Below are 47,469 nucleotides of genomic sequence, written 5' to 3'. Positions count from 1 at the left end.
TACTTTGTCAACCTTCGTTTTTCAGCGCATTGCGCTTAAAAACTTACTGCATCGCCGTTTCCGGTGATCCTCAACTGCCGCATTTGACTGCGTCTCATCGGGGAGGCGAACTATAGCAAAGCCCTGCCCGCCCCGCAAGGGCTATTTTGCGTACAAGTAAATATTGCTGTGTGATATCGTAGCGCCAGCAACATTCTGCCTCTCATCTACCTTGATCCCCATGCCTATCCCACACATTTCCCCCACCGCCAATCCCGTACTGGCCAGCGAACTCGACCATGCCATCAATAGCAAGACCAAGCCGCTGGGCAGTTTGGGCATGCTGGAAACCCTGGCCCGCCAGATCGGCCTGATACAGCAAAGCACACAATTGGCACTGCACAATCCAGCCATCATCGTTTTCGCGGCCGACCATGGCGTGGTGGCGGAAGGCATTTCTGCCTATCCGCAAAGCGTGACCTGGCAGATGGTGGAGAACTTCCTGGGCAATGGCGCCGCCATCAATGTCTTCGCCCGCCAGAGCGATTGCGCCTTATATATAGTAGATGCTGGCGTAAACCACGATTTCGGCCCGCGCGATGGCTTGCTTGACCGCAAGCAAGGCCCAGGCACACGCAATTTCGCCCAGGAACCCGCCATGAGCCAGGAGCAATGCCTTGCCGCCATGCAGGCAGGGATGGACCTTGCCGCCACGCTCGACGGCAATGTGCTGGGATTTGGCGAAATGGGCATCGGCAACACCACGGCCGCAGCCGCACTGATGCACAAACTGACCAACACGCCCGTCGCACAATGTGTGGGCGCCGGCACGGGCTTGTCAAAAGAGGGGGTGCTGCACAAACAGCAGGTGATCGAGGCGGCCGTCGCGCATCACGCGACAGTCAACGAGCCGCTAGCCGTGCTGGCCACCTTTGGCGGTTTCGAGATCGCCATGATGGCCGGCGCCATGCTCAAGGCAGCCGAGCGGCGCATGATTTTGCTGATCGATGGCTTTATCGTCAGCAGCGCCCTGCTGGTGGCGGCGCGCTTGCAGCCGGCCATTCTCGATTACTGCGTGTTTTCGCACTGTTCCGATGAAAACGGCCACCGCCAGCTGCTGGCCAGCCTGAAAGCGCGCCCGCTGCTGCAGCTCGATCTGCGCCTGGGCGAAGGTACGGGTTCCGCGCTGGCGTTACCTTTGCTGCACGCGGCAGTCAATTTCATGCGCGAAATGGCAACTTTCGCCTCGGCCCAGGTCAGCGAAAAGTCCCCGTCAGACTAAGACCATGCTCAATCCCCTTACGGCCGCTATCCACCAATGCCGCTTGTTCTTCATCGCGCTGCAGTTCTTCACGCGCTTGCCGATACCCCGCTGGGTGGGTTTCGAGCCGGCCTGGCTGCAGCATGCCTCGCGCTATTTCCCCTTGGTGGGGGTAGTGGTGGCGGCGATTTCCGGCGCCGTGTATCTGCTGGCCAGCTGGCTCTTGCCCTCGGCAGTGGCCGTGCTACTGGCCGTCGCCGCTGGCATTTACCTGACGGGCGCCTTCCATGAAGACGGTTTCGCCGACATGTGCGACGGCTTCGGTGGCGGCTTGACGCGCGAACGGGTGCTGGAAATCATGAAAGATTCGCGCATCGGCGCGTATGGCGCCATCGGCATTGTCTGTTTGCTCGCCATCAAATGCATGGCGCTGGCTACGCTGCCACCAGCGGCCGTTGTGGCAGCACTGTGCATCGCCCATCCGCTGTCGCGCCTGGCCGCCGTCTCGCTGATCTGGGCCATGGACTATGCGCGCGACGAAGGCAAGGCCAAGCCGATGGCACAGGAAATGACCACCGGGGAATTCATCATCGCCGCCGTCTGTGGCCTGCTGCCCGCCATCGTCAGCGGCGTGCTGGGGATAGTTGACTGGAGCGCGCTGGCATTTGCCATCGTGGCGGCCGTCGGCGCCGCCTGCTGGCTGGGCCGCAAGTGCCAGCGCCGCCTGCAAGGCTATACGGGCGACTGCCTGGGTGCCGTCCAGCAGTTGGCGGAAGTGGCGATTTACCTGGCCATCCTGTCCAGCTTTCAGCCACCTGTACGCTTCTACTAAATAGGCACCCATGCGCCTGATCCTGGTTCGCCACCCGTCACCGCAAGTCACCAGCGGCACCTGCTACGGCCGCAGCGACGTGGTGGTGGCGCCACATGAAATGGCCGCCGTGCGTGCCAGCCTGCAAGCGTCCCTGCCAGCGCATGTGCCAGTTTATGCCAGCCCGCTGCGCCGCTGCGCTGACCTGGCACGCGTACTGGCACAAGACCTGCCGGCCAGCACCTTGATCTATGACAAAAGACTGGCCGAAATGGATTTTGGCAGCTGGGAAATGCGCCCCTGGCACGCGATAGCCCGCCAGAATATCGATGCCTGGGCTGCCAATATGGCCCATTACCGGCCAGGTGGCGGCGAAAATGTGCTGGCGATGGCCGCCCGCGTCGAGGCATTTTTACACGATCTATTGCGCGAACAACACGAAACTGTGGTCATCATCTGCCATGCTGGCACTATCCGCCTGCTATCTGCCTTGCAAGCCGGGCTGCCATTGGAGGAAACTGCCCTGCTGGCAGCCACTTCGGCGCATAAAATCGCTTACGGTGCGACCGTCGTCGTCGATTTCTGATATCGAATCGTCCAGCCAGCCATGTCAGTCCACGCCCACTGCACGTATAATGGCGGGGTTTTGGTGCCCGCGTTCATGTCCATGAGCGCAGTTAAACGGGAAACACGATGCCGCGCTCGCGGCGAACGTGTGCTGCCCCCGCAACGGTAAGCAAGTGTCGCCCCTCCTACAGGAAGCGGGTGACAAGCTATCTCTGACAACCACTGTGCTTGCAATCATCGAGTATGGGAAGGTGGGATAGCCGTACTTGCCAGCCCGGATACCGGCCAGGACAGGTGGAAGTGTGCGAACGGGGATGTTCGCGATCCGAATGGCTCATGGGCCGTCTTCGATCGTCATCTTCAGTTCCCACTTCTGTTCAATCTGGCCAACGGGGACGTCGGCTGGTTGCATATTACTTACTGAAAATTATCATGACTCATGCTGTTTCCCGCCACGCGGCACTCACGTCGCTCGCGCTAGCCATTGCCGCGCCTGCCGCTTTCGCCCAAACCACGCCCGACACTTTCGACCCAATCGTCGTCACCGCCAGCCGCTACTCACAGCACCTGAGCGAAGTGTTGAGCGATACGCAGACCATCAGCGCGGAAGAAATCGCGCACTCGGGCGCCAGCTCGCTGGTCGACTTGCTGCAAAAGCAGCGCGGCATCGAGGTGACGCGCAACGGCGGCGCAGGCTCCGCGGCCAGCGTTTTCATCCGCGGCGCGAACAGCACCCAGAATATCGTCCTGGTCGATGGCGTGCGCATCGGCTCGTCCACCGTCGGCACGGCCAACTGGAGCGCCCTGCCCCTGTCGAGCATCGACCACGTTGAAATCGTCTACGGCCCGTTGAGCACCATGTACGGTGCCGACGCCATCGGTGGCGTGATCCAGATCTTTACCAAGAAAGGCGACGGCGCGGCGCGCTTTTCCGCTTTCGCGGGCTATGGCAGCAACAATACGCGCCAGGTCGAAGCACAGGTGGCAGGTTCCACGGGCGGCGTGAACAGCTTCAGCTACGCGCTGGCGGCCGGCAAGGAAAAATCGGACGGTTTCTCCGCTTCCAAGCTGGGCGCATCCTCGTTCACCTACAACCCGGACAAGGACGGCTACGACAAGGAGAGCATCAGCGGCCAGTTCGGCTACCAGATGGCGAAAGGCCATGCAGTTGGCCTGGTGTTCCTGAACAGCACACTGAAAGCCCAGTACGACGCGGGTCCTGGCTACGATGCACGCAGCAACCAGAAGCTGGAAAACATTTCCGTCTTCACGAAGAACGCATTCCTGCCCAACTGGACCAGCGAACTGCGCTACGCGGAAGCACGCGACAAGTCGGGCGACGACAGCAGTGCCGCGTCGTGGGGCAAGAGCCAGATCGACACCAAGCAAACCGATCTCACCTGGCAAAACGACATTCGTATCGGCCGCGACAACTTGCAACTGCTGGCCAGCTACCGCGATGAAGACGTGATGTCGAGCAGCACGCCGGAAGTGACGGGCGCACGCAATACCAAGTCCTACGCAGCGGCGTACAACATGGTGCGCGGCGCGCATCTGTTCAATATCAGCGGCCGCCGCGACGACAATTCGGCATTCGGTTCGCACAACACGGGCAGCGTTGCCTACGGCTACCGCATCAGCAATGCGCTGCGCGCGAACGCCAGCTACGGCACCAGCTTCCGTGCTCCGACCTTCAATGAACTGTACTACCCCGGCTACGGCCTGGCATCGAACAAGCCGGAAACGGGCCGCAACGCTGAAATCGGCCTGCATTACAACGATGGAGTATCGCAACTGAGCGCGACCTACTACCATAACAAGGTCACCGACCTGCTGGTCAACACCACGCCTTGCCCGGATCCGCTGTTCAACGGCAGCTACGGTTGCGCCTACAACGTCAACAAGGCACTGCTGGAAGGCGTGACCCTGGCCGCCAGCCGCAAGTTTGGCGCCTTCCATGTCAGCGGCAACATCGACCTGCAAGACCCACGCGATGAAACCAAGGACAAACAACTGCAGCGCCGCGCCAAGCAGCACGCCAACCTCAACGTCGACTACACGGCTGGCGCGCTGACGTCGGGCGCCGAATGGCAGTTGTCGGGCAAACGCTACGACGATGCTGCCAACAAGAACGTGCTGGGCGGTTATGGCCTGGTCAACCTGTACGCAAGCTACCAGTTCGCTCCTGAATGGTCGGTGCTGGCGCGCTGGAACAACATCGCCAACAAGGACTACGAACTGGCCCGCTTCTACGCGACTCCAGGCTCGAAAGTCTTCGTCGGTGTGCGCTACGGCATGAAATAAGCAAGTAGCCTTGATGTAAGCTGCGGGCGATGGCGGCATTGTCATCACCCGCAATGTAGCTCTCAAATTTTAACGACGTCTGACAAAACCGTAGCGAGCGGAAGTGAGTTGTGGCTGAGAAGCGCAACTGTGCGTAGGCACAGTGAGCATCGCAGGCCGCAAATCGCGACGCGCAGTAGGTTTGGTCAGATGTCCGAAGGCAGTACATGCACCCTTTCTTCCGCAATATGCGCCACCGCGCCACCGTGATCATCACGGTGCTGGTCGCGTGCGCAGTTGCCAGCCTGATTTTCTCCGGCATGATCGGTTCGATCGCGATTCCGCTCGCCGACCTGCCTTCCGGCCTGCTCCATGTCGTGCAGGGCAAGACCGATACCCTCGCCGCCACCCTGCTTGACCTGCGCCTGGGCCGCGCGCTGACCGCCTTTGTCACTGGCGCGGCGCTGTCGCTGGCCGGCGTGATGATGCAAGCGCTGCTGCGTAATCCCCTGGCCGACCCGTATGTGCTGGGCATTTCCGCCGGCGCTTCCGTGGGTGCACTGGCCGCGCTGCTGTTCATGTGCGCGCTGTGGGTGGTCGACGCGGCCGCCTTTGCCGGTGCCGTTGGCGTTTCCATGCTGCTGTACCTGTTTGCCCGGCGCGACCTGCGCGGCGGTGCTGCGGCCGAAGGCGGCGCTTCGCTGTTGCTGCTGACGGGCGTGATCCTCGCTTCGGCCTGCATGGCCATCGTCACCCTGATGTTGTCGATTGCCCCTGAAAGCCGCTTGCGCAGCATGATCTTCTGGATGATCGGTGACCTGTCCGGTGCGCCGGCGCGGCTGATGCCCTGGCTGGTCCTGGCTGGCGCGCTGGTATTCGCGCTGCGCTGCGCGCGCTCGCTGAACATCATGGCCCTGCACGCGGAAGCGGCCAGCACCCTGGGCGTTCGCGTGGGCGCCCTGCGCAAGGGACTGTTCTTCTGTTCCGGCCTGCTCACGGCCAGCGCCGTCACCAGCGCCGGCAGCGTGGGCTTCGTCGGCTTGATCGTACCGCACGCGCTGCGCTTTGCCTGCGGCCCCGACCATCGCCTATTGATACCCGCCGCCGCGCTGGCCGGCGGCACCTTCCTGGTACTGGCAGACACGCTGGCACGCACCGTGTTGGCGCCCCTGCAGCTGCCTGTCGGCGTGGTCACGGCCATGATAGGCGCGCCCGTCTTCCTGTACCAGCTCCATCGATTGCGCCGCAAATGATCAGAACCTACCAACTTGGCCTGAAGGCGGGCACGCGCACGCTGGTGGACAACCTCACCTGGAGCATCCAGGACGGCGAATGCTGGAGCGTGATCGGCCGCAATGGCGCCGGCAAGAGCACCCTGCTGCGCGCCCTGGCCGGCCTGCGCGAACCGGATGCGGGCCATGTGACGATACAGGGCCGCGCGCTGATCGACTGGCCTTTGGGCGCACTGGCGCGCGAACGCGCCTTCCTGGCGCAGGCGCGGCATGACGCGTTCTCGTACCGCGTGATCGAAACGGTGCTGTCGGCGCGCCACCCCTATCACGACAGCCATTACTGGGAAGGCAGCGACGACCAGCGCATCGCCCTGGCGGCGCTGGCGTCGATGGAAGTGGAGCATTTGGCCGAGCGCGACGTGCGCAGCCTGTCGGGCGGCGAGCGCCAGCGCGTGGCGATTGCCGCCATGCTGGCGCAGGACACGCCCTTGCTGCTGCTCGATGAACCGGCCAACGCACTGGACCTGGCGCACCAGGTCAGCGTCATGGGCCTGCTATCGAGGCTGTGCCGCGAACAGAAAAAAACCGTGGTCATGGTAGGCCACGACCTGAACCTGGCGCACAGCGTCTCGACCCACGCGCTACTGCTGATGGGTGATGGCGGCTGGCTGGCCGGCCCCGTGGCCGAGGTGATGCAAGCGTCCATCCTGAGCGGCTACCTGGGTCACCCGATCGAGATCATCGAGCACGGCAAACGCAAGATATTCATACCGAAAGAGGATTAAACATGAGCGACAACAAAGCTATCGATGCGGACACCGCCGCCAATACCGCAGCTATAAACCAGCGCCACCGCGTGCGCATGGAGCGCAAGAAAGCCATCATCGATGCGGCCATCGCCAAGGCTGACAAGGAAATCGGCATCATCATCGTCAACACGGGTAATGGCAAGGGCAAGAGTTCGAGCGGCTTCGGCATGGCCATCCGCGCCATGGGCCACGGCATGAAGGTGGGCGTGGTGCAGTTCATCAAGGGCGCCATGTCGACCGGCGAAGAAAAATTCCTGCGCCGCTTCCCCGACGAAATCAGCTTCCACGCCATGGGCGAAGGCTATACCTGGGAAACGCAAAACCGCGAGCGCGACATCGAAAAAGCCGAATTGGCATGGGAACAGGCAAAGACCTTCCTGGCCGACCCAAGCTACGGCCTGGTGCTGTTCGACGAGCTCAATATCGCCCTCAAATACAACTATCTCGACGTGCACACCGTCATCGCCGACTTGCTGGAGCGCCCGCAGATGCAGCACGTGGTCATCACGGGGCGCGGCGCGCCAGATGAGTTGATCGCAATCGCCGACACCGTCACCGAAATGGCCGTCGTCAAGCATGCGTATGCGGCCGGCATAGTCGCGCAAGCCGGCACCGAGTGGTAACAGCGCCATGACGCGCACCCTGGTCTTCGGCGGCGCCCGCTCCGGCAAGAGCGCCTACGCCGAGCAACTGGCCCGCGCATCGGGCAAGGAAGTCATCTACATCGCCACTGCGCAGGCGGGCGACGGCGAGATGGCCACGCGCATCGACCATCATCGGGCGCTGCGCCCGGCCGAATGGGCGACGCTGGAAGAACCGCTGCGCCTGGGCGACGCCATCTTGCAGCAGGCGCGCCCTGGCCGGCTGCTGCTGGTCGACTGCCTGACCCTGTGGCTGACAAATTTGATGTTTTCCAGCGGCGAAAACTACCCGGACGTGGGCGACATCGTCTTGCCCGAACTGTTCCACAACGAGCGCGCGCACCTGTTGCGCGCGCTGGCGGAAATGGAGGAGACCGGCTGCAAGGGCTGCGACCTCATACTCGTATCGAATGAAGTAGGCATGGGCATTGTGCCGTATGGCGCCATCTCGCGCTGCTTCACCGATGAAGCGGGACGTTTGAACCAGGCCGTGGCGGCCATCTGCGACAAGGCCGTGTTTATCGCCGCCGGCCTGCCGCTGCACCTGAAGGGCGCGCCATGCTAAGCGGCTTGTCGCTGCCCATGCTCGCCATCCTCATGGCGGCCGGCGTGCTACTCGACATGCTGCTGGGCGAAACACGGCGCTGGCACCCGCTGGTAGGCTTTGGCCGCATCGCCTGCGCGCTGGAGCGTCTGCTGAACCGGGGCAGTCGGCGCTTTCTGCGCGGCGCGCTGGCGTGGTCGCTGGCCGTGCTGCCCATCACCTGCATCGCTGCGTGGCTGTGCGGCCTGGCCGGTGCCGCTCTGCATGTCTTCTTGCTGTACCTGTGCCTGGGCCTGCGCAGCCTGCGCGACCACAATCAACCGATCGCCGATGCGCTGGCCTTTGGTGACCTGGACAACGCGCGCCTGTTGACGGCGCGCATCGTCAGCCGCGACACGGCCAACGCCGATGCGGCCAGCCTGGCCAAGGCCAGCACGGAGTCCCTGCTGGAAAACGGCAACGATGCCGTCTTCGGCACCCTGTTCTGGTTTGCCGTGGCTGGCGGTCCCGGTGCCGTGCTATTCAGACTGGCGAACACACTCGACGCCATGTGGGGCTACCGCAATGCACGCTACGACTGGTTCGGCTGCTGCGCCGCGCGTATCGACGACATCCTCAATTACCTGCCGGCGCGCCTGACGGCCCTGTCGTATGTCATGCTGGGCAAGAGCATGGCAGACAAGCGGCGCGCCTGGCATTGCTGGCGCAGCCAGGCGCCGAACTGGGGCAGCCCGAATGCTGGCCCCGTCATGGCCAGTGGCGCGGGCGCCCTGGGCCTGGCCTTGGGCGGCGACGCCATCTACGACGGCGAACTGGAACGCCGCCCACCACTGGGCTGCGGCCGTCCCGCCGAAGCACGCGATATCGACCGCGCCTGGCGCCTGGTGGCCGAGACGGCCGTGCTGTGGCTGATCTGGATGGCGCTGGCCACGGGTCTGTTTTACCTGCGGGAGAACTACCTTGCTTGAACACGGCGGCAACCTGCGCGACGCCGCGCGCGAATACGGCCGACCTATCGCCGACTGGATCGACCTGTCGACGGGCATCAACCCGCACTGGTATGCAGCGCCAGCACCTAGCGCCAACGCCTGGCACCGGCTGCCGGAAACCGATCCTGCGCTGGCTGCCGCCGCCTGCACCTATTACGGCGCGCTGGCCATGCTGCCCGTGGCCGGCACGCAGGCGGCCATCCAGGCCTTGCCCCGGCTACGCGCACCGTCGCGCGTGGTGGTGGCCGCGCCATCGTACGCGGAACATGCACACCACTGGGGCCTGCACGGCCACGATTTGCGGCAGGTGTCGTATGCGCAACTGGCCGATGCCGTCGACAGCTGCGACGTGCTGGTCGTCTGCAATCCGAACAATCCCACGGGCGAGCGCATTGCGCCCGACTCGCTGCTGGAGTGGGCTGGCAAGCTGGCCGCGCGCGGCGGCTGGCTGGTGGTCGATGAAGCATTTGGCGACACGGAAGCACAAGCCAGCCTGGGGCCGCAGTCAAGCCAGCCCGGTTTGATTGTGCTGCGTTCAATCGGCAAGTTCTTTGGCCTGGCGGGGCTGCGCCTGGGCTTTGTCGCCGCCCATCCCGCACTGCTGACCGAACTGGCCGATTTGCTGGGCCCCTGGAGCGTCAGCGGCCCGGCGCAGCAAGTGGCGCTGGCTGCACTCGCCGACACGCACTGGCACGCTGCGATGCGCGACCGCCTGCGCGGCGACGGCGCACGCCTGCAGCAACTGCTGGCTAGCCACGGCATCGCCAGCAGCGGTACTGCGCTGTTTCAATGGTGGCCGGAAGCACGCGCAGTCGCCTTCTGGCGCCACATGGCCGAACATGGCATCTGGGTACGCCTGTTCCGCCACGCCGCCCACGGCATCCGCCTGGGCTTGCCCCCCGACGAACACGCCTGGCTGCGCCTGCAGCAGGCCCTCACCGCATGGAAGCACACATGAACCACCTGAAAACAGCACTGCTGCTGGCCGGACTGATCTCGCTGCAGGCGCATGCCGCCATCACCGTGCGCGACGACGACGGCATTGCCATTACCCTGGAAAAACCCCCGCAGCGCATCCTGGCACTGGCGCCGCACGTCACGGAACTGCTGTTCGCGGCCGGCGGCGGCGAGAAGATTGTCGGCGTTATCAGCTATAGCGACTACCCGGAAGCGGCAAAAAAAATCACGCAGGTGGGCGACAACCGCCAGTACGACATGGAACGCATCATCGCCATGAAGCCGGACCTGATCGTCGTCTGGCGGCATGGCAGCGCGGAGCGCCAGATCGCCATGCTGCGCCAGCTGAAAGTACCCATCTATCACAGCGAACCGGCCAAGCTGGCCGACATCCCCGACAGCATGGAGCGCCTGGGCCAGTTGATGGGTACGGAAAAAGTCGCCAGGCCTGCCGCCGCGCAGCTGCGCGCCAGACTGGCCAGTTTGAGCGCGCAATACGCGCAACGCCCGCCTGTGCGCGTGTTTTACCAGGTGTGGGACAAGCCTCTATATACCCTGAGCGGTTCCAGTATCATCAGCGACGCGATGCGCGTGTGCGGCGCGCAGAACATCTTTGCAGCGATGAAGGTGGTGGCGCCCATCGTCACGCCGGAAGGCGTGCTGCAGGAAGACCCGGAAGTCATTTTCGGCACCAGCGAAAAGAACGATCCGCGCAGCGAGGGTGGACTGGCCATGTGGCGCGCCTTCCCGTCGATGACGGCCGTGCGCCGCAATAACCTGTTCCGCCTGAATGGCGACCTGCTGAACCGCGCCGGGCCGCGCATGATCGAGGGCACGGCTGCCATGTGCGAACAGCTGGAACTGGCCCGCCAGCGCCGCACGAAAGCGGCCCAATGACGCTGAAAGCGCCATTCTCCGCCCTGATGGTGCAGGGCACGACCTCGGACGCGGGCAAGAGCACCGTGGTGGCGGCCCTGTGCCGCCTCTTGACGCGGCGCGGCGTGACGGTGGCGCCGTTCAAGCCGCAAAACATGGCATTGAATAGCGCGGTAACAAGCGATGGCGGCGAGATCGGCCGCGCGCAAGCCCTGCAGGCGCTCGCCTGCCGCATCGCGCCGCATACGGACATGAACCCGGTGCTGCTGAAACCCTCGTCGAACACGGGCGCACAGGTAATCATTCATGGCAAGGTGCGCGCCGAGATGGATGCGCACGACTACCAGCAATACAAGAGCATCGCCATGGGCGCCGTGCTGGAATCGTATGCGCGCCTGCGCCAGCAGTACGACGCCGTCGTCGTCGAAGGCGCGGGCAGTCCCGCCGAAATCAATCTGCGCGCACGCGACATCGCCAACATGGGCTTTGCCGAAGCTGTCGACTGTCCCGTGATCCTGGTGGCCGACATCGACCGCGGCGGCGTCTTCGCGCACATCATCGGCACCCTGGCGTGCCTGTCCGACAGCGAGCGGGCGCGCATCATCGGCTTCGTCATCAACCGCTTCCGCGGCGACATCTCGCTGCTTCAACCCGGCATCGAATGGCTGGAACAGCAGACGGGCAAGCCCGTGCTGGCCGTGCTGCCGTATCTGCAAGGCCTGTTCCTCGACGCGGAAGACGCCGTCGAAGCGATGCAGGCCGAACGGGGCGCCTTTAAAGTCGTGGTGCCGCAACTGCCGCGCATCAGCAACCACACGGATTTCGACGCGCTGCGCGCGCACCCGGATATCGACCTGCAATTCATCCAGCAGGGACAAGCGATTCCGCCAGCCGACCTGGTGATCCTGCCTGGCAGTAAAAACACGCGCGGCGACCTGGCCTGGCTGCAGCAGCAGGGCTGGCCCGCCTACCTGGCGAAACATTTGCGCTATGGCGGCAAGGTGATCGGCATCTGCGGCGGCTTCCAGATGCTGGGGCAGTGCGTGCACGATCCGCTGGGCGTGGAAGGGCCTATCGGCGAGTCAAAGGCACTCGGTTTGCTCGACATGAGCACGCAGCTGACGCTTGAGAAACGCCTGGAGCAAGTCGCGGGGCACTGCGCGTTTGCGGGCGCGGGCGGCATTTCCGTGGCTGGCTATGAAATCCACATGGGCGTGTCGCATGGCGCAGCCATGCAGCAGCCGGCCTTCGTCGTCGCCGGCCGCCCCGAAGGGGCAGTATCGGACGACGGGCAAATCCTGGGCAGCTATTTACACGGCATGTTCGACACGCCCGCCGCCTGCGCGGCACTGCTGCGCTGGGCAGGACTCGCATCGGACCATACGGTCGACACAAGCGCCCTGCGCGAGGCCAGCCTGGAGCGCATCGCCGATGCAGCGCTACCGTTGATGGAAGCGCTGGACCGGCTGGGGAACTAGCTACTCTTTCTTCGGTGTAATATAAAAGCAGGCGCGGCGGCGACGCATCCGGGTTAAATATGTGACAATTGCGGGCATACCACAGGCGCAGTATCCATTACCAGGCTCCGCATCCATGACCAGTTCCCCGATTAAAAGCTACCTTCCCTGGGTAGTTGCCACCGCCCTGTTCATGGAGCAGCTCGACTCCACCATCGTCAACACCGCCATTCCCGCCATGGCCGCCAGCCTGAATGTGACACCGCTGAGCCTGAAGGCGGTCGTCACCAGCTATATTCTGAGCCTGGCCGTGTGCATCCCCATCAGTGGCTGGATGGCCGACCGTTTCGGCACGCGGCGCGTGTTTTCCGCCGCCGTCGCCATCTTCACCATCGCCTCGATTTTGTGCGGCCTGTCCGTCAATTCACCGATGCTGGTGGCCTCACGCCTGCTGCAAGGGGTGGGCGCGGCCATGATGATGCCGGTGGGCAGGCTGACCATCATCCGCACCTTTCCCAAGTCGCAATTGCTGGCGGCCATGAATTTTGTCATCATCCCTGCCCTGATCGGCCCCTTGCTGGGGCCCACTGTGGGTGGGCTGATCGTGCACTGGCTGTCGTGGCGCGAGATTTTCTTCGTCAATGTGCCGGTGGGACTGGTGGCGCTGTATCTGGCGCACCGCTACATGCCCGACTATTACGGCGACAAGCCGCGTCCACTGGACTTGATCGGCCTGGTGCTGTTCGGCACGGGCATCGCGCTGCTGTCGTGGCTGCTGGAAATCTTCGGCGAGCACAGGATCGATCCCACCTCGTTTGCCGTGCTGCTGTTCATTTCCATCAGCCTGCTGGCTGCGTATGCCTGGCATTCGAGCGAAGTGCTGCACCCGCTGCTGCGCCTGACCCTGTTCAAGATCCGCACCTTCCGCGTTTCGGTGGTGGGCGGCTTCGTCACGCGCCTGGGCGTCGGTGGCCTGCCTTTCCTGCTGCCGCTACTGTACCAGCTGGGCCTGGGCTTGCCCGCCTGGCAGTCGGGCTTGCTGATGATGCCGTCGGCCGCCGCCGCCATGGGCATGAAGTTCATTTCCGCGCGCGTGCTGGCCCGCTTCGGCTACCGCCAGGTACTGATCGTCAACACCGTGCTGATCGGCATCACCATCGCCATGTTTTCGCAGGTGGGTGCGGGCACGCCACTGTATGTGATCGTCTTCATCAGCCTGTTCCTGGGCTTTTTCAACTCGCTGCAGTTTTCCAGCATGAACACCATCGCCTATGCCGATGTGAACAATAGCGATTCCAGCATGGCCAGCACCATCGCCAGTTCGATGCAGCAACTGTCGATGAGCTTTGGCCTGGCCTTCGGCTCGCTGATCACGGGCTGGTACCTGGGCGACATGCCGCAATCGGACCGCGCCATGCTCAGCACGGCGCTGCACCACACATTCCTGACGCTCGCTGCCTTGACGGTGCTGTCCTCGCTGACCTTCTGGACCTTGCGCCGCGACGATGGCGAAAGCATCAGCAAGGGCACGGCTAGCGACGCGGAAGACGCGGCCGACGTCAAGGCCCAGGCCGTGGTACAGACGGAAGTGCAAACCACAAAAAACTGAGCCAGATCAAGCTTGCCGCCGTCCGCGCTGGCGCTTTGGCCCTTCCCTGCTACCGTGACGGCAGGAGGCGCACATGGCGGCCGAGCAGCGGTTTGCATGGAAAGGAACGGATCGCCATGGCCAGGCGGTCGATGGGGTCTTGCGCGCGGCCGATGCGGCGGCAGCTGGCGTCGCGCTAAGGCGCCAGGGCATCCTGGCCACGCGGGTACGCGCCTCACCCACCAGACTCGGCAAGGCCATCACGCACAAGGATATCGCCCTGTTTACACGCCAGCTGTCGACCATGATGGCGGCCGGCGTGCCGCTGCTGCATGCCTTCGACATCGCCGGCAAGGGCCATGCCAAGCCGGCCATCACGCAGCTGATGCAGGACTTGCGCCGCGACATCGAAGCGGGCAGCAGCCTGCAGCAAGCATTTCGCCAGTTCCCCCTGCTGTTTGACGAGCTGTATTGCAATTTGCTGGCAGCCGGCGAGCAAGCGGGCATCGTGCAGGAATTGCTGGCGCGCCTGGCCACGCACCAGGAAAAGGCCATCGCCCTGCGGCGGCAAGTGCGCGGCGCGCTGATGTATCCGCTAGCCATCGTGCTCGTCGCCATCATCGTCACGGCCATCATCATGAGCGTGGTCGTGCCCGCCTTCCGCCAGGTATTCGACAGCTTCGGCGCGCCCTTGCCGCTGCCGACCTTGGTCGTCATGGGCTTGTCCGCCTTTCTTGTGCGCTACTGGCTGGTCTTGCTGGCGGCGCTGGTACTGGCCTGCCTGCTGCTGCGCCTGGCCTGGCGCCGCTGGCCCGCCCTGCGCCGTTCCACACAATTGCAGGCACTGCGATTGCCCCTGTTCGGCCCGCTCTTGCGCAAGGCGGCGCTTGCCCGCTGGACGCGCACCCTGGCCGCCATGTTCGCCGCCGGCGTGCCACTGCTCGATTCGCTCGACCTGGTGGGCGCGGCGTCCGGCCACGCGCTGTACCAGGAAGCAACGACACGCATCGAGCGCGAAATCCGCGCCGGCGGTAGCCTGGCCCTGGCCATGGAACACAGCGGCGTGTTTCCCCCGCTGCTGACGCAACTGGCGCTGATCGGCGAAGAGTCGGGCGCACTCGACGCCATGCTGTCGCGCGCGGCCGATATCATCGAAGCAGACATCGAAACGACCGTCGCCATCCTCACCTCGTTACTGGAGCCGGCGCTGATGGTGGTGCTGGGCGTGCTGGTCGGTGCCCTCGTGATCGCCCTGTATTTGCCGATTTTTAAGCTCGGCACCGTGATTTGACGGTGACGCCACGCAAAACACCCCCATGCGCGGGCGGATGTTTTACACTGCGGCAGTGCCTAGCAATGTTTGCGCGGCAACATTCATCACCTCAGACAAATCCACCATGCTGCAAGATACCCTGTTGTTCGCCGCGCCCGGCAACCTGCCCGTCGCCCTCGTTGCCGCCCTGTTCGGCCTGATCGTCGGCAGCTTCCTGAACGTGGTGATCCACCGCGTGCCGAAAATGATGCAGCGCGAGTCCGACAATTACGTGGCGCAAGAAAACGGCCTGCCGCTGCCGCACACGGACCGCTACAACCTGATGCTGCCGCATTCGAACTGCACCGCCTGCGGCCATCGCATCACGGCCATGGAAAATATTCCCGTCATCAGCTATCTATTGCTGCGCGGCAAGTGCAGCGCTTGCAAGGCGCCCATTTCGCCCCGTTATCCGCTGGTGGAATTGCTGACCGGCGTGCTGTCGGCCATGCTGATCTGGCATTTCGGCAGCGGCTGGACGGGGCTGGCCACGCTCGTGTTTGCCTATTTGCTGATCGCCATGACTTTCATCGATGCCGATACGCAAATGCTGCCCGACGACCTCACCTTCCCCCTGCTGTGGGCCGGACTGCTGGTCAATATCAATGGCACTTTCGTGCCGCTGCAAGACGCCGTGATTGGCGCCGCTGCCGGCTATCTGGCCCTGTGGGGTGTGTACTGGGCCTTCAAGCTGGCGACAGGCAAGGAGGGAATGGGCTATGGTGACTTCAAATTGCTGGCGGCGCTGGGTGCGTGGCTGGGCTGGACCATGTTGCCGACGATCATATTATTGTCGTCGCTGGTCGGCGCGGTGGTCGGCATCGGCCTGATCGTCTTCGCCAAGCGGGGACGTGACAAGCCCATCCCGTTTGGCCCTTATCTTGCCGCTGCGGGCTTCATCGCCCTGCTGTACGGCACCCCCCTGTCGCGGCTCACGCTTGGCCTGATCGGCTGACTGGCGCAGTAATGCGCCCCCACATGGATAAATACATGCAAATACAAAACGCCCCCTATTTCAGCGTGGGACTCACCGGTGGCATCGGTTGCGGCAAGAGCACGGTGGCCGACATGTTTGCCGCGCGCGGCGCTTCCATCGTCGACACCGACCAGATCGCGCATAGCCTGACGGCAGCGAATGGCGCGGCCATGCCGGCCCTGGTGGCGCAATTTGGCGCCGATTACGCCGATGCCCGTGGCGCCCTCGACCGTACCAAGATGCGCAATCTGGTGTTTTCCGATGCCGCTGCCAAGGCGAAGCTGGAAGGTATCTTGCACCCGCGCATCCGCCAGGCCACCCTGGCAGCGGCCGCCGAAGCGACGGGCAGCTATGTGATCTTTGCCGTACCCTTGCTGGTCGAATCCGGCGGCTGGGTGGAGCGGGTCAACCGCGTGCTGGTCATCGATTGCCTGGAAAGCTTGCAAGTATCGCGCGTGATGGCGCGCAACGGCTTATCGGAAGAGCAAGTGAAAGCCATCATGGCCACGCAGGCAACGCGCGCCATGCGCCTGGCGGCGGCAGACGATGTCATCGACAACAATGGCGATTTGGCCGCGCTGGCGCCGCAGATTGCCCAGTTGCACGATTTATATCTGGCATTTTCAAAAAGAATGGCCGGAATCGGGTCGCAACGTTTGTAATTTGTCGACGCTTGGTTCAAAATCACAGGATTGTTTGCAGGTCCTTACTTAAGGGAATTATTTTGATTGTCTACGAATACCCTTTCAACGAACGCATACGTACCTTGTTGCGGCTGGAAGACCTGTACGACAAATTCAAGTTCTTTATCCAGCAAGAACATGCAATGCAGCACCATGTTGCCTTAGCAACCATTTTCGACATGCTGGAAGTGGCTGGCCGCGCCGACCTGAAGTCGGATCTGCTACAGGAACTCGAACGCCAGCGCCAGAGTTTGCTGGGCTACCGCAGCAATCCAAATGTGGAACCGGAAACCCTGGACTCCATCCTGGGCGAGCTCGACAGTGTCAGCGGCGCCCTGGTGGCGGCGCAAGGCAAGACTGGGCAGAATATCCGCGATAATGAATGGCTGATGAGCATCCGCGGCCGCACCATCATTCCCGGTGGCGCCTGCGAATTCGACTTACCGTCGTATTTTGCCTGGCAAAAACGTAGCTCGGAACAGCGCCTGGCCGATATCCACGCCTGGTTTGCCCCGCTGGCGCCACTGTTCGATGCGCTGGCCCTGGTGCTGCGCCTGCTGCGCGATTCCGGCGGACCCGTTAAACTGATCGCCAATGGCGGCAGCTACCAGCAAATGCTGCAAGGCAAGGTGTACCAGATGCTGCGCCTGAGCCTGGATGAAAGCAGCGGCGCCATCCCGGAAATTTCCGCCAACAAATACATGCTGTGGGTACGCTTCACCACCCAGGGCGGCGACTTGAAGCCCAAGCCGCTGGAAGAAGATGTCTCATTCGAGCTCACGCTCTGTAATTTTTAACTGTTATTGCCATGACCGTAGTCAACTGCCCTACCTGTGCCGCCAAAGTCGAGTGGACTGAAGCCAACAAATTCCGCCCCTTCTGCTCGGAACGCTGCAAGCAGATCGACCTGGGCGCCTGGGCCGAGGAAAAGTACACGATTCCCGCCGCCGATCCGTTCGAAGATCCGTTGGCTGACGAAGACAACAAGCCCCAATAATCCTCAGATAAACGGGTTTTCCAGGCGTAATCCCTGCGCCACGAAGCCGTCCAGCCTGCCACTGACCACCGTCAAGCCATAGGCGATGCCCATCGCCGCGATCTGCCCGTCCACGCCATGCGCATGGCCATGCAGGCGAGCGCACACGTGGGCGCAATCGAGGTCGAATTCCAGCACGCGCGGCGCATACTCAGCCTGCAGCGCTTCCAGCCAGGCCTCCAGGGCCAGCGCCTCCAGCGCGGCTTCACGCTGCCAGCTGCGCTGTATGCCTGCGCGCAATTGCGCGATCACCTGCACCGGCACATAGCGCGCCTCGGGCGCCACCCGCTCGAAAAAGGCCGCGACGCCTGGCGGCGCACTGCTGCCCTTGCGCGCAGCAACGATCACATCCGTATCGACCAGGTAGGCGCACATGGCGGATCAGGAGCGGTGCTCGAAATCCATATCGGAGCCCACGTCGGGCATGCTCCGCAAGATATCGTCAAGCGGACGCTTCGGCAGCGGCCGCAAAACGCTGCGCAGGATGTCGCGGTGCTCTTCCTCGATGCTGCGCCCATGCGCGCGGGCACGCTTGTGCAGCGCGGCGAGCAGCAATTCATCGGTATCGGTAAAGGTCAGGGTCAGCGGCATGCGAGTTCCCCCAGTGCGTAATGAGAGCACTGTAGCGCAACGCGCGGCCATTACAAGGAAAGCAAGAAGAAAGCTTGCGCCAGCACACAGCATTGCGCTGCCTGCTGGCTGCAGATCAGGCAGGTAGCAAGAACTCGCGACGCACCTCGTCGAGCCATTCCAGCAGGGGAATGGTGGCCGGCAGCAAGGGCTCCACGCCGACCGTGCCTTGCCAGGCGAAAGCCTGCCCTTCCAGGCTTTGCGGCTCACCGCGCCAGTCGCGGCTGATATAGAAATGCAGGCGTACATGGGCGTGCGGATACACATATTCCACGCCGCACCAGGCTTCGGCGCTGTCGATATACAAACCCAGCTCCTCGATAAACTCGCGCTTGAGCGCGTCGAGGATGGCTTCGCCCGCTTCGACTTTACCGCCAGGAAACTCCCAATAGCCATCATATGGCTTGCCGGCCGGGCGCTGGCCCAGCAAGACATCGCCATTCGGCTTCATCAGGATGCCAACGGCCACATCGACAGGCTGAACTTTGTCCTGCGACGTCACTTCGTTCATTGCGGCAACTTTCCCGCATAATCGCGCGCGAATTGCCAGGCGACCCGGCCCGAGCGCGAACCGCGCTGCAAGGCCCAGCGCAAGGCGTCGCCGCGCGCTGCGGCGATTTGCTCCGGCGTGCAGCCGAACGAAGCGAGCCAGTGCGCAGCGATATCGAGATAATCGTCCTGTTTGAACGGGTAAAACGACAACCACAGGCCAAAGCGCTCGGACAGCGAGATTTTCTCTTCCACCGTCTCGCCCGGATGCAGGTCGCCATCGTCGTCGGTCTTGTAGCTGGTGTTGTCCGACATGCGTTCCGGCATCAGATGGCGCCGGTTCGAGGTGGCATAGATCAGCACATTGTCCGATTGCGCGGCGATGCTGCCATCGAGCGCCACTTTCAGCGCCTTGTAGCCGCTCTCGCCCTCTTCGAAGGACAAGTCATCGCAAAAGATGATGAAGCGCTCGGGGCGCGCCGCCACCAGGTCGACGATGTCGGGCAAGTCGGCCAGATCCGCCTTGTCGACCTCGATCAGGCGCAAGCCCTGGCCGGCAAACTGATTCAGGCAAGCCTTGATCAGCGACGATTTTCCCGTGCCGCGCGCGCCCGTCAACAACACGTTGTTGGCGGGACGTCCACTGACGAATTGACGCGTATTCTGCTCGATCTGTCCCTTTTGCGTGCCGATATTGTGCAGATCATCCAAGGCGATCGACGATACGTGGGCCACTGCCTGCAAATAAGGCGCGGCGCTCGGGCGGCGGCGCCAGCGGAAGGCAAAGCTGCTCCAATCCGGCGCTGGCACAGGCGGCGGCAGGATCGCTTCCACGCGCGCCAGCAGGCTTTCCGCGCGCAGCAGGAATTGATCGAGGCTGGTCATGAGCGGTAGTCGGCGTTGATCGACACGTAATCATGCGACAGGTCGCACGTCCACACGGTGGCCGTGGCATCGCCGCGCGCCAGTTTCACGCGGATGGTGATTTCGCTTTGCTGCATCACGCGCTGGCCGTCCTGCTCCTGGTAGTCGGGATTGCGCCCGCCATTCTTGGCCACCCAGACGTCGTCCAGGTACAGATTCAATTGACCTACGTCAAGGTCATCCACGCCCGCATAGCCGATGGCGGCCAGGATGCGCCCCAGGTTCGGGTCGGAAGCAAAGAAAGCCGTTTTCACCAGCGGCGAATGGGCGATGGAATAGGCGATCTTGCGGCACTCTTCCACGTTACGGCCGTCTTCCACGGTGACGGTCATGAACTTGGTCGCGCCTTCGCCGTCGCGCACGATGGCTTGCGCCAGGAACGTCGACAACTCGGTGACGGCGGCCGCCAGTTCCGCATAGTGCGGCGAGTCGACCGAATCGATGACCAGGCTGCCGGCACCCGTCGCTACCAGCATGAACGAGTCATTGGTGGAGGTGTCGCCGTCGATGGTAATGCAGTTGAACGACTTGTCGGCTGCCTGTTTTACCAGTTGCTCCAGCACGGGCTGGGCGACGCTGGCGTCGAAGGCGAGAAAACCCAGCATGGTGGCCATGTTCGGCTTGATCATGCCGGCGCCCTTGCTGATGCCCGTCAAAGTGACAGTGTGGCCACCGATGGCGACCGTGCGCGAAGCAGCTTTCGGCTGCGTATCGGTGGTCATGATGGCTTCGGCCGCCGAAAACCAGTTATCCGGCATCAAAGCTGCCACGGCTTGCGGCAAGCCGGCAACCAGGCGCTGCACTGGCAGCGGTTCGAGGATCACGCCGGTGGAAAACGGCAGGATTTGCTGCGGCGTGCAGCCTAGCAGCTCGGCCAGCGCGGCGCAGCTGGCCTGTGCGGCGGCCAGACCCGATTCGCCCGTGCCTGCATTGGCGTTACCCGTATTGACCAGCAGCGCGCGGATCGGCGCGGCACCGGCCGTCACGGCGGCCAGGTTGGCCTTTGACACTTGCACCGGCGCGGCGCAGAAGCGGTTCAAGGTGAACACGCCAGCCACGGTGGCCGTCGGCGCCAGTTTCAATACCAGCAAATCCTTGCGGTTGGGTTTCTTGATGCCGGCTTCGGCAACACCGATTTCAATGCCAGCGACGGCTTTCAAGTCGGCGGCGACGGGCTTGGGAGAATTGACGGCCATATGAGTTCTTCTGCGAGGGAAAATGGAAGCGCTATTGTAGCGCCTTCGCGGCGCCCTTGAACATGCGCGCCCGCAAATTGAAAAGGCATAAAAAAACGGAGACCGCAGTCTCCGTTTTTGTTCAGGCTGTGAAGCCGTCTTACGCCAGTTTGCCGTGGCATGCCTTGTACTTCTTGCCGCTGCCGCAAGGGCATGGGTCGTTGCGGCCCACTTTGACGCCCATGCTCACGCTCAGGTCGTCAACGTTGTCCATGTTGCCGCCGGCGGTAGGCGCCAGCAGCTCTTCCGGCGCCGCGTTCGGATCGAATTCGGCGTGCTGGTAGTGCACGTTTTCCACGTGCGACTGCTGCATCGCCTGTTCGGCCGCATCAACTTCTTCGCGCGACTGGATGCGCACCGTCATCACGTGCTTGGTGACGTCGTTCTTGATCATGTCGAGCATCTGGCCGAACAGTTCAAACGCTTCGCGCTTGTATTCCTGTTTCGGGTTCTTCTGCGCGTAACCGCGCAGGTGTATACCCTGGCGCAGATGGTCCAGCGCCGCCAAATGTTCACGCCAGTGGCTGTCCACGCTTTGCAGCATGACATTGCGCTCGAAGCCGCCAAACGATTCCTTGCCGACGATATCGATCTTCGACTGGTACACGGCGTCGGCCGCTTCCAGCACTTTTTCCAGGATCTCTTCGTCCGTCAGGGTCGGATCGGCTTCCAGCATCTCGTGCAGCGGCAAATCGATCTGCCACTCGCTGGACAGGGTTTTTTCCAGGCCCTTGATATCCCACTGCTCTTCCACCGATTCCTGCGGCACGTATTCGTGCACCAGGTCGGTGAATACGCCGTGGCGCAGGGAAGCGATCATGTCCGAGATATCGGTCGTTTCCAGCAGCTCGTTACGCTGCTGGTAGATGACCTTGCGCTGGTCGTTGGCCACATCATCGTATTCCAGCAATTGCTTGCGGATGTCGAAGTTGCGCGCTTCCACCTTGCGCTGGGCCGATTCGATCGAACGCGAGACGATGCCAGCCTCGATCGGTTCGCCTTCCGGCATTTTCAAGCGGTCCATCACGGCGCGCACGCGGTCGCCGGCGAAGATGCGCAGCAGCGCGTCGTCGAGCGACAGGTAAAAGCGCGACGAACCCGGATCGCCCTGGCGGCCGGCACGGCCACGCAGCTGATTGTCAACGCGGCGCGATTCGTGGCGCTCGGTGCCGATGATGTGCAAGCCGCCCGCGTTGACCACGTGGTCGTGCAGCGATTGCCATTCATCGTGCAGCTTCTCCGCTTGCCCGGCTTTTTCGGCATCGCTCAGCTCAGGATTGGCGTCGATGACTTTGATCTGGTTTTCAACGTTACCGCCCAACACGATGTCGGTACCGCGACCAGCCATGTTGGTGGCGATGGTGATGGCTTTCGGACGGCCTGCCTGGGCGATGATTTCCGCTTCGCGGGCATGCTGTTTCGCATTCAGCACATTGTGCGGCAAGCCGTCTTTTTCCAGGATGCCCGACAGCAGTTCCGAATTCTCGATCGAGGTCGTGCCCACCAGCACGGGCTGGCCGCGCTCATAGCAGTCGCGGATGTCGAGCAGCATCGCATTGTATTTTTCCGCCGACGATTTGTAGACCTGATCCTGGCGGTCCTTGCGCTGCAGCGGACGGTTTTGCGGGATGACGACCGTTTCCAGGCCGTAGATTTCCTGGAATTCGTACGCTTCGGTGTCGGCCGTACCGGTCATGCCGGCCAGCTTGGCGTACATGCGGAAGTAATTCTGGAAGGTGATCGAGGCCAGGGTCTGGTTCTCGTTCTGGATCTTCGCTCCTTCTTTCGCTTCGACGGCCTGGTGCAAGCCATCGGACCAGCGGCGGCCCGTCATCAAACGGCCCGTGAATTCATCGACGATCACCACTTCATTGTTCTGCACCACATAGTGCTGATCCTTGAAGTACAAGGCATGCGCGCGCAACGCCGCATACAGGTGGTGCACGAGCGTGATGTTGGCCGAATCGTACAGCGAAGCGCCTTCCGGCAGCAGGCCCATTTCCGTCAGGATGCGCTCGGCCTTTTCGTGGCCCGCTTCCGTCAGCAGCACCTGGTGCGCTTTTTCATCCTTGGTGTAGTCGCCCTGCACTTCAACCTTGCCCTTGCCATCCGGCGTTTCTTCGCCTATTTGCAGGGTCAGCATGCCTGGCACTGCATTCATCTTGTGATACAGGTCGGTATGGTTCTCGGCCTGGCCCGAAATGATCAAGGGCGTACGCGCTTCATCGATCAGGATCGAATCGACTTCATCGACGATGCCAAAATTGAGGGTGCGCTGCACGCGCTCGCGCGCTTCGTAGACCATGTTGTCGCGCAAGAAGTCGAAACCGAATTCGTTATTCGTGCCATACGTAATGTCGGAGCTGTACGCCTGCTGCTTGGCGCTGTGCTCCATCTGCGACATGTTCACGCCCGTCGACAGACCCAGCCACGCATACAGGCGGCCCATGGTCTCGGCATCGCGCTGCGCCAGGTAGTCATTGACGGTGACGATATGCACGCCCTTGCCCGACAAGGCGTTCAGGTAGGCTGGCAAAGTTGCCATCAGGGTCTTGCCCTCGCCCGTGCCCATCTCCGCGATCTTGCCGAAATGCAAGACCATCCCGCCGATCATCTGCACATCGAAGTGGCGCATGCGCAGGACGCGCTTGCTGGCCTCGCGGCAGACGGCAAATGCCTCTGGCAACAGGGCATCGAGCAATTCGCCGGCGGCGATGCGTTCCTTGAAGGCAGGCGTCTTCGCTTGCAGCTCGGCATCCGACAGCTTTTCGATGACCGGCTCGAGCGCATTGATCTCGCGTACCGTTTTTTGGTATTGCTTGAGCAGCCGCTGGTTGCGGCTACCGAAAATCTGGGTCAGTAATGACATGCTTGAATTCTTGAAAAAACGCCGTTAAAAAAAGCTCGGTAGGTGACAACGAGGTAACAATCGCGTGACCGCACGGAGTTCGACTATGGCAAAAGACGATGATTTTATCATGCGCTCCCGTCAAGGTTGGGCTAATGCACTATATAACAATAGCTTAATGACAAACAAATGGCAGAAAAGGCGGACATTTCCCATACTGTATGGCAATGCGGTGCGCCCCTCGCTGCTCCCCGCCCACCGCCATTCTCGTCATGCCCCGTCCAGTTGTGCTATGTTTCGCCCATGCGAACTCCCACTTACTCGAAGGCAGAGCGCCGCAGCTACGGCTTTGCCCGCTCTGGCCCGGCCGTTACTGGTGCGACAGACTTTCTGCGCGGCAATGCAACGATGGCATCCCTGATGCCCACCGTCACGCGCCTGGCTGCCCTGCAAAAAGATTGCGCCAAGGCCTTGCCGGCGATGTTCGAGCATTGCGATATCCTGCAATTCGAGAGCGGACAGCTGGTGCTGGCCACGCCGAATGCGGCGCTGGCGGCCAAGCTCAAGCAGCAACTGCCAAAACTGCAAGGGGAACTGGAAAAGAAGGGCTGGCAGATTTCAAGCATCAAGCTGAAGGTGCAAGTGATCAAGAGCATCGCGCCCATCGTACATACGCGCGCGCTGGTCTTGCCGGAAAAAGCCATGTCGGCCCTGGAAGAGCTGAGCACGGCCCTGCCCGCGTCGAAGCAGAATGAACAGTTGATCGCGGCGCTGCGCAATATGCTGCGCCACCACCGCGAACCGAAGGATTAACTCAGGTCAGGGACCATTCGCGTTCCATTTGACGTAAATACGACTGCGGCGCTTCCGCGTTCGTGGCGAACGAGACGATTTCATACGCATCGGGCTGCTCCAGCAGCGCCAGTAGCAGCTGGTTGTTCAGCGCGTGGCCCGATTTGTGCGCCGTGTAATACGCCAGCAAGGGGTGGCCCACCAGGTACAGGTCGCCGATGGCGTCGAGTATCTTGTGGCGCACGAACTCGTCCTCGTAGCGCAAGCCGTCCGCGTTCAGGATGCGGTACTCATCCATGACGATGGCGTTTTCCAGCGAACCGCCACGGGCCAGGCCCATGCCGCGCAAGCTTTCCACATCCTGCATGAAACCGAAGGTGCGAGCGCGCGCCACATCGTGCACGTACGACACATCGCCGAAATCGACGGATGCGCGCTGCATCGTGCCATCGACGGCCGGGTGATTGAATTCGATGAAAAAATCGAGCTTGAAGCCGTCGTATGGCGACAAGCGCGCCCATTTTTCCGCGTCGCCCTTGCCGTGACGCACTTCCACTGGCTTGATGACCTTGATGAATTTCTTCGGCGCTTCCTGCTCTTCCACCCCTGCCTGCTGCAGCAGGTAGACGAAGGATGAAGCGGAACCGTCCATGATGGGAATTTCTTCCGCATTCACGTCAATATACATATTGTCGACGCCCAGGCCGGCCGCAGCCGACATCAGATGTTCCACGGTAGAAACCCTGGCGCCATCCTTGATCAGCACGGAAGCCATGCGCGTATCGCCCACGGCCATGGCACTGGCAGGAAACTCCACCACGGGATCGAGGTCGACGCGGCGAAACACGATGCCCGTGTCGATCGCGGCGGGACGCAAGGTCAGTTCGACCTTGGTTCCTGAATGCAAGCCGACACCGATGGTGCGGACCAATTCTTTGATAGTGCGTTGTTTTAACATCTGTCGATTATATCTCTTGCGGCATTTTCGTTGCGGCGCGGCATGGCCCACGCCAGAAAAACCACACTACGCCGTCATGGATGCTCGCTCTCCGCATGCACGGCTTCGCGGCGCACCAGGTAAATCCCACTACCGATGATGATGGCTGCGCCGGCCAGGGTATATTCGTCGGGCAAGGTGTGCCACAGCATCCAGTCCAGGGCCATGCCCCAGGCCAGGGCCGAATATTCGAACGGCGCCACGCTGGACGCCTTGCCAAAGCGAAACGCTTCCGTGATGGCCAGCTGCCCCAGGAAACCGCTGAGTGACAAGCCTGCCAGCAGCCACCAGTCTTCACGGCGGATACTCACCCATTCATGCGCCGACAAGACCACGCCGCCGATGGCCATCATGACCATCAGCCAGAACACCATGCTTTCGCTGGCGTCCGTGCGGCTCAGGATGCGCCCGGTGACGGCCGAAATGGCGTAACAGGCGGCCGAGCCCAGCACGGCCAGGCCGGCCAGCGAAAACAATCCCGAGCCGTCCGGGCGCAGCGCCACCAGCACGCCCAAGAGGCCGATCCCGATCGCACACCAGCGCGCGAGGTCGACTTTTTCCTTCAGGATAAAAACGGACAGGGCCGTAATCAGCATGGGGGCAACGAAAAACAGCGAATACGTCTCGGCCAGCGACATGCGCTTCAAGCCATACGCGAACAGGGTAATCATCAGCACGCCCAGCGCGCCGCGCAGAAAATGCAGCGGCCAGCGCACCTTCAGCACGTTCTTGAAGGCGCCGCGGTACAGCAGATACAGGCATACGAGCGGCAGCGACGACAGGGCGCGCAAGGCCGTCACCTGCATGGGAGGATAATGTTCTGACAACAGCTTCATGGCTGTGTCCATCAGAGAAAACATGGCGACCGCGATCAACATCACGTAGATGCTGCGCAGGTTCGAGGATGAGGCGGACAAAGGAAACTCCTGGCGACAATGCTGGTAACTTCGGCCGATAACCTCAGCTTGGGCCGTCATCATGGCGACGGCTGGAGCCAGGACAGCATGGTGCAGCCATACGGTCACCGCGATTATAACAAGCGCGGCTGTTTTTCATGACTGGATAGGCAACACTGCGGGCAACAGCATCACCAGCTTTAATTCATGCTGGCGCGCCAGGTGCAGGGTCACCTGGTGATAGCCGAGCATGCCCTGCTGCGGATGCTGGAAGCGGCGCAATCCCCCATCGCGGCCCTGCACCTGCTGTGCGCCCCACCACTGGCGGAATTGCCCGCTGGCCTCGGCCAGCTCCGCGATCAGGCCGGCCAACGGCGCCTGGTCCGCATGGCGGCCGATATCGGCGCGGAACTCCGCCACCAGCCGCTGCGCCCGCTCGGGCCAGCCGATGACCAGTTCGCGCGCGCCAGCGTCGAGGAACATGAAACGCAGCTGGTTCGGTGCCGCCACGTCGGCGTGCAACCAGCCGGAAAACAGCGTGCTTGCCGCCCCATTCCACGCCACCGCGTTCCACTCCCGGTCCAGGATATATGCGGGGGCAGCGATGGCGGCGACGATGGCAACGAGCTCGGCAGCGGCGGGACCGTCGCCCTCTCCCGTGCCGTGGCTGGGGTCATGCTTGTCTGCCACTTCAAACAGATAGGCGCGCTCGGCCGCGCTCAACTGCAGCACCTGCGCCAGGCGCGCCAGCATCTTGGCCGACGCGGACACGGGCCGCCCCTGCTCCAGCCACGTCAGCCAGGTGGAGCTGACATCGCACAGCTGCGCCAGCTCTTCGCGCCGCAAGCCCGGCGTGCGCCGGCGTCCGCCACCGGGCAAGCCAGCCATGGCCGGAGTCACGGCTTCGCGCCGGGCGCGGATGAATTGAGCAAGTTTGCCCGGCATGGCGCTCCTTGGTGGTCATAGCAGGGTAGTAGATATACCAGTATAAGTTATGGTCTTGTTACAGGATAATTTTATCCCTATTCTGCAGGAACTTACTCACCAACAGGAGAAAACCATGCAGCAGCACGATGTCGTCACCGAACAGTTTGGCAAGACCGCCAACGCCTACCTGAGCAGCGCGGTGCATGCGCAAGGCGCCGACCTGGTGCTGATGCAGGAGTGCGCGCGCCGCCACGGAAAAGCCGTCATCCTGGACCTGGGCTGCGGCGCCGGCCACGCCAGCTTCGCCGTCGCCCCCGTGGCGCAATCGGTCGTCGCCTACGACCTGGCGCAGCCGATGCTGGACGTGGTCGAGCATGCCAAGACGCAGCGCGGCCTGCACAACATCAGCACGCAACAGGGCAACGTGGCACGCCTGCCATTTGCCGACGCCAGCTTCGACATGGTCGTCTCGCGCTTTTCCGCGCACCACTGGAACGACGTGGCTGGCGCCCTGGCGGAAGCCTGGAGGGTGCTGCGCCCGAACGGCACCTTGCTGGTGGTCGACATCGTGGCGCCGAAAACGGCCTTGTACGACACCACCTTGCAGGCGGTGGAAATGCTGCGCGACGCTTCCCACGTGCGCGACTACCGCAGCTGCGAATGGGGCGCCAAGTTCGAGAATGCCGGTTTCAGCCACCAGTTGCACAGCGTGTGGAAACTGACCATGCAATTTGACGAGTGGGTGGCGCGCATGCGCACCCCAAGCGAACGCGTGGCGGCCATCCGCCACCTGTTCGACGGCGCACCGGAAGAAGCACGACGCTACTTTGCGCTGCAGGATGACTATTCGTTCAGTATCGACGCGGCCATGTTCGAGGCGACCAAGCCGCAGGTACAATAACGGCGGACATAAAAAAACGGCGCTGAATGCAGATTCAGCGCCGTTTTTCTCAAACAGAAGCGGTTAAGCCAGTTGCGCTAACAAGGTCTCGGCATTCGACACTTCAAACTTGCCGCCTTGCTCGACGTTCAATTGCGTCACGACGCCATTGTCGACCAGCATCGAATAGCGCTGCGAGCGCGTACCCATGCCGTGCTTGCTGAAGTCGGCGTCCAGGCCCAGGGCCTTGCTGAAGGCGGCGTTGCCATCAGCCATCATGCGCACCACGCCGGTGGCTTTCTGATCGCGGCCCCAGGCGCCCATCACGAACGCGTCGTTGACGGAGATGCACCAGATTTCATCGACGCCCGCAGCTTTCAGGTCGGCAGCGTGCTTGACGTAGCCTGGCACGTGCTGTGCGGAGCAGGTCGGGGTGTAGGCGCCTGGCAGGCCGAAGATGGCGATCTTCTTGCCCTTGACCAGGTCTTGCACGTTGAACGTGTTCGGGCCCAGTGCGCAACCTTCGGTTTCGCTTTCGATGAATTCAGCCAGGGTGCCTTCTGGCAGGGTGTCGCCGATTTTGATGGTCATGTTGACTCCTTGTGTACTGTGTCGGTTGAGGCCGATGCCGCGACTATTGAACGGGCATCGCCTGTAATCTGGTTTTGCCAGCACGATGCTGGCACTGCACAATAGTATGCCTGACTTGCCGTAGTTGTGCAGAAAATGGCCAGAAAGGCAAAGTCAAAAATCAAGGCATCGGACAAAAAAACGGCGGCCCTCAGGCCGCCGTCGTGATTACCTACACCAGTTCAACTTAATCGGCTTGCTTGCGCAGGAAGGCCGGAATATCGTACGTTTCCATGCCATTCTTTTCCATCGCGCGCACTTGCTCGGAAGCCGATTCGCGGCGCCAAACGGCTGGTGCCTTCATGCCATCGAAACCGGCTGCCGGCGTGGCCACGCCCACGCTTGTCGTCACAGTCTGCGCGCCGCCCATCGCCGCCGACGGCGTCAGAGGGCTGTTGTGGGTGCCGGTGCGCAGCACTTGCTGCGGTACCAGCTGGATATTTTTCTTGGTGCGGCCCAGGCCCGTGGCCACCACGGTGACACGGATATCGTCGCCCATGGCGTCGTCGTAGGCGATACCTTGCGCAATCGACGCGTCCGGAGCGGCAAACGCGCGCACGGCAGCCATGACTTCCTTGATCTCCTTGCCCTTCAGGCCACGGCTGGCCGTGACGTTGACCAGCACGCCGCGCGCACCAGAGAGATCAATACCGTCCAGCAACGGCGAAGCGACAGCCTGTTCGGCAGCGATGCGCGCGCGGTCGACGCCGGAAGCGGTCGCCGTGCCCATCATGGCCTTGCCCTGCTCGCCCATGATGGTTTTCACGTCGTTGAAGTCGACGTTGATATGGCCTGGCACGTTGATGATCTCGGCAATGCCGGCCACCGCATTGTTGAGCACATCATCGGCGTGCTGCATCCATTCCAGCATGCTTTCGTCTTCGTAGATCTCTTCCAGTTTTTCGTTGAGGATGATGATCAGCGAATCGACGTGCAGGGACAGCTGCTCCAGGCCTTCGTCGGCGATGTCCATGCACTTCTGGCCTTCGTACGAGAATGGCTTGGATACCACGGCCACCGTCAGTGCGCCCAGTTCCTTGGCTATTTCAGCCACGATAGGCGCCGCGCCCGTACCCGTGCCGCCGCCCATGCCGGCCGCGATGAACACCATGTGCGCGCCGCGCAGCGCATCGGCGATGCGCGCGCGCGATTCTTCGGCCAGCTGGCGGCCGACGGCCGGTTTCATGCCAGCGCCCAGGCCCGTATCGCCGATCTGGATGATGTTGTGGGCCTTCGATGTCGACAGGGCCTGTGCGTCGGTGTTGGCGGCAATGAACTCCACGCCCGACATGCCTTTGTTGATCATGTGTTGGACTGCATTGCCACCCGCACCGCCGACGCCGACGACCTTGATGACGGTACCTATAGCTGTGTTATCGACCATATCGAACTCCATGATGTGCTCCTATCAGAATGCGGTTTCCAAGCGCCAGGCCTCATATTGGTAGGAGAACTGGAGATTGAAAACTGCGGTTAATATAAAATAAAGTTATGTGTTTGTACCTGCGATGCTGCGAAAAAACCTGTGCTGCCGGGCGAAAATCAAGCCCTTAAAAATTCCCTAAGAACCATTCCTTCATACGCTGCCAGACTGCCTTCACCGAGCCGTCCTGACGCGTCACGATGTGGCCGCGCAGGTATTGCTTTTTCGCTTCCAGCAGCAAGCCAAGCACCGTGGCATAGCGCGGACTGCGCACCACGTCGGCCAGCTGTCCCCGATACTCGGGCGTGCCCAGGCGCGCCGGTTTCAGAAAGATGTCTTCCGCCATTTCCACCATACCAGGCATGATGGAGGTGCCGCCGGTGAGCACGATGCCCGACGACAGCACGCCTTCGTAACCGGATTCGCGCACCACCTGGTGCACCATTGCGAACAGTTCTTCGACCCTTGGCTCGATCACTGCCGCCAGCGCCTGGCGCGACAGGTTGCGCGGGCCGCGGTCGCCCAGGCCAGGCACTTCCAGCGATTCGCCGGGATCGGCCAGGACCTGCTTGGCCACGCCATAGCGGATCTTGATTTCTTCCGCTTCCGCGGTCGGGGTGCGCAGGGCCATGGCGATGTCGTTGGTGATCTGGTCGCCGGCGATAGGAATGACTGCCGTATGGCGGATCGCGCCATCGGAGAACACCGCTACATCGGTCGTACCGCCGCCGATGTCGATCAGGACCACGCCCAGCTCCTTTTCGTCGGGCGTCAGCACCGCGTCGGCAGAGGCCATCGGCTGCAGGATCAGATCCGATACTTCCAGGCCGCAGCGGCGCACGCATTTGACGATGTTTTGCACCGCCGACACGGCGCCGGTGACGATGTGCACCTTCACCTCCAGGCGGATGCCGCTCATGCCGATAGGCTCGCGCACATCTTCCTGGCTATCGACGATGAACTCTTGCGGTACCGTGTGCAGCAATTGCTGATCGGTCGGAATGTTAACCGCTTTTGCCGTCTCGATGACGCGCGCCACGTCGGCCGCCGTCACTTCCTTGTCCTTGATGGCCACCATGCCGCTGGAATTGAAGCTGCGGATATGGCTGCCCGCGATACCGGCATAGACATTGCGGATCTTGCAGTCGGCCATCAGTTCGGCTTCTTCCAGCGCCCGCTGGATGGACTCCACCGTGGCCTCGATATTGACCACAACGCCCTTTTTCAGGCCCTTCGATTCGTGCTGGCCCAGCCCGATCACTTCGTGGCGCCCATCGGACATCACTTCGGCTACCACCGCCACCACTTTCGAGGTGCCGATGTCGAGGCCGACGATCAGGTTTTTCGCGTCTTTTGTCATTTCTGTCGCCTAGTTTTTGGGCTATTAGTTAATTGATTAATCGAATTGATTAATCGAATTGATTATTCGGTTAAGTCGGTTTTTTAATCGGACTGCTATTCTTTTTCTTCATCACTGGCCGGCCATCCTTGCCTTCGGCCGGTATCACCAGACCGGCTGAACTGAGGGCCAGGCCATTCTGGTAGCGCATATCGATCGTATCGATATTTTCCAGGCGGCTCGCCAGCTGCGGGTAGATGCCCACCAGCCGGTCAACCCGCGCCTTCAGCGTCGTATGATTCTGTTCGCGCCCCAGCGCCACGCTCATGCCGTTATTCAGCTTCACGGTCCACGCATAGCGGCTCGACAGCGACAAGGCTTCCGGCACCATCTTCAAAGGCACAAACCATTTTTCCAGCTGCACGTAGGTGGCCAGCACTTCTTTCTCGCTGCCATCGGGGCCGGAGAACGCCGGCAGTTCATGGTCATCCTCGGCTTCGGCCACATTGGCCGTAAATACATCGCCCTTAACCGACAGCAAACGACCGTCCTCGCCCCAGGTGCCCAGTGCTTCGTGTTCTTCCAGCGCCACGATGAGCTGGTTTGGCCACTCGCGCCGCACGCTGGCGCGGCGCACCCACGGCACCGCCTCGAAGACACCGCGCACGCTTTCCAGGTTGGTCGTGAAAAAATTGCCCTTGATGCGGCCCAGGGTTCCGCTGCGCAGGGTCAGGTAATTCACATGGCGCAAACCCTTGTCGTCCGCGCTTTCTACCTTGATCGTGCGCAGATCGAACATGGGACGCTGCGACACCCACCAGACGCCGGCCGCCACGCACACGACCAGAACCGCGGCCAGCAAGCCGTTGGCAGTCGTATTCAGGCTTTTAGCGTCATGCCACATATCAGTGCTGTCCCTTGTGCATTTTCAGGCGCGCGCCGGCGACGATTTCCAGGCACAGGTCTTCATAGCTGATGCCTAGCGCGCGCGCCGCCATCGGCACCAGCGAATGGCCGGTCATGCCCGGTGAAGTATTCACTTCCAGCAAAAACAACTTGCTGTCGGCAGCACGCATCAGCACATCCACGCGTCCCCAGCCTTCGCAGCCAAGGGCGCGGTAGGCTTCCACGGCGATACGCTCCATCTCGGCCAGGATCGGCTGGTCCAGTTGCGGCGGGCAAAAGTACTGGGTATCGTCGGTGAAGTATTTGTTCTGATAGTCGTAGTTGCCTTGCGGAGCGACGATTTCAATCGGCGGCAACGCGCGCGCCGTGGCGCCCTGGCCCAGGATCGCCACGGTAAACTCGCGGCCCTTGATGAATTCCTCGGCCAGCACCGAATCATCGAGACCGGCGGCGATGTCGTAGGCAGGCTGGAAAGCCGAGGCTTCGTTGACCGTCGTGATGCCGATGCTCGATCCTTCATGTGGCGGCTTGACGATCAGCGGCAAGCCCAGTTCGGCCGCCACCATGGCCAGGTCGGACTGGGCGTCGAGCACCGCGTATTTCGGCGTCGGCAAGTTGTGCATCAGCCAGATCATCTTGGTGTAGACCTTGTCCATGCCCACCGCACAGGCCATCACGCCGCTGCCCGTGTAGGCAATGCCCAGTTGCTCCAGCGCGCCCTGCAGGCTGCCGTCTTCGCCGAAGCGGCCATGCAGCGCAATGAAGACACGGTCAAATTTTTCAGCGGCCAGTTCGGCCAGGCTGCGTTCGCCCGTGTCGAACGCATGCGCGTCCACACCACGGCTTTGCAGCGCAGCGAGTACGCCCGTGCCGGACATCAGCGACACTTCGCGCTCGGCCGAGCGGCCGCCGAACAGGACGCCGACCTTGCCCAATTGTTTAACGTCGATAACTGAAGCTTGGTTCACGTCAGGCCTTTACAGTGTTGGATTGATACGTAGTCAGTTGTTGCGGGATGCCGCTGATCGAGCCCGCGCCCATGGTCAGCACGACGTCGCCGTCACGCGCCACGCTCATGATGGTGTCGGCCATATCGGTCATGGACTCGACGAAAATCGGCTCGATCTTGCCGCGGGCGCGCAACGCATGCGCCAGCGCGCGGCCATCGGCGGCGACGATAGGCGCTTCGCCTGCCGCATACACTTCGGACAGCAGCAGCACATCGGGCGTACTCAGCACCTTGACGAAATCCTCGAACAGGTCGCGCGTGCGGCTGTAACGGTGCGGCTGGAAAGCCAGCACCAGGCGGCGGCCCGGATAAGCGGCGCGCGCGGCGGCCAGGGTCACTTCCGTCTCCACCGGGTGGTGGCCAAAATCATCGACCAGCGAGAAGCTGCCGCCACTTGGCAGGGCCACGTCGCCATAGCGTGTGAAGCGCCGGCCCACGCCGGAAAATTCGGCCAGTCCTTGCTGCGTGGCGCTGTCGGCGATGCCGATTTCTCGCGCGATGGCGATGGCCGAGCAGGCATTCTGCACATTGTGCATGCCGGGCTGGTTCAACACCACGTCCAGGTCGGGATGACCTTCCTGCAGCACGGTGAAATGCATTTCCAGGCCCACGGCGCGCGCGTTGATGGCGCGCACTTGCGCGTCTTCCGCAAAACCGTAGGTGGTGACCGGCTTGGTCACGGACGGGATGATGGCGCGCACGTGCGGATCATCGATGCACAGCATGGCGCGGCCATAGAACGGCAAGCGATGCGTGAACTGCACGAAGGCCTGCTTGAGCTTTTCAAAATCATGCTCGTAAGTGTCCATGTGATCGGCGTCGATATTCGTGATCACTTCGATCATCGGCGTCAGGTTCAGGAACGAGGCGTCCGATTCATCGGCTTCGGCCACCAGATAATCGCCCGAACCGAGCTTGGCGTTCGCGCCGGCGCTGGTCAAACGGCCGCCGATGACAAACGTGGGATCGAGGCCACCCTGCGCCAGCACCGATGCCACCAGGCTGGTGGTAGTGGTCTTGCCATGCGTGCCGGCAATCGCGATGCCGCGTTTCAAGCGCATCAATTCGCCCAGCATCACGGCGCGCGGCACCAGTGGGATCTTGCGTGCGCGCGCTGCCGTCACTTCCGGATTGTCTTGCGGCACGGCGCCCGAGGTCACCACCGCATCGGCGTCGCCGATATTTTCGGCCGCGTGACCGAGCATGATGGTCGCGCCCAGGCTCGCCAGGCGCTGCGTCGCCGCATTGCTGCCCAGGTCGGAGCCCGACACCTTGTAGCCCAGATTGACCAGCACTTCGGCGATGCCGCTCATGCCGCTGCCGCCAATGCCGACAAAGTGGATATTGTTTACTTTATGCTTCACAGAGCTAACCTCATGCCAGTTTTTCCAATACGTTTGCGATCGCCTCATTGGCGTCGCGCTTGCCTGCCGCCAGTGCCGCCTGCGCCATCTGCTGGCATGCATCGCGACTCATCGATGCCAGCAAAGCGCTCAGCGACGCTGCACTCATTTCCGTCTGCGGCAAATGAATCGCCGCGCCTTGTTTTGCCATCCATTGCGCGTTGTCGCGCTGGTGGCTGGTAGTCGACGCCACCAGCGGCACCAGTACACTGGCAACGCCGGCCGCCGTCAGCTCCGACAAGGTGATCGCGCCTGCGCGGCAAATCACCAGGTCGGCCTCGGTATACGCCTTGGCCATGTCGTCGATGAAATCGACCACGTTGGCGTCTACGCCCGCTTGCGCATACGCGGCATGCAGGGCGTCGATATTTTTCTTGCCCGACTGGTGCGTCACCAGCGGACGTGCACCTTCCGGCATCAGCGCCAGCGCAGCAGGCAAGTTGTCGTTCAGCGCTTTTGCGCCCAGGCTGCCGCCCACCACCAGGATGCGCAGCGGTCCGCTGCGTCCGGCGAAACGCGACGCCGGCGGCGCCATGGCCAGAATTTCGGCGCGCACGGGATTGCCCGTCACGACAGCCTTGCCGGCGGCGCTGCCGAAATCAGCAGGAAAACCAAAACACACTTGCTGCGCCAGCGGCACCAGGGTCTTGTTCGACAACAGCAGCGCGGCATCGGCATTGACCAGCACCAGCGGCACGCCCTTCAAGCGTGCCATCAAGCCACCTGGCACAGTGACGTAGCCCCCCATGCCCATCACCACGTCCGGCTTGCGGCTGGCGATAAAACGGCGGATGGCAAAGAAACTGGCCAGCATCCTGAAACCGCCCTTGATTGTATGCGCCAGCCCTTTGCCACGCATGCCGGAAAATTCAATGGCGTCCATGGGAATGCCGCTCTTCGGCACCAGGTCTTGCTCCATGCCATGGGTCGTGCCCAGCCAGCTCACTTCCCAGCCGCGCGCGCGCATGGTCTGCGCAATCGCCAGGCCTGGGAAGATATGGCCGCCGGTGCCGGCCGCCATGATCATCAGTCTTTTAGTCGTTTTCAATTTCGTTACATTGTTCATAGCCGGCCTCCGCGCATCAGGATCCGGTTTTCGTAATCGATGCGCAGCAAGATCGCCAGGCCGATACAGTTAATCAGTACTCCCGTGCCGCCGTAGCTCATCAAAGGCAAGGTCAGTCCTTTGGTCGGCAACAGGCCCAGGTTCACGCCCATGTTGATGAATGTCTGCACGCCTATCCAGATGGCAATGCCTTTCGCCGTCAATCCGGCAAAGGTCTGGTCGATGGCGATCGCCTGGCGGCCGATGTCGAAGGCTCGCTTGATAATCCAGTAGAACATGCCGATCACGATCAATACGCCCACCAGGCCCAGTTCCTCGCCGATCACGGCCAGCAAGAAGTCCGTATGCGCTTCGGGCAGGTAGTGCAGTTTTTCCACGCTGCCGCCCAGGCCCACGCCAAACAGTTCACCGCGCCCGAAGGCGATCAGCGAGTGCGTCAGCTGGTACGCCTTGTTCAGCGCATTGTCTTCCTGCCACGGATCGAGATACGCAAAAAAACGCTCGCGGCGGAATTTCGACAGGGCGATGATGGTGACGAAAATCGCCGTCAGCATGGCGCCGATGCCACCAAACCAGATGGCGTTGACGCCACCCAGGAACAAAATGCCCATGGCGATACAGACGATCACGCCGAAGGCGCCCAGGTCGGGCTCCATCAGCAGCAGCAGGCCGACGAAGCTGACGGCCAATGCCATCGGCATGAAACCCTTGGTCAGCTTGTGCATGTATTCCTGCTTGCGCACCGTGTAGTCGGCCGCGTACAGCACCATCACCACCTTCATCAGTTCGGACGGCTGCGGCCGCAGGCCCGGCAGGTTCAGCCAGCGGCGACCGCCGTTGACCGACACGCCCAGGCCCGGTATCAGGACCATCACCAGCAGCACCAGCGTGCCGATGAACAGCCACGGAGCAATCTTTTGCCAGGTAGCGATACGGACGCGGAACACCAGCGCACTGACGATGATCGAAATGCCGATGAAGAGCGCCTGGCGCACGACGAAATAGCTGTTCGTGTAGGCGGCAAACTTGCGCGCGTCCGACAGCGAGATCGACGCCGAATACACCATTACCATGCCCAGCAACATGAGCAGCAGGACCACCCACACCAGCGGCTGGTCGTACTCCATCATCTTCGACTGCCGCGCGCGGCCATCCAGCGGCTTGGCAGCCGAGCCGGAACCGAAGCGGAATGGCAGTTGGAAGGCCATCAGATATCCTGTCCGTTTTCCAGGGCGATGTCGCGCACGGCGTCGACAAACACCTGCGCCCGATGCGCATAGTTCTTGAACATGTCCAGGCTGGCGCATGCAGGCGACAGCAGCACGCAATCGCCGGCCTGGGCCAAGCTGCTGGCCCGCTGGACGGCTTCCGGCAAGGTGGCGCAATCGATGATGTCCACGCCCGCCGGTGCCAGTGCTGCGCGTAACGCTGGCGCATCACGGCCGATCAGCACCACGGCGCGCACGTAACGCGATACGGGTTCAGCTAGCGGAGAGAAGTCCTGCCCCTTGCCGTCACCGCCGGCGATCAGCACCAGGCGCTGCTGCGCACCACCGAAGGACTTGCCGAGGCCAAACAGTGCCGCCACCGTGGCGCCCACGTTCGTGCCTTTGCTGTCGTCGTAGTATTCGACTTCGCCCACGGCCGTGATCAGCTCCACCCTGTGCGGCTCGCCCTGGTATTCGCGCAAGCCATGCAGCAGCGGTGCGAACGGCAGGCCGATGGCGCGGCACAGGGCCAGCGCAGCGAGCGCATTCGAGGCGTTATGCTGGCCGCGAATTTTCAGCGCGTCAGCTGGCATCAGTTTTTTCGCCATCGTCGGCACCGGTGCCGGCGCCGGATCGTTCTTCTTGCGCTTTTTCTCGATCACTTCCTCGCTGGGCACCGCTTGCGCCAGCCAGAAGATACCGCGTTCATTGACCAGGCCAAAGCTGTCCACGTCAAGCGGTTCGCCCGTGCCGAAGGTGATCGTGTCAACCAGGGGATTGGCCATGCGCATGACAAACGCATCGTCGCGGTTCAGCACGCGCACGGTTTCGTCGCCGAAGATGCGCGCCTTGTCGCTGGCATAGGCGGCCATGTCACCATGCCAGTCCAGGTGGTCCTGCGACAAATTGAGCACCGTGGCCGCATCGGCCTGCAGGCTGAAGGTGGTGTGCAGCTGGAAGCTGGACAGCTCCAGGATCCACGCCTGCGGCAGGATGCTAACCAGCGGTGCCGCAGCGTCGCCATCTTCTTCAGCTGCAGCCGGAAGCGGGGCTGGCTCGGCGTCAAGCACTTCGCGCAGCACGTCCAGCGCGGCAGGGCTAATATTGCCGGCCACGCGCGTGGCCAGGCCGGCGCGTTCGCACAGCAGGCCAACCAGGCTGGTGACCGTGGTCTTGCCATTCGTGCCCGTGATGGCGATGACTTTCGGCGCATAGCCGCGCTCCGCCTTCAAAGCAGCCAGCGCTTGCGCGAACAGTTCGATCTCGCCCCACACGGGGATATTTTTCTCAAAAGCGGCCGGCGCGATGTCGGCCAACTCGCGCTGCGGCGCCAGGCCCGGGCTGACGGCGACGAAATCGACGCCATCAAGCAACTCGGGCGCAAACGGGCCGGCGATGAACCGCGCCTGCGGCACTGCGGCCTGCAAGGCAGCCAGGCGTTCGGGCGCGTCACGCGTATCGGCCACGCGCACGATTGCCCCGCTGCGTGCCAGCCACAATGCCATGGCCAGCCCCGACTCGCCGAGGCCCAGTACCAGTGCGGTTTTGTCAAAGTACATCATCAGCGCAGCTTCAGGGTGGTCAGGCCGAGCAGCACCAGCATCATGGTGATGATCCAGAAACGCACGACGACCTGCGTCTCTTTCCAGCCTTTTTGTTCAAAATGGTGATGCAGTGGCGCCATCAGGAAAACGCGGCGACCTGCGCCATAGCGTTTCTTGGTGTATTTAAACCAGACGACCTGGATGATCACGGACAGCGTTTCGACTACAAAAATGCCGCCCATGATGAACAGGACGATTTCCTGGCGCACGATGACGGCGACAGTGCCCAGCGCGCCGCCCAGTGCAAGTGCGCCAACGTCACCCATGAACACCTTGGCGGGATGGGTGTTGTACCAAAGGAAAGCCAGGCCGGAACCGGCCAGCGCACCGCAGAAAATCACCAGTTCGCCGGCGCCCGGAATATGCGGGATGAACAGGTAGCGCGCATAGGTTGCGTTGCCCGTCAGGTAGGCGAACAGGCCCAGGGCCGCGCCCACCATCACAGTTGGCATGATGGCCAGGCCGTCGAGGCCGTCGGTGAAATTGACGGCGTTGCTGGTGCCGACGATGACGCAGTAGGTCAGCGCAATGAAGCCCCACACGCCCAGCGGATAGCTGATGGTCTTGAAGAATGGGACGATCAGGTCGGCTTTTGGCGGCAGGTCCATGGCGAAGCCGGACTGCACCCAGGCATAGATCAGGTTCCACACATGGCCCGCGTCGGGTTCCGAAACGGACACGGAAAACGCCAGGTAGAAGGCGGCGATGATGCCGATCAGCGACTGCCAGAAGTATTTTTCGCGCGAGCGCATGCCTTCCGGATCCTGGTGCACCACCTTGCGGTAGTCGTCGGCCCAGCCGACGGCGCCAAAGCCCAGAGTGACGATCAGCACGGGCCAGATGAAGCGGTTCGACAAATCGGCCCACAACAAGGTGGAAATACCGATGGCGATCAGGATCAGCAGCCCGCCCATGGTGGGGGTGCCGTGTTTTTTCAGATGCGTTTGCGGGCCATCCGTACGCACGGCCTGGCCAACCTTCATGCGCGTGAGCATGCGGATCACGGCCGGACCGGCGCACAGGCCGATCAAAATCGCCGTCAATGTGGCAAAGACGGCGCGGAAGGTGATGAAGTTAAAGACCCGCAGTGGGCCTATGTCGTCCTGGAAATAATGAGCGAGCCAGAGCAGCATGATTAGTGAGCTTCCTTGTTATTGTTGTTTGAACCAATCAAATGCTGCACGGCCCGTTCCATCTTCATGAAGCGGGAGCCCTTGATTAATACTGTTGCATCCGCACGGCCGGACAAATGCGCATCGAGCGCAGCGAGCAAGCCGTCGAACTGTTCGAAATACTCCACGACCGTGCCTGATTCCTGGCTTGCGGCTACCTGCGCCGGATTGACCAGATGGCGCGCCAGGCCGCCCGTCGCCAGCACGTATTCGATGCCTTTGGCGGCGGCGTAGGCGCCGATCTCTTCGTGGAACTGCTGCCCCTGCGTACCGACTTCGCCCATCTCGCCCAGCACCAGGATGCGCGGCGCGGCCGCTTGCGCCAGCACATCGATGGCTGCCCGCGCCGAATCCGGATTGGCGTTATAGCTGTCGTCGATGATGGTGGCGCCATTGGCGGCGCGCTTTTTCTGCAGGCGGCCATTCACGGGCGCGAACGCCTCCAGGCCCTGCTTGATATATTCGATGGCGATGCCGGCGCCGACGGCGCACGCCACCGCTGCCAGCGCATTGCGCACATTGTGTTCGCCCGCTGCCTGCAGGCCCACAAAAAACTGGCGCATCGCGCCGTCCTGCGCACGCACGCTGACAAACATCTCGCTGCCAAAATCCTCGGCCGCGCGGTGCGTGCAGCTCACGTCAGCTTCTTTCGACAGGCCGAAGGTGATGACCGTGCGCGTACCGGACAATTTGCGCCACAAGGCAGTAAATTCATCGCCATGCGGGAAGACAGCCACGCCGTCGTCTGCCAATGCCGCCAGTGCGGCGCCATTCTCGCGTGCCACCGCTTCCACCGTATGCATGAATTCCTGGTGTTCGCGCTGCGCGTTGTTGACCATCGCCAGGGTCGGCGCGGCAATCGCCGCCAGGCGCGCGATCTCGCCAGGGTGGTTCATGCCCATCTCGATGACGGCCGCCTTGTGCCCTTCATGCAAGCGCAACAGGGTCAGGGGTACGCCGATCTCATTATTCAAATTGCCGCGCGTGGCCAGGCGGCCTTCTTCGCCAACGGCCGCCGCCAGAATGGCCGAGATCATTTCCTTGACGGTGGTCTTGCCGTTGCTGCCGGTGACGCCGATGACGGGCAGGCTGAAACGGCGGCGCCAGTAATTGGCGATGCGGCCCAGCGCCACCAGCGTGTCGGCGACAACGATGGCCGGTACCTTGCGGCTGTCCCAGTTTGCGGGCAGGCGCTCGACGACCACGGCGGCCACGCCCCTGGCAGCCACCTGTTCAAGGAAATCGTGGGCATCGAAACTCTCGCCGCGCAGGGCGACGAACAGCGAGCCGGCGGGAGCGCTGCGGCTGTCGGTGGACACGCCATCAAAAGCGGCGTCGCCCGTGATCTGCGCGTCGTCCAGCGACGGCAGCAATTCTGCCAGGCTTGCATGCATGAGGCGATCCATCAGTTCGTCCGCATCATGGTCAAACGCGCGGACAGGGCCAGCTGCGCGTGGTCGGCATCGGAAAACGGCAATTTCTTGCCCTTGATTTCCTGGTATGGCTCATGCCCCTTGCCCGCCAACAAAATCACATCCGGCTTGGCGGCATGCTTGATGGCCGACAGAATCGCGGCGGCACGGTCTTCGATGGCCTGCGGCTGCGGACCCTCAGCACGCATGCCGGCAACGATCTGCGCGATGATGGCGTGCGGATCTTCGCTGCGTGGATTGTCGCTGGTGACTAGCACGTGATCGGCCAGCTGCGCGATGGCGCCCATCTGCGGGCGCTTGCCCGGATCACGGTCACCGCCACCGCCAAACACGCACCACAACTGGCCGCCGCGTTCCTGCGCCACCTGGCGCAGGGCGGCCAGGGTTTTTTCCAGTGCGTCAGGCGTATGCGCGTAGTCGATGACGACCATCGGCGCTTCCTGGCCGCCCATCTGCTGCATGCGGCCGGGAGCTGGCTGCAGGGACTCGATGCCGTCGATGGCCGCGCGCAGGCCGGTGCCATGCGCCAGCAAGGCGCCCAGCACGGCCAGCGCATTGCTGATGTTGAAGTGCCCCACCAGCTGCGTCTTCACCAGCGCCACGCCCAATGGGCAATCCAGGTGGAAGTCGGTACCGGCATGGCGGCTGCGGAACTGGCTGGCGCGCAGCATCAGCACGCCTGGCAGGTCGGGCAAGCTGGCCGCATCCTGCAAGGTGTAGCCGATGACCGGGTACTCGCCGGCCAGCTTGCCATCGACATGCTGTACCAGGCGCAGGCCCATGGCATCGTCCAGGTTGATGACGGCCGTTTTCAGGCCAGGCCAGTCGAACAGTCTGACTTTGGCCGCCTCGTAGGTCGCCATGTCGCCGTGGTAATCAAGGTGGTCACGCGTCAGGTTGGTAAACATCGCCACATCGAAATGCATGCCGGCCGCGCGTTCCTGGTGCAGGCCGATCGACGACACTTCGATGGCGACGGCTTGCGCGCCGGCGTCGCGCATGGCGGCCAATTTGCGCGCCAGCAGCACGGCGTCGGGCGTGGTATAGCCGGTGACGTCGAACTCGATCTCGCCGCGCGGCTTGCACAGGCCCACGCCCAAGGTGCCGATCACGGAAGATGTTATGCCTAGGCGCGCCAGTGCCTGCGCCAGCCACAGTGCGCATGAGGTCTTGCCATTCGTGCCCGTCACGCCGGCGCTGAACATGGCGCTATCCGGCATGTCATAGAACGCATGGGCAATGGGGCCGGCCAATGATTTCAGATTGGCGACGGCCAGCTGCGGCACAGTCCACGATGCATCCCAGTTGGCCTCGTCGTGGACGATGGCCGCTGCGCCCTGTTCAATGGCGGCAGCGATGAAATGGGTGGCGCCAGCGTAGGCGAAAAACACGTCGCCACGCTGCACGCGGCGCGAATCGGACGTCAGCTGCCCGGACGGGGCAGCCGCTTTGATCCACAAACTGATTTCTTGTATGCTCATGAGTGACTTCACATGGCCTCCGGGCCGGCATTGGCCGGGACCACGATTTCGGTAACGGAGGAATCGGGCGGTACGTTCATCGCGCGCAGCGCGTTGGTCGCAATCGCCGCGAAAGCGGGAGCGGCAACCTGGCCGCCATAGTGGGCAGCGCCGGTCGGTTCATCGATCATCACGGCAATGATGAAGCGCGGCGCCGACATCGGCACCATGCCCACGAAAGAACCGATATATTTGCGCGGCATCGCGTAGCGGCCATTTTCCACCTTGTAGGCGGTGCCCGTCTTGCCGCCGACGCGGTAGCCGGCAACCTGGGCGCGCTTGGCCGAGCCATGTGCGCCGGAGACCACCAGTTCCAGCATGGCGCGCATTTCGGCAGCCGTCTTCGATTTGATCACCTGCTGCCCCACGGGCAGTTCATTGACTTTTTGAAATGACAGGGGAATCGTGTCGCCATCGCGCGCGAACATCATATAAGAGCGCGCCAACTGGATCAGCGAGACGGAAATGCCGTTACCGTAGCTCATGGTCGCCTGCTCCACCGGGCGCCACGATTTATATGGACGCACGCGGCCGGCCACGGCGCCGGGGAAACCCCATTTCGGCTGCTGGCCGAAGCCCACCTTGGTAAACATTTCCCACATTTCCTGCGACGGCATGCCCAGCGCGATTTTCGAGGTGCCGATATTCGACGACATCTCGATGATCTCGGAGACATTGATCACGCCATGCGGCTTGGTGTCAGTAATCGTGCGGTCGGCGATGGTGTAGCGGCCCGGCCCTGTATCGATCAGGGTGGTCGGCTTGACGCGGCCCGTGTCGAGCGCCAGCGAGACAGTAATCGGCTTCAGCGTCGAACCGGGTTCGAACGTATCTGTCATGACGCGGTTGCGCAATTGCTGGCCCGTCAACTTGCGGCGGTCGTTCGGGTCATAGCTCGGATAGTTGGCCAGGGCCAGCACTTCGCCCGTGTGCACGTCGAGCACCACGGCGCCGCCGGCCTTGGCATTGAATTTTTCCACCGCTTCCTTCAACTGCGTGAAGGCGATGTACTGGATCTTGCTGTCGACGGAAAGGGTCAGGTCCTTGCCGTCATGCGGTTCGTGGATAAAGCCGATGTCTTCGACAATATGTCCCAGGCGGTCCTTGATCACGCGGCGGCTGCCGGTGGTGCCGACCAGGGATTTTTGCTGCGCCAGTTCCATGCTTTCCTGGCCCACGTCTTCCACATTGGTGAAACCGACCACGTGGGTCATCACTTCGCCCTGTGGATAAAAGCGCTTGTATTCCTTGCGCTCGTCGATGCCGTCGATGCCCAGTTTGGAAATCTTGTCGGCCACGTCCATCTCGACCTGGCGCTTCAGGTAAACAAAGCTGCGGTCCGAATCGAGTTTCTTGCGCAATTCGTTGACGTTCATTTCCAGCAAGCCGGCCAGCGCATTGATTTTTTCGGGTGTTGCCTGCAGCACGTCGTCGGGAATCGCCCAGATGGCCTTGACGGGCACGGACGAAGCGAGCACCTGGCCATTGCGGTCGGTGATCTTGCCGCGCGTGGCAGGCAGTTCGAGCGTGCGCTCATAGCGCGCCTTGCCCTGCTTTTGCAAAAATTGCGTCGATACGCCCTGCAGCCACAGGGCGCGCGCACCCAGGCCGGCGAAAGCGAAGAACAGCAGGAACAGCACGACGCGCGAACGCCAGACGGGCAGACGCACTGCCAGTACCGGATTCTTCGAGAATGGCACGCCTTTCGATGCCGCCACCCGACCGTTGCTGTTACCGCCCAACTTCATTATTCGCCCTCCGTCAGGTATTGGGTACGCGCCGCCGTCAGTGGCGTCATGCTCAGGTCGCGCCGTGCGATGGATTCGATACGTTCATGCTTACCCAGTGTCGACTGGTCCAGCTGCAGCTGCGCCCAGTCGATGTCGAGCTGGCGCGACAACCCTTGCGCGCGCTCCAGGTCGATCAACAGGTGGCGCGCCTGGTACTGCGCGTTCACCGTCGACAGGCCGCAGCACACCAGCAGGGCTGACAGCACGACACTGAGCTTGCCAGTCATCGGGTGCCGCCACTGACTGAGGAAGTCGATGACACCAGCGGCAAGCGCTGCGCCACGCGCATCACGGCCGAACGCGAACGCGGGTTCGCTGCGATTTCGGCGTCCGACGGCTTCATCTTCGAAATCAGCTTCATTTCCGGCTGCGGCAAGTCGACCGCGCGGATCGGCAGGCGGCGGTCAGGCTGCTCCACGTTCGCCTTCGAGGCGAAGAAGCGCTTGACCATGCGGTCTTCCAGCGAATGAAAACTGATCACGGCCATGCGCGCGCCGGGCGCCAGGCAGGCATACGCCTGGCTCAAGCCGATCTCGAGATCCTCGAGCTCTTTGTTAATGAAAATGCGTATGGCCTGAAAGGTGCGGGTAGCGGGGTCCTTACCCTTCTCGCGGGTCTTGACGGCGCCTGCCACGATGCTGGCAAGCTGTCGTGTGCTTGAAATTGGCTGGACTGCCCGGCCAGCAACAATCGCCTTTGCAATCTGAAAAGCAAACCGTTCTTCCCCATAATCGCGTATCACCTTTTCTAAATTCTGCTCGGTTTCCACCGCCAGCCATTCGGCCGCGGAAATGCCGCGCGTAGTATCCATGCGCATGTCCAGCGGTCCGTCGTTGCGGAAGCTGAAGCCGCGCGCCGCATCGTCGACCTGCGGCGACGAGATGCCCAGGTCAAGCAGGATGCCGTTCACCTGCTGCACGCCGCGCTCGGCCAGGCTGGCCGTCATGGTGGCAAAGCTGTCGTGGACGATGTCAAAACGCGGGTCGGCGATTTGCTCGGCCGTGGCGATGGCCTGCAAATCCTTGTCGAAGCCGATCAAGCGCGCGTCATTTGCCAGGCGCGACAGGATCAAGCGGCTATGCCCGCCGCGGCCAAACGTGCCGTCGACGTAAATACCGTGCGCACGCTCGCCCGACAGGTCGAGCGCGTCGACCGCTTCATCGAGCAGCACCGTGCGATGCTGAAATTCCGGCACCGTTTGTAGTGTCATTACGGAGCCTTAGAAAGAAAAATTGGAAAGTACATCGGGAGTGCCGGCATCGATCGCCTGCTGTTCTTGTTCGGCCAGTTTGGCGGCATCCCATATTTCAAAGTGGCTGCCCATGCCGATCATCATCACTTCGCGCGACAGCCCGACGGCGTTGCGCAATTCAGGCGAAATCAGCACGCGGCCGGCCGAGTCGAGCTCGACGTCAACGGCGTTGCCGAGGAAGATGCGCTGCCAGGCGCGCGCCGACATGGGCCAGGTGGCGATTTGCTGGCGGTGGCTTTCCCACACGGGGCGGGGGAAAAACAGCAGGCAGCCATCGGGGTGTTTGGTCAGGGTCAAGCGGCCTTCGCATTGAATCGACAGCGCGTCACGGTGCTTGGCAGGGATAGACATCCTGCCTTTGGCATCGAGATTGATTGCGGACGCGCCTTGAAACACGGAAGACCTTTTTGAGCTTGGTTTGCGACGCCTTGGCGTCACGCAAAGATGGAAAATTTCCCACAAAAATACACTTTTTCACACAGTTGCCCACTTTAGAGTAAGCAAAGATAGTGGTCAAGCGGTTTCCGATTGGAAAAACAGGAATTTTAGTAATGAAATTAAGGACTTAGCGCATATCGTTGAAGGAGTCTCAAATAAAAATATATCGATAAATTAGATACTTATGAAAGATAGTGAATGTGCTACCTCATCTGCACACATGTTTTTTCCTACCGTAAACATCAAAAAAAACGAAATCGGAAACTTGAAATTTTTACAGTTAGTTGATACATGGCAATAGTTTCGTCATACAGACACAAGGAAAAATGGCCACAGGGAAAGACTTGGCTTACGGCAAAAAAATGGCCCGCATGGCGCGCCTTCCCGCCAATTTCCCGGGCTAGCGTCAGCAGGGAAAACTTTTTTTGCACCGCGGCAATTAATTAGAGTGAGGAAACTTTAACCAATTGCTCACTTTTACTTGTATATACAACTTTATCTTAAGCGCTATATTTTTGAAAACAAAAAAGCCCCGTTGCAGGTAATGCCGTTCAGTTAAGACTGGACGGCATTTTTATTTTGAGCTTGTAAACGCCCATGTCAGATGTTAACCTGCGTGGCGATGCTTGATGACCCTCTCCATTTCCTGGCAAACCA

The 47,469-nt window shown here is 61.9% G+C and carries 45 protein-coding genes and 1 riboswitch; of the genes, 20 read left to right on the top strand and 25 right to left on the bottom strand.

The features are described 5' to 3' along the window. Positions 1-220 precede the first annotated feature (220 nt). From cobT to yacG, 18 genes are all read left to right on the top strand, one after another. Entirely contained in the window at positions 221-1,261 is a 1,041-nt protein-coding gene (gene cobT / locus ACQ4W6_RS24705) for a nicotinate-nucleotide--dimethylbenzimidazole phosphoribosyltransferase (RefSeq protein ID WP_436569811.1), read from the top strand. A gap of 4 nt (positions 1,262-1,265) precedes the next feature. Next, positions 1,266-2,072 (top strand): adenosylcobinamide-GDP ribazoletransferase, encoded by an 807-nt coding sequence (locus ACQ4W6_RS24700; RefSeq protein ID WP_436569810.1) that lies wholly within the window; start codon positions 1,266-1,268, stop codon positions 2,070-2,072. Positions 2,073-2,082: 10 nt separating this feature from the next. Then, positions 2,083-2,637, top strand: a complete 555-nt coding sequence (locus ACQ4W6_RS24695; protein ID WP_436569809.1) for a histidine phosphatase family protein — start codon at positions 2,083-2,085, stop codon at positions 2,635-2,637. 44 nt (positions 2,638-2,681) lie between these two features. Then, positions 2,682-2,922, top strand: a riboswitch (cobalamin riboswitch). A 128-nt stretch (positions 2,923-3,050) separates the two neighbouring features. Then, positions 3,051-4,922 carry a TonB-dependent receptor domain-containing protein gene (locus ACQ4W6_RS24690; RefSeq protein ID WP_436569808.1) on the top strand — a complete coding sequence of 624 codons (1,872 nt, stop codon included), beginning with the start codon at positions 3,051-3,053 and terminating at the stop codon, positions 4,920-4,922. A gap of 206 nt (positions 4,923-5,128) precedes the next feature. Continuing rightward, the gene (locus ACQ4W6_RS24685; RefSeq protein ID WP_436569807.1) at positions 5,129-6,154 is read left to right on the top strand and encodes a FecCD family ABC transporter permease; all 1,026 of its coding nucleotides are present in this window, start codon (positions 5,129-5,131) and stop codon (positions 6,152-6,154) included. Continuing rightward, entirely contained in the window at positions 6,151-6,918 is a 768-nt protein-coding gene (locus ACQ4W6_RS24680) for an ABC transporter ATP-binding protein (RefSeq protein ID WP_436569806.1), read from the top strand. The genes ACQ4W6_RS24685 and ACQ4W6_RS24680 overlap by 4 nt, the downstream gene beginning before the upstream one ends. A 2-nt stretch (positions 6,919-6,920) precedes the next feature. After that, positions 6,921-7,565 carry a cob(I)yrinic acid a,c-diamide adenosyltransferase gene (gene cobO, locus ACQ4W6_RS24675; protein ID WP_436569805.1) on the top strand — a complete coding sequence of 215 codons (645 nt, stop codon included), beginning with the start codon at positions 6,921-6,923 and terminating at the stop codon, positions 7,563-7,565. A 7-nt stretch (positions 7,566-7,572) separates the two neighbouring features. Continuing rightward, on the top strand, positions 7,573-8,148 hold the full coding sequence (gene cobU / locus ACQ4W6_RS24670) for a bifunctional adenosylcobinamide kinase/adenosylcobinamide-phosphate guanylyltransferase (RefSeq protein ID WP_436569804.1): 576 nt from the start codon (positions 7,573-7,575) through the stop codon (positions 8,146-8,148). Further along, positions 8,142-9,095 (top strand): adenosylcobinamide-phosphate synthase CbiB, encoded by a 954-nt coding sequence (gene cbiB / locus ACQ4W6_RS24665; protein WP_436569803.1) that lies wholly within the window; start codon positions 8,142-8,144, stop codon positions 9,093-9,095. The genes cobU and cbiB overlap by 7 nt, the downstream gene beginning before the upstream one ends. Beyond that, positions 9,088-10,074, top strand: coding sequence for a threonine-phosphate decarboxylase CobD (gene cobD, locus ACQ4W6_RS24660; RefSeq protein WP_436569802.1), 987 nt, complete (start codon positions 9,088-9,090; stop codon positions 10,072-10,074). Before cbiB ends, cobD begins: the two co-directional genes overlap by 8 nt. Further along, positions 10,071-10,970, top strand: a complete 900-nt coding sequence (locus ACQ4W6_RS24655) for a cobalamin-binding protein (RefSeq protein WP_436569801.1) — start codon at positions 10,071-10,073, stop codon at positions 10,968-10,970. The genes cobD and ACQ4W6_RS24655 overlap by 4 nt, the downstream gene beginning before the upstream one ends. Then, entirely contained in the window at positions 10,967-12,427 is a 1,461-nt protein-coding gene (locus ACQ4W6_RS24650) for a cobyric acid synthase (protein ID WP_436569800.1), read from the top strand. The genes ACQ4W6_RS24655 and ACQ4W6_RS24650 overlap by 4 nt, the downstream gene beginning before the upstream one ends. Positions 12,428-12,542: 115 nt before the next feature. Beyond that, positions 12,543-14,015, top strand: a complete 1,473-nt coding sequence (locus tag ACQ4W6_RS24645) for a DHA2 family efflux MFS transporter permease subunit (RefSeq protein ID WP_436569799.1) — start codon at positions 12,543-12,545, stop codon at positions 14,013-14,015. Positions 14,016-14,088: 73 nt separating this feature from the next. After that, on the top strand, positions 14,089-15,285 hold the full coding sequence (locus ACQ4W6_RS24640; RefSeq protein WP_436569798.1) for a type II secretion system F family protein: 1,197 nt from the start codon (positions 14,089-14,091) through the stop codon (positions 15,283-15,285). A 106-nt stretch (positions 15,286-15,391) separates the two neighbouring features. Further along, complete coding sequence (locus ACQ4W6_RS24635; RefSeq protein ID WP_436569797.1) at positions 15,392-16,261, top strand: prepilin peptidase; 870 nt, start codon at positions 15,392-15,394, stop codon at positions 16,259-16,261. Between the two features lie 35 nt (positions 16,262-16,296). Next, positions 16,297-16,944: a dephospho-CoA kinase gene (coaE, locus tag ACQ4W6_RS24630; RefSeq protein ID WP_436569796.1), complete on the top strand. Its 648-nt coding sequence runs from the start codon at positions 16,297-16,299 to the stop codon at positions 16,942-16,944. 62 nt (positions 16,945-17,006) lie between these two features. Further along, positions 17,007-17,762 (top strand): cell division protein ZapD, encoded by a 756-nt coding sequence (gene zapD, locus ACQ4W6_RS24625; RefSeq protein ID WP_436569795.1) that lies wholly within the window; start codon positions 17,007-17,009, stop codon positions 17,760-17,762. A gap of 11 nt (positions 17,763-17,773) precedes the next feature. After that, positions 17,774-17,962, top strand: a complete 189-nt coding sequence (gene yacG, locus ACQ4W6_RS24620) for a DNA gyrase inhibitor YacG (RefSeq protein ID WP_101483945.1) — start codon at positions 17,774-17,776, stop codon at positions 17,960-17,962. Between the two features lie 3 nt (positions 17,963-17,965). On the opposite strand, the gene ACQ4W6_RS24615 is transcribed toward yacG, so the two are convergent. The 6 genes from ACQ4W6_RS24615 to secA all read right to left on the bottom strand — a co-directional run bounded on the left by ACQ4W6_RS24615 (position 17,966) and on the right by secA (position 24,148). Next, the gene (locus tag ACQ4W6_RS24615) at positions 17,966-18,376 is read right to left on the bottom strand and encodes a PIN domain-containing protein (RefSeq protein WP_436569794.1); all 411 of its coding nucleotides are present in this window, start codon (positions 18,374-18,376) and stop codon (positions 17,966-17,968) included. A 6-nt stretch (positions 18,377-18,382) separates the two neighbouring features. Next, on the bottom strand, positions 18,383-18,592 hold the full coding sequence (locus ACQ4W6_RS24610) for a FitA-like ribbon-helix-helix domain-containing protein (RefSeq protein ID WP_436569793.1): 210 nt from the start codon (positions 18,590-18,592) through the stop codon (positions 18,383-18,385). A gap of 115 nt (positions 18,593-18,707) precedes the next feature. Beyond that, positions 18,708-19,142: an NUDIX domain-containing protein gene (locus tag ACQ4W6_RS24605; RefSeq protein ID WP_436569792.1), complete on the bottom strand. Its 435-nt coding sequence runs from the start codon at positions 19,140-19,142 to the stop codon at positions 18,708-18,710. Further along, on the bottom strand, positions 19,139-20,005 hold the full coding sequence (locus tag ACQ4W6_RS24600; protein WP_436569791.1) for an ATP-binding protein: 867 nt from the start codon (positions 20,003-20,005) through the stop codon (positions 19,139-19,141). The genes ACQ4W6_RS24605 and ACQ4W6_RS24600 overlap by 4 nt, the downstream gene beginning before the upstream one ends. After that, positions 20,002-21,240, bottom strand: coding sequence for a bifunctional glutamate N-acetyltransferase/amino-acid acetyltransferase ArgJ (gene argJ / locus ACQ4W6_RS24595; RefSeq protein WP_436569790.1), 1,239 nt, complete (start codon positions 21,238-21,240; stop codon positions 20,002-20,004). The genes ACQ4W6_RS24600 and argJ overlap by 4 nt, the downstream gene beginning before the upstream one ends. A gap of 139 nt (positions 21,241-21,379) precedes the next feature. Continuing rightward, positions 21,380-24,148 (bottom strand): preprotein translocase subunit SecA, encoded by a 2,769-nt coding sequence (gene secA, locus ACQ4W6_RS24590; protein WP_436569789.1) that lies wholly within the window; start codon positions 24,146-24,148, stop codon positions 21,380-21,382. Positions 24,149-24,430: 282 nt separating this feature from the next. On the opposite strand from secA, the gene ACQ4W6_RS24585 reads away from it, so the two are divergent. After that, a complete protein-coding gene (locus tag ACQ4W6_RS24585; RefSeq protein WP_436569788.1) occupies positions 24,431-24,940 on the top strand; it encodes a DciA family protein in 510 nt (169 codons plus the stop codon). A 1-nt stretch (position 24,941) separates the two neighbouring features. On the opposite strand, the gene lpxC is transcribed toward ACQ4W6_RS24585, so the two are convergent. The 3 genes from lpxC to ACQ4W6_RS24570 all read right to left on the bottom strand — a co-directional run bounded on the left by lpxC (position 24,942) and on the right by ACQ4W6_RS24570 (position 27,757). Next, positions 24,942-25,877 carry a UDP-3-O-acyl-N-acetylglucosamine deacetylase gene (lpxC, locus tag ACQ4W6_RS24580; protein WP_436569787.1) on the bottom strand — a complete coding sequence of 312 codons (936 nt, stop codon included), beginning with the start codon at positions 25,875-25,877 and terminating at the stop codon, positions 24,942-24,944. Between the two features lie 74 nt (positions 25,878-25,951). Next, entirely contained in the window at positions 25,952-26,794 is an 843-nt protein-coding gene (locus ACQ4W6_RS24575; RefSeq protein ID WP_436569813.1) for a DMT family transporter, read from the bottom strand. A gap of 174 nt (positions 26,795-26,968) precedes the next feature. Continuing rightward, positions 26,969-27,757 carry a helix-turn-helix transcriptional regulator gene (locus tag ACQ4W6_RS24570; protein ID WP_436569786.1) on the bottom strand — a complete coding sequence of 263 codons (789 nt, stop codon included), beginning with the start codon at positions 27,755-27,757 and terminating at the stop codon, positions 26,969-26,971. A gap of 115 nt (positions 27,758-27,872) precedes the next feature. On the opposite strand from ACQ4W6_RS24570, the gene ACQ4W6_RS24565 reads away from it, so the two are divergent. Further along, positions 27,873-28,640, top strand: a complete 768-nt coding sequence (locus ACQ4W6_RS24565) for a class I SAM-dependent methyltransferase (RefSeq protein ID WP_436569785.1) — start codon at positions 27,873-27,875, stop codon at positions 28,638-28,640. Positions 28,641-28,703: 63 nt separating this feature from the next. Here ACQ4W6_RS24565 and ACQ4W6_RS24560 read toward each other — a convergent pair whose 3' ends face one another. From ACQ4W6_RS24560 to mraZ, 16 genes are all read right to left on the bottom strand, one after another. Beyond that, positions 28,704-29,210: a peroxiredoxin gene (locus ACQ4W6_RS24560; RefSeq protein WP_436569784.1), complete on the bottom strand. Its 507-nt coding sequence runs from the start codon at positions 29,208-29,210 to the stop codon at positions 28,704-28,706. A gap of 226 nt (positions 29,211-29,436) precedes the next feature. Next, complete coding sequence (ftsZ, locus tag ACQ4W6_RS24555) at positions 29,437-30,645, bottom strand: cell division protein FtsZ (protein ID WP_436569783.1); 1,209 nt, start codon at positions 30,643-30,645, stop codon at positions 29,437-29,439. Between the two features lie 154 nt (positions 30,646-30,799). Then, positions 30,800-32,032, bottom strand: a complete 1,233-nt coding sequence (ftsA, locus tag ACQ4W6_RS24550; RefSeq protein WP_436569782.1) for a cell division protein FtsA — start codon at positions 32,030-32,032, stop codon at positions 30,800-30,802. 70 nt (positions 32,033-32,102) lie between these two features. Beyond that, entirely contained in the window at positions 32,103-32,915 is an 813-nt protein-coding gene (locus ACQ4W6_RS24545) for a cell division protein FtsQ/DivIB (RefSeq protein WP_436569781.1), read from the bottom strand. A gap of 1 nt (position 32,916) precedes the next feature. After that, positions 32,917-33,885 (bottom strand): D-alanine--D-alanine ligase, encoded by a 969-nt coding sequence (locus ACQ4W6_RS24540; protein WP_436569780.1) that lies wholly within the window; start codon positions 33,883-33,885, stop codon positions 32,917-32,919. Position 33,886: 1 nt separating this feature from the next. Next, positions 33,887-35,290, bottom strand: a complete 1,404-nt coding sequence (murC, locus tag ACQ4W6_RS24535; protein WP_436569779.1) for a UDP-N-acetylmuramate--L-alanine ligase — start codon at positions 35,288-35,290, stop codon at positions 33,887-33,889. 10 nt (positions 35,291-35,300) lie between these two features. Continuing rightward, a complete protein-coding gene (murG, locus tag ACQ4W6_RS24530) occupies positions 35,301-36,395 on the bottom strand; it encodes an undecaprenyldiphospho-muramoylpentapeptide beta-N-acetylglucosaminyltransferase (RefSeq protein WP_436569778.1) in 1,095 nt (364 codons plus the stop codon). After that, complete coding sequence (gene ftsW, locus ACQ4W6_RS24525) at positions 36,392-37,603, bottom strand: putative lipid II flippase FtsW (RefSeq protein ID WP_436569777.1); 1,212 nt, start codon at positions 37,601-37,603, stop codon at positions 36,392-36,394. The genes murG and ftsW overlap by 4 nt, the downstream gene beginning before the upstream one ends. Further along, entirely contained in the window at positions 37,603-39,165 is a 1,563-nt protein-coding gene (gene murD, locus ACQ4W6_RS24520; RefSeq protein ID WP_436569776.1) for a UDP-N-acetylmuramoyl-L-alanine--D-glutamate ligase, read from the bottom strand. Before murD ends, ftsW begins: the two co-directional genes overlap by 1 nt. Then, positions 39,165-40,340, bottom strand: coding sequence for a phospho-N-acetylmuramoyl-pentapeptide-transferase (gene mraY / locus ACQ4W6_RS24515; protein WP_436569775.1), 1,176 nt, complete (start codon positions 40,338-40,340; stop codon positions 39,165-39,167). Before mraY ends, murD begins: the two co-directional genes overlap by 1 nt. A gap of 2 nt (positions 40,341-40,342) precedes the next feature. Then, entirely contained in the window at positions 40,343-41,773 is a 1,431-nt protein-coding gene (locus ACQ4W6_RS24510; RefSeq protein WP_436569774.1) for a UDP-N-acetylmuramoyl-tripeptide--D-alanyl-D-alanine ligase, read from the bottom strand. Positions 41,774-41,784: 11 nt separating this feature from the next. Further along, positions 41,785-43,293 carry a UDP-N-acetylmuramoyl-L-alanyl-D-glutamate--2,6-diaminopimelate ligase gene (locus tag ACQ4W6_RS24505; RefSeq protein ID WP_436569773.1) on the bottom strand — a complete coding sequence of 503 codons (1,509 nt, stop codon included), beginning with the start codon at positions 43,291-43,293 and terminating at the stop codon, positions 41,785-41,787. 8 nt (positions 43,294-43,301) lie between these two features. Continuing rightward, complete coding sequence (locus ACQ4W6_RS24500) at positions 43,302-45,080, bottom strand: peptidoglycan D,D-transpeptidase FtsI family protein (protein WP_436569772.1); 1,779 nt, start codon at positions 45,078-45,080, stop codon at positions 43,302-43,304. Further along, positions 45,080-45,349, bottom strand: a complete 270-nt coding sequence (ftsL, locus tag ACQ4W6_RS24495) for a cell division protein FtsL (RefSeq protein ID WP_436569771.1) — start codon at positions 45,347-45,349, stop codon at positions 45,080-45,082. The genes ACQ4W6_RS24500 and ftsL overlap by 1 nt, the downstream gene beginning before the upstream one ends. Next, positions 45,346-46,332, bottom strand: a complete 987-nt coding sequence (rsmH, locus tag ACQ4W6_RS24490; protein WP_436569770.1) for a 16S rRNA (cytosine(1402)-N(4))-methyltransferase RsmH — start codon at positions 46,330-46,332, stop codon at positions 45,346-45,348. The genes ftsL and rsmH overlap by 4 nt, the downstream gene beginning before the upstream one ends. Positions 46,333-46,341: 9 nt before the next feature. Continuing rightward, a complete protein-coding gene (gene mraZ, locus ACQ4W6_RS24485) occupies positions 46,342-46,770 on the bottom strand; it encodes a division/cell wall cluster transcriptional repressor MraZ (protein ID WP_436569812.1) in 429 nt (142 codons plus the stop codon). Between the last annotated feature and the right edge of the window lie 699 nt (positions 46,771-47,469).

Source organism: Janthinobacterium woesei (assembly GCF_051380875.1).
Lineage (GTDB): Bacteria > Pseudomonadota > Gammaproteobacteria > Burkholderiales > Burkholderiaceae_D > Janthinobacterium.
This window is presented reverse-complemented; position numbering and strand designations above follow the sequence as displayed.

Coding starts and splice junctions, on each gene's coding strand:
- cobT (WP_436569811.1), top strand. CDS start 221: ATGCCTATCCCACACATTTCCCCCACCGCCAATCCCGTACTGGCCAGC.
- ACQ4W6_RS24700 (WP_436569810.1), top strand. CDS start 1,266: ATGCTCAATCCCCTTACGGCCGCTATCCACCAATGCCGCTTGTTCTTC.
- ACQ4W6_RS24695 (WP_436569809.1), top strand. CDS start 2,083: ATGCGCCTGATCCTGGTTCGCCACCCGTCACCGCAAGTCACCAGCGGC.
- ACQ4W6_RS24690 (WP_436569808.1), top strand. CDS start 3,051: ATGACTCATGCTGTTTCCCGCCACGCGGCACTCACGTCGCTCGCGCTA.
- ACQ4W6_RS24685 (WP_436569807.1), top strand. CDS start 5,129: ATGCACCCTTTCTTCCGCAATATGCGCCACCGCGCCACCGTGATCATC.
- ACQ4W6_RS24680 (WP_436569806.1), top strand. CDS start 6,151: ATGATCAGAACCTACCAACTTGGCCTGAAGGCGGGCACGCGCACGCTG.
- cobO (WP_436569805.1), top strand. CDS start 6,921: ATGAGCGACAACAAAGCTATCGATGCGGACACCGCCGCCAATACCGCA.
- cobU (WP_436569804.1), top strand. CDS start 7,573: ATGACGCGCACCCTGGTCTTCGGCGGCGCCCGCTCCGGCAAGAGCGCC.
- cbiB (WP_436569803.1), top strand. CDS start 8,142: ATGCTAAGCGGCTTGTCGCTGCCCATGCTCGCCATCCTCATGGCGGCC.
- ACQ4W6_RS24655 (WP_436569801.1), top strand. CDS start 10,071: ATGAACCACCTGAAAACAGCACTGCTGCTGGCCGGACTGATCTCGCTG.
- ACQ4W6_RS24650 (WP_436569800.1), top strand. CDS start 10,967: ATGACGCTGAAAGCGCCATTCTCCGCCCTGATGGTGCAGGGCACGACC.
- ACQ4W6_RS24645 (WP_436569799.1), top strand. CDS start 12,543: ATGACCAGTTCCCCGATTAAAAGCTACCTTCCCTGGGTAGTTGCCACC.
- ACQ4W6_RS24640 (WP_436569798.1), top strand. CDS start 14,089: ATGGCGGCCGAGCAGCGGTTTGCATGGAAAGGAACGGATCGCCATGGC.
- ACQ4W6_RS24635 (WP_436569797.1), top strand. CDS start 15,392: ATGCTGCAAGATACCCTGTTGTTCGCCGCGCCCGGCAACCTGCCCGTC.
- coaE (WP_436569796.1), top strand. CDS start 16,297: ATGCAAATACAAAACGCCCCCTATTTCAGCGTGGGACTCACCGGTGGC.
- yacG (WP_101483945.1), top strand. CDS start 17,774: ATGACCGTAGTCAACTGCCCTACCTGTGCCGCCAAAGTCGAGTGGACT.
- ACQ4W6_RS24615 (WP_436569794.1), bottom strand. CDS start 18,376: ATGTGCGCCTACCTGGTCGATACGGATGTGATCGTTGCTGCGCGCAAG.
- ACQ4W6_RS24610 (WP_436569793.1), bottom strand. CDS start 18,592: ATGCCGCTGACCCTGACCTTTACCGATACCGATGAATTGCTGCTCGCC.
- ACQ4W6_RS24605 (WP_436569792.1), bottom strand. CDS start 19,142: ATGAACGAAGTGACGTCGCAGGACAAAGTTCAGCCTGTCGATGTGGCC.
- ACQ4W6_RS24600 (WP_436569791.1), bottom strand. CDS start 20,005: ATGACCAGCCTCGATCAATTCCTGCTGCGCGCGGAAAGCCTGCTGGCG.
- argJ (WP_436569790.1), bottom strand. CDS start 21,240: ATGGCCGTCAATTCTCCCAAGCCCGTCGCCGCCGACTTGAAAGCCGTC.
- secA (WP_436569789.1), bottom strand. CDS start 24,148: ATGTCATTACTGACCCAGATTTTCGGTAGCCGCAACCAGCGGCTGCTC.
- ACQ4W6_RS24585 (WP_436569788.1), top strand. CDS start 24,431: ATGCGAACTCCCACTTACTCGAAGGCAGAGCGCCGCAGCTACGGCTTT.
- lpxC (WP_436569787.1), bottom strand. CDS start 25,877: ATGTTAAAACAACGCACTATCAAAGAATTGGTCCGCACCATCGGTGTC.
- ACQ4W6_RS24575 (WP_436569813.1), bottom strand. CDS start 26,794: ATGTTGATCGCGGTCGCCATGTTTTCTCTGATGGACACAGCCATGAAG.
- ACQ4W6_RS24570 (WP_436569786.1), bottom strand. CDS start 27,757: ATGCCGGGCAAACTTGCTCAATTCATCCGCGCCCGGCGCGAAGCCGTG.
- ACQ4W6_RS24565 (WP_436569785.1), top strand. CDS start 27,873: ATGCAGCAGCACGATGTCGTCACCGAACAGTTTGGCAAGACCGCCAAC.
- ACQ4W6_RS24560 (WP_436569784.1), bottom strand. CDS start 29,210: ATGACCATCAAAATCGGCGACACCCTGCCAGAAGGCACCCTGGCTGAA.
- ftsZ (WP_436569783.1), bottom strand. CDS start 30,645: ATGGAGTTCGATATGGTCGATAACACAGCTATAGGTACCGTCATCAAG.
- ftsA (WP_436569782.1), bottom strand. CDS start 32,032: ATGACAAAAGACGCGAAAAACCTGATCGTCGGCCTCGACATCGGCACC.
- ACQ4W6_RS24545 (WP_436569781.1), bottom strand. CDS start 32,915: ATGTGGCATGACGCTAAAAGCCTGAATACGACTGCCAACGGCTTGCTG.
- murG (WP_436569778.1), bottom strand. CDS start 36,395: ATGAACAATGTAACGAAATTGAAAACGACTAAAAGACTGATGATCATG.
- ftsW (WP_436569777.1), bottom strand. CDS start 37,603: ATGGCCTTCCAACTGCCATTCCGCTTCGGTTCCGGCTCGGCTGCCAAG.
- murD (WP_436569776.1), bottom strand. CDS start 39,165: ATGATGTACTTTGACAAAACCGCACTGGTACTGGGCCTCGGCGAGTCG.
- mraY (WP_436569775.1), bottom strand. CDS start 40,340: ATGCTGCTCTGGCTCGCTCATTATTTCCAGGACGACATAGGCCCACTG.
- ACQ4W6_RS24510 (WP_436569774.1), bottom strand. CDS start 41,773: ATGCATGCAAGCCTGGCAGAATTGCTGCCGTCGCTGGACGACGCGCAG.
- ACQ4W6_RS24505 (WP_436569773.1), bottom strand. CDS start 43,293: ATGAGCATACAAGAAATCAGTTTGTGGATCAAAGCGGCTGCCCCGTCC.
- ACQ4W6_RS24500 (WP_436569772.1), bottom strand. CDS start 45,080: ATGAAGTTGGGCGGTAACAGCAACGGTCGGGTGGCGGCATCGAAAGGC.
- ftsL (WP_436569771.1), bottom strand. CDS start 45,349: ATGACTGGCAAGCTCAGTGTCGTGCTGTCAGCCCTGCTGGTGTGCTGC.
- rsmH (WP_436569770.1), bottom strand. CDS start 46,332: ATGACACTACAAACGGTGCCGGAATTTCAGCATCGCACGGTGCTGCTC.